Raw genomic sequence first — 55,027 nt, forward strand, 5'->3', positions numbered from 1 at the left:
TCGCATCCTGCGCGATGCCGGCGTTGCCGGGAGTGACGAAGATCTCGTGCTCCGTCTGCTCGGCCCGCAGGGCGAGGATGATCGCGTGCTCACGGGCACCGGAACCGAGGACGAGAATCTTCACCCGTCCAGACTACCGAGGCTCGCGCGTCGAGTTTCGGTGTCGCGGGCAGAACCCGGCTCCTCAGATGGCTCAGACCTCGACGGTCCGTTCGACGGAGGCGTCCCAGGGCACCGTCCAGCCGGTGGCATCGAAGAGGGCGTCGAGCACCATCGCGGTGAAACCCCACACGATCGTCCCGTCGACGTCGAACGCCGGTCCGCGGAAGGTGTGACCCATCCGCGTGAGCGTCGAGGTGAACCGGGACGCAGGGTCGAGCAGCTGAGCGACGGGCACCCGGAACACCTCGACCGTCTCGGCATGGTCGACGGCCACGACCCTCGACGGCGACTGCCACCAGGCGAGCACCGGCGTGACGAGGTGATTGCTCGCAGCGAGGGGGATCACGGGCAGCGTGGCGAGGATCTCGACTCCGTCCGGATCGAGACCGGTCTCCTCTTCGGCTTCACGCAGCGCGGTGGCGACCAGATCGGCGTCATCGGGCTCCACGCGGCCGCCGGGGAACGAGACCTGTCCGGGGTGGGAGGAAAGGGTGGGCGCTCGCCGCTGCAGCAGCACGTCGAGGTCGCGCGCGACGGCAGCGTCGGCCGTCGGCGCGGGCACACGGTCCAACACCCCGAACAGGATGAGCACTGCGGCGTCGTGCGCGTTGTGCGGGTCGGCGAGCGGCGGGATCCGCACGCCCCACGAGTGGTCGGCGACGGCGGCGAGCAGCTCGGCGCGGGCGCCCTGCGGAAGCATGCTCATGCGTCCGAGCTTAGGACGCGTAGGGCGTTCGTGGCCCGCGTTTCCCGGCCCGCCGAGCGCGGCAAGCGACGCCGCCGAAAGGTGCGGGTCACGCCATCGACAACGGCAGCGACGACGACGAAGCGGGGGCGGGGTCGCTGCGCAGCCGCGCGTGCAGTTCTACGTCGAACCGCTCGGCGCCGTATCGGAGCTTCTCGCGTTCGACCCCCTCCGCCCGAAAGCCGGATGCCGTCGCCACGCGGCACGAGGCGGGGTTGTTCACGCGGTGGCCGAGTTCGAGTCGATGAAGCCCGTGCCGAAACGCCCAATCGGACACCGCGAGCACGGCGTCCGTCGCAAGTCCGCGGCCGCGGGCGGCGGGTGCGAGCCAGTACGAGATCCAGGCCGTTTCGTGGCGGAGCTCGATCGCGGTGGCTGCCACGTTGCCGACGGCGACACCGTCGTCCACGATCGCCCAGTTCCTCGCCCGCTCGTCGAACAGCAGCGATTCGTCGATGTAGGCGCGCGCCGCCGCGGGCGAGGTGAGCTCGGCGGATCCGAACTGGGTGGCGAGGTCGGGCGCCGTCTGCCACGCCCGTTGCAGAGCTTCCGCGTCGGCGGGCGTCCAGGGGCGAAGGGCGATGCTCATGCCTCCATGATCCCCGTTTCGTGGGGTCCGCGTCGCCGACGCGGACGCGCGCCGAAGGTAGGCTCGCGGGATGAGGCGATGGCGGGGATTCGCGCTGGGCGCGGTGCTGATGGCGGTGCTCACCGGGTGTTCCGCGACGCCCGAGGTCGACACCGACGCCGTGCAGGATTGGATGGCGACGCAGGACTCCCGCGAGGTCGCCGGGTCTCTCGCGACGCTCGCCGGGTTGGCGTCCCCGCTCTCGGATGTCGTCGGCGAAGGCGGGGTCACCGCCGCGTTCGATGAGCCGACGGCGATCGTCTCGGTGCTGTTCGCGTGCTTCGGTCCCGAGACGATGAGCGCCGACATCGCGCTGAGCGGATCGGATGCCGGCGGCTCCGCGATGTCGCAGACGATCCGCACCGACGACCTGGTCTGCGACGGCGAGCCGCAGCGCATCGACATGGGTATGGATGCCGCGACCGAGGTCACGGCGAACGGGCTGGGTCGGGACGCGGTCGGGGCCTGGTCGGTCGTTGTCGTGGGGGAGAGCTGAGCGATGGCCAGGAAGATCGACATCATCGACGGACGTTCGGCACTGGATGCCGTTCGCGACGCGGATGCCGCCGGCGCGAAGCCGCAGCGGACCGACCTCGCCACCGCCGTGCGCTACCTCCTGCAGCTGCTCGACGAGAAGGCCCCGGGCAACAGCGTCGAGGTCCGAGTGCCTCCGTTCGGCGCGGTGCAGGTGATCCAGGGCCCCCGCCACACGCGCGGCACACCGCCGAACGTCGTCGAGATGGATGCCGCGACCTGGATCGCGGTGGCCACGGGCACGGAGGTGTGGACGGATGCCGCGGCCGGCGGTCGCATCCATGCCTCCGGCACGCGCGCGGATCTCAGCGACGTGCTCCCGGTTCGTCCGTAACGCGAGCGCACGCAGAGGTGACGGCGGTCCGCCCCGGAGGGGTGCGGGTCATGCCCGGTCGTGGAGGGTGATCCGGTAGCCGTCGGGGTCGGAGAAGGTGAAGGTGCGACCGAAGGGGCCGTCGATCGGGTCGGCCACGATGGTGTGGCCGCCGGCGACGAGTCGATCGTGGATCGCCTGGACGTCGGTGGCGTGCAGCCAGATCGCGGCGCCGATTCCCGGCTGCGCGACATCGGTCAGGTCGGTGCCGGGCGCGATGTCCCGGAGCGCGAACGCGATCGGCGTCGTCTGGAACACGACGGCGTGCGGGGGGCCCGCCGGCGAGCGGATGAGTCCGAGGTAGTTCTCATAGAACGCCTGCGAGGCGGCGAGGTCGCGCGCCTGGAGGGAGAGGAAGTCGGGGCCGGTGACGGGCATGACGAGAGTCCTTCGTTTCGTGTCAGTTTTCTGACATGAGCAAGCGTATGTCAGACTACTGACATGAGTCAAGATCGCGCCGGCATCGAGCTCGACACGTCGCTGGGCTACCTGCTGAAGGAGGCGTCCAGCGCTCTCCGCGCCTCGATGGAGGAGGTACTGCGCCCGCTCGGCATGACCATCACGCACTATTCCTGCCTCGAGCTGCTCTCCCAGCGCCCCGGCCTCTCGAACTCCGAGCTCGCGCGCGGCGCGTTCGTCACCCGCCAGTCGATGAACGTGCTGCTCCAGGCCCTCGAGCGGGACGGCTTCGTGACCAGGCCCGCCGAGCCGCCGGTCGGGAAGGCCCTCCCCGCCCGCCTCACCGACCGTGGCCGGCAGAGTCTCGCGAAGGCGACCGCCGCCGTCCGTTCGGTCGAGGTCCGGATGCTGTCGGGCATGACCGAGGCCGAGCAGGCGGGCGCGCGGAAGATCCTCCGGGGCATGATCCGCTCCCTGCGCGACGAGGAGTAGTCCGGCGCGCGTGGCCGGGACGCGACTCAGCGCCGAGCGACCACCAAAGGCACCCCCGTGGTCGGATGCGGGAACACGTCGACCGCCTGGCCGTAGACCTGCTCGATCCGCGCGGCCGTCAGCACCTCGGCGGCCGTGCCCGTTGCCGCGACCCGGCCGTCGGAGAGCAGCGTGACGCGGTCGGCGTGGGCGAGTGCGGCATTGAGGTCGTGCAGCACGATCGCCACGGCGATGCCGGCATCCGCCCGTCCACGGATCAGCCGCATGACGTCTTCGTGGTGCTTGAGGTCGAGCGCGGCGGTCGGCTCGTCGAGCAGCAGGATGCCGGTGCTCTGGGCGATCACGCGGGCGAGCGCGACGCGGGCGCGCTCGCCGCCGGAGAGCGAGGGCACCGCGCGGGCCTTGAGCGCCGTCACCTCGGTCTGCGCCATGGCCGCCGCCACCAGCTCGTCGTCATCGTCCGCCGCCGGCGTGCGCGCCCACGGCGTCCGACCCATGCGCACCACCTGCTCGGCGCTGAAGGGGAAGGTGACCGCGTTCTCCTGCAGCAGCACGGCGCGCTCCCGGGCGAGGAGGCGCGGCTTGACCTGTGCGATCGGCTGATCGTCGATCTCGACCGTTCCCGCCTGCGCGGTCACATCGCCGGCGAGCACCCCGAAGAGGGTGGACTTGCCCGCGCCGTTAGGGCCGACGAGCGCATGGGTCTCGCCGCTGTGGATCTCGATGGAGGCATCGTCGAGGATCGTCCGCCCCTCGCCGACACGCACCGTGAGCCCCGAGCCGCGGAGCCGCGCGGTCATGCCCAGCCTCCCGAACGGCGGCGCGTGCGCACGAGCAGCCACAGGAAGAACGGGCCGCCCACGAGCGAGGTGATCATGCCGATCGGCAGGTCGGCGAGCGGCACGGCGGTGCGAGCGACGAGGTCGGCGACGGCGATGAGCAGTGCGCCGCCGAGCGCCGAGGCGATCACGAGCGGCAGGTGGGCGGGGCCGATCAGCATGCGCATCAGGTGCGGTACGACGAGCCCGGCGAAGCCGATGATCCCGGCGAAGGCGACGGCCGCGCACACCAGCAGGGCGACCGTCACGATGACCACGATCCGCAGCAGTTCGACGTTGACACCGAGGTGACGCGCGGTGCGCTCGCCGAGGGCGAAGAGATCGAGGCTGGGTGCCACGATCAGTGCGACGACCACGCCGATAAGCACGAGTGGGGCCACCAGCTGGATGTTCGACCACAGGGCGCCGTTCAGCGAACCCAGCTGCCAGAACACGATCTGTTCGCGGGTCGACGTGGTGCCGAGGAAGGTGAAGAAGGCCATGCCGGCGCCCGCGATGGCGTTGATCGCGATGCCGGTGAGCAGCAGCGTCACGACCTCGGTGCGGCCTCCGGAGCGACTGATGAAGTACACCGAGAACACCGCGATCAGTCCGCCGAGGAACGCGAAGGCGGGCGTGGTCCACATCCCGAAGGTCGCGAGTCCGAACGTGATGCTCGCCGCCGCTCCGAGCGCCGCACCCGACGAGACGCCGACGACGCCGGCATCCGCGAGCGGGTTGCCGAAGATCGCCTGCATGAGCACGCCCGAGACGGCCAGTGCGGCGCCGACGAGGAGCCCGAGCACGATGCGCGGCATCCGCAGGTTGAAGATCACGCCGTAGTCGGAGGATGCCGCGGGCGCCCAGGCGGTGTCGATCCCGACGCCGCGCAGCAGCACGCCGACCAGCGCGGTGGGGGACAGGTCGTACTGCCCGCTCGTGATCGAGACGACGCCGGTGATCGCGAGTGCGACGACCAGGCCGACCGTCACCAGGGCGAACCGGAGTCTCCGGTGCCTGGTCGGCGTCGGGGTGACGACCTCGCCGGTCACTTCGCGGGCTCGGGGGCGTACAGGGCGCGGGCCAGGGCGCCGATCACATCGGCGGTGCGCGGGCCGAAGCTGAGGATCTCGCTGTCGGCCATGTCGATCACCCGACGGTGCGCTCCGGCCGGTGTCTCGGCGACGGCCGGGATCCGCTCGATCAAGCCGTCGATGCCCCCGACCGACTCGAGTCCATCGGTCATCATCACGAGCACGTCGGGCTGCGCGGCGACCAGGGCCTCCGCGGTCATCGGCTTCATGCCCTCCCAGCCGATCTCGGCCGCGACATCGACCCCGCCGACCGCGTCGATGAGGGAGTCGGCGCCGGAATCCTCGCCGAAGATGTAGTACACGTTCGCGCTGCCGCGCACGTAGAGAAAGAGCATGCGGGCGCGATCGGCCTCGTCGGCGGGCACGACCTCGGCGATCTCGGCGAGCGTCTCGTCGACCGAGGCGTCGAGCCGCGCGATGAGCGCCTCTCCCCGGCTGGGCACCCCGAGAGCCGTGGCGATCTCGGTGACCAGCTCGTCGGTGGTGTCGAGTCGCCGATCGCTGGAGATCACCACGACCGCGATGCCCGCGTCGCGTAGCTGCTGACGGACCTCCTTGGGACCGATCGTGGTGTCGGTGAGGACGACGGTCGGCGCGAGCTCGAGGATCGCCTCGGCGTTCAGTGTGTGTCCGGTCTTCGTGACGACCGGGAGGTCTTCCGTGCCGGCGAAGACGGTGGATGCGTCGCGGCCGACGACCTGATCGCCGAGTCCGAGGGCGAAGACGGTCGACGCGATCGTGCCCGAGATGTCGATCGGGAGGATGCGGTCGACGTCGGTGATCTCGATCTCGCGGCCTTCGCTGTCGGTCACCGTGACCGGGAGCTTCGGCGCGGTGTCGTCGTCGACGGCCTCGATCGCGCGGCTGGAGAGGCACGCGGTGGAAGGGCCCTCATGTCCGCGCACGTCGTCGATCACGTCGAGCGAGGAGAGCGGGACGGATGCCTGCGGGCAGGTGTCTTCGGCGGTGGCGGGTGGTGCGGCGGTCGCTCCGGGCTCGGCGCACGCGGTGAGACCCATGGCGAGAGCGGCGACGAGGAAGACGGCAAAGACGCGACGCATTAGGCAAGGCTATCCTAAAACTTGACGCGCGCTGATTCACACCTCTACGCTCAGGAACGCCGGCTTGCTTAGCCAAGCCTAACCAACATTCGACCCTTCGTCCCGACTGCATTGCGGCACCGCCGGCGCGCGCTCTTCTGCGTGCCCGGAGCCGTGGAGAACCGTGAACGCCACAGCCACAGCATCCTCAGCGAGCACCCGCATACGCGTGCTGCTCGCTGCTTTCGTGTCCTTCCTCCTCGTCGCCGCCGGTGCGGTGATCGTTCCGCCCGCGCATGCCGCCGGTGCCGCGGTCACGGCGACGGTCGCCTCCGCGGCCCCCTCCGGCGTGAGCGTGCACGTGCAGGCGAGCGGCCTGCCCGAGGTCGAAGGCGCCTACGCGGCCCTCATCGTCAAGGGCACGGAATCCGGCCTCAGCGGCGGTGGCGGATACGCGGCGTTCGTGATGCCGACCGTCGCCGGAGGGACGAGCACGTTCACGCTCGATGCGCAGGCCGGCTCGCTCGATCGGACGAAGTCCTACGAGGTGCTCGTGTGGCAGAAGCACTCGAACCCGAACGAGACGACGATCTACGGCCGCGGCGACGTCGCGATCTCCGCGGGGCAGTGGGACGCCGTGTTCGGTCCCGTGCCCACCGATCCCGGTACCGATCCGGGGACGGACCCCGGAACCGACCCGGGAACCGATCCCGGTACTGACCCGGGCACCGATCCCGGTACCGATCCGGGCACCGATCCCGGGACTGACCCGGGCACCGATCCCGGTACCGATCCGGGTACCGATCCGGGTGAGACACCGTTCTCCCCGGCGATCGAGGTGTTCCTCGCCGACGGCGCGACCCCGGCGACCGGCACGGTCCTCAAGGCCGGCGACAAGGTCGTCGTGAAGGGCTCGGGTTACGACCCGGCGGCGAACGTCGGCGGGCGCGGGGTTCCGATCCCGAAGGACCTGCCGCAGGGCACGTACGTCGTGTTCGGCAACTTCGCCTCGGCGTGGCAGCCGTCCACCGGCGCGGCGTCGTCGACCCGCTCGGTCGGAGCACAGGTCTGGGCGCTCTCCGAGGGCGTGCTGAACCAGGTGCCGCAGCAGTATCAGGGTGCGATCCGCTCACAGTGGGTCGACATCGCGGATGACGGCACGTTCCAGACGACCCTCACTCTGAAGGACGCGGCAGCGACCCCGGGCTCCTATGGCGTCTACACCTACGGCGCCGGCGGAGTGTCCAACGCCGACCAGGAGCAGAGCATCGCCCTGACCTACTCCGAGACCGCTCTCGCCTCCGCGGCGGTGAAGACCGCGACCGCGAAGGACGGGCTGACCGTCACCGCATCCGCTTCGAAGCTGGGCGCGATCACCGGTGCGTACGCCGCGGTGATCGAGACGGGCACCGAGGCGGACGTGACCGGCAGCGGCGGGTTCCTCGCGATGCAGTACGTGCGCTCGATCACCGGTGGCGCGTTCACCGTAGACCTGACGGCGGCCGCCGACACGCTGGACCGCACGAAGTCCTACGAGGTCATCGTCTGGAAGCAGCACTCGAACCCCGACGCGAGCACGATCTACGCTCGTTCGGCGATCACCATCACCGACGACCAGTGGGAGAGCCTGCAGCCCGCGCCGCTGACTCCGTCCATCGAGGTGTTCCTGGCCGATGGCACCACGCCGGCCGGCACCGCTGCTCTCAAGGCGGGCGACAAGGTCGTGGTGAAGGGCTCCGGCTACGACCCGGCGGCCAATGTCGGCGGTCGCGGGGTCCCGATTCCGAAGGACCTGCCGCAGGGTACCTACGTGGTGTTCGGCAACTTCGCTTCCGCGTGGCAGCCGTCCACCGGTGCAGCGTCGTCGACGCGCTCGGTCGGAGCGCAGGTCTGGGCGCTCTCCGAGGGTGTGCTGAACCAGGTTCCTTCGCAGTATCAGGGGGCGATCCGCGCACAGTGGGTCGACATCGCGGATGACGGCACGTTCGAGGCGACCCTGACTCTGAAGGACGCGGCAGCGACCCCGGGTGCGTACGGCATCTACACGTACGCAGCGGGTGGCGTGGTCAACGCCGACCAGGAGCAGAGCGTCGCGCTCAACTACGGCGACACTGCGGGCCTCACCGCCACGGTGAAGGCGGCGACGGCGAAGGACGGCCTGACCGTCACGGCGGCGGCCTCGAAGCTCGGTGACATCACGGGTGCATATGTCGCGCTGATCGAGAAGGGCACCGAGGCGGATGTGACGGCCGGCGGCGGATTCCTCGCGATGCAGTACGTGCGCTCGATCACCGGCGGCGCGTTCAGCGTCGACCTGACGGCTGCGGCCGACACGCTCGACCGCACGAAGTCCTACGAGGTCATCGTCTGGAAGCAGCACACGATGCCGGGCGCCGACACCATCTACGCCCGTGCCACCGCGCCGGTCAGTGATGAGCAGTGGAACGCGATCTTCCCGGAGGGCCCCGCCCTCGGCGCGACCGTGAAGACGGCGACGGCGAAGGACGGTCTGACCGTCAGGGCCGCGGCCTCGAAGCTGGGCGACATCTCCGGCGCGTACGCCGCGCTGATCGAGAAGGGCACCGAGGCGGATGTGACGGCGGGCGGCGGATTCCTCGCGATGCAGTACGTGACGAAGATCACGTTCGGCGCGTTCGCGGCCGATCTCACGACGGCGGCGAAGAACCTCGACCGCACGAAGTCGTACGAGGTGATCGTGTGGAAGCAGCACACGATGCCGACCGCCGACACGATCTACGTGCGTGGCGATGTGACGATCACGGACGCCCAGTGGCGCACGCTGTTCGGCGAGAAGCCCACCGACCCGAAGCCTCCGACGACGCCGACGACTCCGCCGGCCAGCGTGCCCGGTGGTTCGCTCCGGTGGGCGATCTCCTCGGACTTCGCCAAGTACGTCACGGGCGGCATCGCACAGGGGACGATCTCGGTCTCCGACGGCGCGACGCGCTCGGGCAGCCAGTTCCAGTTCGGGCAGACCGTCGGGGGAGACTTCGACGTGAAGACCGGGCTCGGCAGCGTCGTCTACCGGGGATCGGTGCGCTTCACGGGACACCACGGGGTGCTCGACGTGACCGTGTCGAACCCGCAGATCCGCATCACCTCGGCGGGAGCGGCGACGCTCTTCGTGACGAGTGGCGGTGCCCAGGTGCCGTTCGCGACGCTCGACCTCTCGCGGGCCGCGCGCGTCTCGGCGAACGGTGCCGTCACCTACACCGCGGCCCCGGCGTCGCTGACCGCGGCCGGTCGTGATCGGGTGCTGTCGGGCTACTCGACCGAGCTGAACCCGGTCACGTTCACGATCGGCTCCGTCGCGGCGGCGCCTGCCGGGAACACGGGCACCGTGGCTGCGGCCGCCGTGAAGGCGAAGACGACCCTGCCCGTGGCACCGCCGGCATCGGACGGCATCGACGTCGACGCGGAGAACCTCGCTGCGCTCGAGTCCGGGCAGTCGGCCACCATCACCGCATCCGGTTTCCAGCCGAACGAAGAGGGCATCAAGGTGGTCGTGTATTCGACCCCCGTGCTTCTCGACACGGTGACCGCGGATGCCGCGGGCCTCGCGACCTGGTCGGGCACGCTGCCCGCCAGCCTCGAAGACGGTGCGCACACGCTCACCCTGCAGGGCTCGGTCGACCGCGGGCTGGCGTTCACGCTCACCCGTGCGAAGACCGTGATCGGCGCGTGCACTGTCGACGGGGCCTCGCTGCAGTGGGGCTACAAGGAGTCGTTCCGCACGTACATCGAGGGCATCGCGAAGGGCGGCTGGACGCTGACCGACGTCGAGTACCGGTACCCGGATTACGTGTGGGAGAACGGCGCCGGATCCTTCGATGACGAGACCCTCACCGGAGTCGTCACCTATGGCGGCAGCATCACGTTCACGGGCCACGACGGTGCGCTGAACACGACGCTCGCGAACGCGCGGCTCGAACTCGCCGGAGACAAGGGCTACCTCGTCTTCGACGTGAGCGGCACCACGCAGGGTGGCGAGAGTGTCGACCAGAAGGCCGTCCGCCTCGCGGAGTTCGCCCTCGGTGATGCCGCGGTCGTCGACGGGAAGCTCTCGTTCGACGCCATCCCGACGACACTCACCGAGGCGGGGGCTGCCGCGTTCGGCACCTACGCCGCCGGCGAGGCGCTCGACCCGGTGACGGCGGTCATCCCGGTCGACGCCGAGTGCGGCGTCGCGGTGGAGGAAGAGGCCGAGGTCGACTCCGAAGCCACCACCGCCGTCACCGCCGTGACCGAGCCCGCAGGCGAAGACGGCGCCCCGGTGTGGCCGTGGATCGTCGGCGGCCTGGTGGTCGTGGCGCTCGCGGCGACCGGCGGTGTGCTGATCGCCCGGCGCAACCGCAAGGACGAGACGGCCGAGACGACGACCGAGGTCTGAGTCGAGAGCCCCGGTACGGATGTCGGGAGGAAGTACGGATGCAGGGAGCAATCGGCCTGATCGCTCCGGCATCCGTACTTCCTCCCGACAAATGCTCGCCTCGCAGGGCCGGGACCGGCGCGACGCCCGCTGAACCCCGGTTCCCGCCATCCGCCGACGGTGGGACAATGGAGGTATGGCCCCCACCGACTCCCACCAGACCGTCGAAGCGACCGTGCGCCGTGTGCCGCGGTACGGCGTGCTCATGGGCATCGGCGTCGTGCTCGGCATCATCGCCGCCGGCATCCTCACCTGGACGGGCAGCTTCGATGAGTCGCAGGCCCTCGACATCGTCTACCCGCCGGGTCAGGTCTTCGGCTTCCTGCTGCTGTGGACCGTGCCGATCGGCATCGCTCTGGGTGGCGTCACGGGCCTCGTGATGGAGCGCATCGCCCGTCGGCACGACCGCGTCGTGCAGGTCGACCGCGAGACCGTCGTCGAGGACTGAGAGCTACGCCAGCTCGGCGATCACGGGGCGGATGGCGGTGTCGAAGGCCACCACGTCGCGGCGCAGACCGTCGGTCACCGCGACCGTGAGGTCTCCGATCCACCAGATGCCGCGCTGCGACAGCGGCAGCACCTGCACGTTCAGCTCGAACGAGTGCGCGCGACGGCCGACCTCGCGCTCGAACTCCGCGATCGCGCTCGCATAGGCGCGGTAGGCGTCGCCCCCGGTGTGGCTCTTCATCGAGCTCACGTACCGGTCGTGCGCGGCGTGCGCGTAGAGGAGAGCGGATGTCGCCTGCGGGGCGATGGCCGTGGCGAGCTCCTCCGCGCCGGTGGCGGGCAGAGCCACGAGGGTGTCGAACCCGTCGATGAGTTCGAGCGGCACGTCCGAGGGATGTGCGCGCGGTTCGACCGTCATGTCCCAGTAGCTCCGCCACTGCTCCTCCACCGCGGGCGAGGCATCGGCCGCGTCCGGCGCGCGCACGGCGAGATCGCGGAGGGCGGGAAGGTCCTCCGGCGCCCGGATCCCGAGCTGTTGGCGCAGCGCGAGCGCGACGAGCACCGGAACGCTCGCGTCTTCGCGGATGAGCCACTGCGGCTTGTCGGCCATGGCCCCATCGTAGGCGGGGAGAGCGTCCGGATCCGAGGTCGTCTCTCGCGGAGAGTCGGACCGCCTGTGGGCGGTAGGCTGGGGGCGTGGCTGCCTCCCCCACCAATCCCTATTCCGAAGCCGGCGTCGACACCGCTGCAGGTGATCTCGCCGTCGAGCTGATGAAGTCTTCCGTGCGCGCGACGCACGGCCCCGAAGTGCTCGGCGGTGTCGGCGGGTTCGCCGGCCTGTTCGACGCCAGCGCGCTGCGCGACTTCCGTCGCCCGCTGCTCGCGACCAGCACCGACGGCGTCGGCACGAAGGTCGCGATCGCGCAGGCGATCGACAAGCACGACACGATCGGCCAAGACCTGGTCGGCATGGTGGTCGACGACATCGTCGTGGTGGGCGCGAAGCCGCTCTTCATGACCGACTACATCGCCTGCGGCAAGGTCGTTCCCGAGCGCATCGCCGACATCGTGCGCGGCATCGCCGAAGCGTGCTCGGCCACCGGCACCGCGCTGGTCGGCGGCGAGACCGCGGAGCACCCCGGACTGCTCGGCCCGCGCGACTACGACGTCGCGGGTGCGGCCACCGGCGTGGTCGAGGCTGATGCCATCCTCGGCGCGGATCGCGTGCAGGACGGTGACGCCGTGATCGCGGTCGCCTCCAGCGGACTGCACTCCAACGGCTACTCGCTCGTCCGCCACATCGTCACGCGTGCCGGCATCGGCTACGGCGACAACGCCGCCGACTTCGGCACCACCTGGGGGGAGGCCCTCCTCGAGCCGACCCGCCTCTACACTCTTCCCCTGCTGCGTCTCATCGAGCAGCTCGGTGGCGGTGTGCACTCGCTCAGTCACGTCACCGGCGGCGGCATCGCGGCGAACCTCGCGCGCGTGCTCCCGCAGGGCAGCTGGGCCGAGGTCGACCGCAGCAGCTGGTCGCCGAGCCCCGTCTTCCGGGTGCTCAGCGACATCGCCGGCTCCACGCTCGAGTCCGCGGAGGGCACCTGGAACCTCGGCATCGGCTTCCTCGCCGTGGTGGCCGCAGACAAGAAGGATGCCGCGATCGCGGCGCTGAACGCCGAGGGCATGCCCTCGTGGCAGGTCGGGACCGTCGGCTTCGGCCCGCGTCCGGCCGGCGAATTCGAGCAGGGCGCCAAGGGCGTCGACGGTGGAGCAGTGCGCCTGGTCGGCGCCTACGCGGACGGAGCGAAGTAAGAGCCCATGTGCGGCATCGTCGGAATGGTGGGCTCTGCCCCGGTCAATCAGGACATCTACGACGCACTCCTGCTGCTGCAGCACCGCGGCCAGGATGCGACGGGCATCGCCACCGCCGAGGCGAACGGCGTGATGCACAACGCCAAGGCGCAGGGCATGGTCCGCGAGGCGTTCCGCACCCGTGACATGCGGGCGCTGCTCGGCAACGTCGGCCTCGGCCACGTGCGCTACGCGACCAAGGGCACGGCATCGAACGAAGAGGAGATGCAGCCGTTCTACGTGAACGCGCCGTACGGCATCATCCTCATCCACAACGGCAACCTCACGAACACGCGTGAGCTCACGGCCGACATGGCCAAGCGCGACCGCCGTCACCTCAACTCGTCGAGCGACACCGAGCTGTTGCTCAACGTGCTCGCCGGCGAGCTGCAGAACACGACGTCGACGGTCGACCTCGACGCCGAGCGGGTGTTCGAGGCCGTCGCCCGCACGCACGAGCGCATCGAAGGCGCCTACGCCGTGATCGCCGTGATCGCCGGATACGGGCTGCTCGCCTTCCGTGACCCGTTCGGCATCCGTCCGCTGATCCTGGGGCGTCGTCCCTCGACGGTCCCCGGTGCGGAGGGCAAGGACGAGTGGGTCGTCGCCAGCGAGTCGCTCGTGCTCGAGAACGGCGACTACGAGGTCGTCCGCGAGGTCGAGCCCGGCGAGGCCGTCTTCATCACCAACGACGGCGAGCTGTTCTCCCAGCAGTGCGCCACGGCCGCGACGCTCGCGCCCTGCGCCTTCGAGTACGTCTACCTCGCGCGTCCCGACTCGGTCATGAACGGCATCTCGGTGTACGAGTCGCGTCTGCGCATGGGCGACCGCCTCGCCGACACGATCGCCAAGCACGTGCCGATGGACAAGATCGACGTCGTCATGCCGATCCCCGACTCCTCGCGGCCCGCCGCGATGGAGGTCGCACGCAAGCTCGGCATCGAGTACCGCGAGGGCTTCTACAAGAACCGCTACGTCGGTCGCACCTTCATCATGCCGGGGCAGGCGGTGCGCAAGAAGAGCGTGCGCCAGAAGCTCAACGCCATGTCGACCGAGTTCCAGGGCAAGAACGTGCTGCTGATCGACGACTCGATCGTGCGCGGGACGACCTCCAAGGAGATCATCCAGATGGCGCGGGATGCCGGTGCCGCCTCGGTCACCTTCGCATCCGCGGCTCCGCCGGTGCGGCATCCGCATGTCTACGGCATCAACATGCCCTCGCGTCACGAGCTCATCGCCCACGGGCGCACGATCCCCGAGATCGCCACCGAGCTCGGCTGCGATCACCTCGTCTACCAGGAGGTCGAAGACCTCAAGGCCGCGATCATCGAGGGCTCCGTCCTCACCGACCTCGACATGAGTTGCTTCGACGGCCGCTATGTGACGGGCACGGTCTCGGACGAATACCTCGCGTGGGTGGAGGGGTCACAGACCTCATGACGATGCCGAGTGCGCGACCGTTGTGGCACGGTCGGGCTCTCGCTCTGGTGGGGATCGTCCTCGTGGCGTTCTCGCTGCGGTCGGCGGTCGCCTCCCTGTCGCCGGTGATCGATCATGTCGCCGCGGACTTCCCGGTGCCGACGGCGGTCGTCGGCCTGATCGGCGCCGCCCCACCCGTGTGCTTCGCGCTCTTCGGGCTGCTGACCCCGCTGCTCGAGCGGCGATTCGGTCTGGAGCGGATGGCGGTCGCCGCGATCATGCTGATGGCGCTGGGCATGCTGCTGCGAGGATTCGCGGTGGATTCGACGAGCCTGCTCGCAGCGACGGTGGTCGTGTTCGCGGGCGTGGGTTCGGGCAATGTGCTGCTGCCGCCGCTGGTGAAGAAGTACTTCCCGGACCGGCTCGGGATCGTGATGACGATCTACTCGACCACGTTGGCGGTGTCGACGTTCCTGCCCCCGCTGGCGGCTGTTCCGGTTGCCGACACCCTCGGCTGGCGGGTGTCGCTGGGTATGTGGGGCATCGTCGCAGGGATCGCGCTCGTGCCGTGGGTCGCTCTGCTGCTCAAGAACGGGTCGCGCCGGGACGAGCCGGTGAAGACCGAGCTTCTCGTCCCCGACCCCACCGACGGAGTCGACGACTTCCAGGATGCGGTGGCGACCGCGACCGGACCGATCTCCTCCCAGCCGGCGAACCGGCGTCACTTCGCTCGCCTGTGGCGACTGCCGCTCGCCTGGGCGCTCGCGGTCGTCTTCGGCGCCTCGTCGACCATGGCCTATGTCTCGTTCGCCTGGATGCCGACCATGTTGGTCGACATCGGCGGGGTAACCCCGGCGACCGCCGGGTTCCTGCTGTCCCTGTTCGCGCTGATCGGCCTGCCCTGCTCGCTGCTGGTGCCGATCCTCGTGGTCCGCTTCCAGGCCACACGCCCGCTCTTCTTCGTCGCTGTCATCGGCGGTCTGGTGGGGCTCACCGGGCTCCTGCTGGTCCCGACGGTCGCGCTGCCGCTGTGGGTGAGCGTCTTCGGCCTCACGGCCATCATGTTCCCGCTGAGCCTTGTGCTGCTGAGCATCCGGGCCCGCACGTCGGAGAGCGCCGTCGCGCTGAGCGGGTTCGTGCAGAGCATCGGCTACGCGATCGCCGCGACCTTCCCGTTGCTGGTCGGGCTGCTCCACGAGACGACCGCCGGTTGGCAGATCCCGCTGCTCGTCATCGCCGGTGTGCTCATCGTCTCGGTTCCCGCGGGCATCGTCGCCGGGCGGCGCCGCACGGTCGAGGACGAGTGGGAGCGTCGGCACGGACGCTGGTGAGTGCGGGTGCGAAGCTCACGGGGCCGACCTTGCGTCGCTTTCGACTACGCTGCCAGTCTTTCCCAGTGAGGAGAAGCGCCCGCTATTTGACTCCGACGCCGTGGCCGATGATGTCTCTCGTGACGGAGATACCGGCGCAACAGACAACGGCCGACCGCTGAGCGTCACCCGGGTGGCGCCTTCCCCGCCGGAGTCGACAACGCCGCAGGATCCGCATTCGGTGACGACGAACTTCGTGAGCGAGGAACTGTCGAGAAACGCGCTCATTTCCTCGGCCCCTACGCCGAGGGCTTTTAGCAGCTTGCGCGTCGTCTGAAGCCGAGGGTTTGCCCAACGCGCGCCGCACACCGCTCGTTCGATTCGTCCGTAGGCAGTTACGTCGATTCCGGCCTCGTGTGCCACGTGTTCTTGGGAGAGGCCCCTTGCTGTACGGAGCGAGCGCAACCACCGACCGAGGCTCACAGCGAGGGCAGCATCCTCGGGGGCGGTGACTTCATAGTTCTCTCCTTCCAGTTCTTCCAATTGATGTTTCAAATGTAGGAGTGTATCAGGTAGCATGCTACTCGCGGTCTGGCAAGGGCGCTTTCGCTCTGGGAGCGGTCTTGAATCGCCGGTTTCGTTGCCTTAGGTGCACTGAAGCGCCGGAAGGAGAAAGCCATGAAGATCGTTCGAAACCATGTTCGGCCCGACCAGAGAAGACGAATAGGAGCGCGAGCAGCAGCACTGGTGGGCGCAGCCGCGGTCGCTTTCGCGACGTTGGCAGGGGGTGCGCCGGCCTCGGCTGCCCCGTCTAGCGACCCCTGTGAGTTCGCCGTGTTCATCGGTGTTAGGGGTACTGGAGCGCAAGGAGGATCGGGGCCAACGCACGGCGGGCGGGTCTGGACCTCCGGTGGCATGGGTGATCAGATCGCCCCATTGGCAAGCAAGGTCAGTACTGAGGCATACCCGACGTACTTCGAGGCGCTGAACTATCCGGCGACGGCCCCCGACTACTTGCAGAGCGTTGCGAGTGGGTCGACTGCTCTCATCAATGAACTCAACTACCTGTCGACGCTCTGTGGAGGGTGCGGACCAGCCGTGATCATCGCCGGGCACTCGCAGGGGGCTAACGTCATTTCAGATGCTCTCGGCAATGGACAGTGGCCGCAAGGCCCCACTCTCACCGCGCAAGCACAAAAGATGATCTCCGCCGTGGTCTTCTATGGCGATCCGCAGTACTGGCCTACGGACGCCTGGAACGCACCCTATTCGCCGGGGGGGCTATGGGGCCCTGCAGAGGAACACGCTGGTCGCGGCTGATCTGGGAACATACCGAGTGTGGGGATGGACGCAGGGAAGCACCAACCCGAACCCAACCTGGGTGCCAAAGATCCGCTCGTACTGCGCCACGGGGGACTTCTTCTGTCAGAACAACCCTGGCGACGGCAATTTCGCGATCCACAACTCCTATGGAAAGACGACCACGACGATCGCCGCGAACTGGATTCGCTACATGATTTCGGACTTCAACTAAGATGTCCGCCGTGGCCGAGATTAGCTATCGGAACCCAAACGCCCGTGCGCGCGGCGTCGCCGTTCTTCTGTTGCAGGCCGTTGTCTCCGCTGGCGTCGGGTACTGGGTGTTCATGCAGACGTTCCGTATCGCGGGTTGTGGCTCTGCTTGCAATTTCGCACTCGCGGAAGCGGCGTGGCACACGCAGATCTGGGTGAGTGTCGCCGCGTTCATCGCATCGCTCGTGGCGATCCTGTGGAGCTGGCACAAGGGGCGTGAGAGTTGGTGGATGGTAGCCATCGGAATCGCGCTGATCCTCGCGACGGGAGTCGTATCGACAATCGCGATCGTCGCGGCCACCGAACTCTGAGTCCTCGGGCTTCAAGAAGACCCCTTGGCGCTTCGTACGCCAAGGGGTCTTCAAAGACAATGATCGCTAGGTGACGTCTGCGCCCGTATCGCGCCCGGACACGACGAAACACCCGCACGTGGTGCGGGTGTTTCGGAGTAGATCGGGCGGTCAGGCCTTCTCTAGCTCGTCCTCGTCTTCGTCTTCATACTCATCGGCCCACTTGTCGACGTAGGCGTCTTCGTCGGTCGGGTGAGCCAGCTCGCGCTCGAGCGCGGAGTAGTTCACCGACGGACTGTACGCCTTGAGTTCGCGGGCGATCTTGGTGTGTTTCGCCTTCTGACGGCCACGGCCCATGCGCGAGACCCCCTCACGAGTTAAGCTGCGGGCGGTGAGGCCCGAGGCATTCACGACACCGGCGAGAAGCCGGTAAGAGTAGCATTCAGAATAGCACGCGGGAAAGACGCTCTGGCCGAGGCCAGACTGGTGAAGGGAACGATCTTCATGACCGACAACACCTCCACTCCGTCCGATGAGGCCGCACAGAACGCGGCGCTGCAGAAAGCCGTCATCGTCGGCATGCAGCTGGACCAGGACCCGCATGTGATCCGCGAAGCGGTTCGGTATGCGCGACTGTTCGGTGTGCCGCTGGTCGTGGCGCACGTGGACGTCACTCGATTCGTCACCTATGAGGACCCGGACGGCTACGTGCACTCGGCACCGATCGACATCAACTTCGACGCGGGCGCCGCGGAGTTCGAAGCGGTCGAGGCCGCTGCCGCGAAGCTGCTGGCGGGGACGGATGTCACGTGGACGGCGCGTCAGCTCGTCGGTGACCCGGCGTTGGCGATCAAGCAGCTCGCCAACAAGCTCGATGCGCAGCTCATCGTCGTCGGCACCCGCAAGCGCGGTATCGGCGAGTCGATCCGCGAGTTCTTCACGGGCTCGGTCGCGGCGCGGCTCGCGCACCGGCAGCACCGCTCCATCCTGGTCGTCCCGCTCGGCGAGTCGGTGCCGGACGAGCAGAAGGAGATCTGGCCGGAGTCCTAGAGGACGCGGCACAGCAGAGGGCCCCGTCGGCTGTTCGCCGACGGGGCCCTCTGCATGTTCAGGATCCGGAGCTGCTCAGCGAGACCGTGACTCCGCGGGCCGCGTTGTCGAGGGCATCCTCCAGCTCGGTGACGACCGACGGAGACAGCGTGCCACCCTTCGCGAGGTGCGTGCGCAGGTCGGTGCGGACCCGTGCGCGGAAGGCATTGATGACGGCATCCGCCCGGTGCATCTCTTCGCGGCTGACGAGCCGGGAGTCGTCGCTCGCCGTGCGGGGGCGGCTCTTGGCCGCTGTGCGCTCGCCCTTCTCAGCGGCGGCGAGATCGGCACGGAGGCTCTTCATCGCGTCCTGGACGCTCTGTCGCACCTCGCTCGCGATCAGCCGCACCGAATCGGTGAGTCCTGCCTCGATGCCGGCCAGGTCGCCCTCGCGCGACGCGAGCTCGGCTCGACCGGCCTCGGTGATCGCGTAGATCGTGGTGCGGCCGTCGACGGTCTTCGTGACCAGTCCCTCTTCCTCGAGCTTCGCGAGGCGGGGATAGATGGTGCCGGCGCTCGGCGTGTAGGTGCCGCCGGTGCGGTCGGTCAGCGACTGGATGATGCCATAGCCGTGCTGTGGTGCCTCGGCGAGGAGCGACAGCAGGTACAGGCGCAGGTCGCCGTGGGAGAAGACGGCGGGGCTCATGCTTCCCACTCCTCGTCTTCCGTGATCGAGGCCGGCGTGCGGCGGAGGACGGTGACGCCGCCCGAGACGGAGTTCGCCCGCAGGTCGACGAAGCGTCCCGAGAGCTCGCCCTTCGTGCCGTTGTAGTTGCTGGGACCGGTCGAGCTGCGCTCGACGCCGTCGATCAGCAGTCGACCGCTCAGTGTGCGGACGACGTAGTTCGCAGCCAGCGACTCGTCGAGGCGCACGGTGGTGCCGCCCGAGACGGAGTTGATGTTGATGGTGTTCACATCTCCCGCGGCATCCACGAGCGTCGACCCGGAGACGATGTCGACGGTCGCCTTGCGGATGGCGCCCGTGACAGCCACGTCGCCCGAGACGCTGTTCGCGTTGATCGAGCCGGTGAGGCCGCGCACCTGCACGTCGCCCGAGACCGAGTTGACGGTGAGGTCGCCGATCAGGGTGTCGACGATGATGTCGCCGGAGACGGTGTTGAGGCGGGCGTCGTTGCGGAGGCCCGAGACGAGGGCGCCGGCGCTGACGACGCCGAGGTTCAGGGCGATCGCGCGGGGGACCGCGACACTCACCTCGGCACGGGGGCCGCCGGAGCCGAAGTTGCGGAACACCTCGAGGAAGTTGTCCCAGCCCAGCTGCGGGTGGTCGATCTCGACCTCGCCGTCGTGGGACTCGATGCGGAGGTCCTTGGTGGTGACGCCGTGCACCTCGATGCGGATGCCCGGTTCGTCGTGGGCGATGATGTCCACCTGTCCGCCGACGAGGCCCACCTTGAGGCGGGTGACGGACTCGATGTCGATGACGCGTTCCTCGCCCGGGGCGATGAGCCACTTCTCGGTCATGTGCTTCTCCTGTGTGTAGGGTCACGATATATCGTGTGCGGCCAGCGTAACACGATATATCTCGATTGTGTCAACCTCTCCGTGCGAAGTTCGGATGCAACCTCATGCGGGAGGGGGTCGGTCGCCGCGGCGGCCGCGCGTCCGTGCAGGCGCCGTGGAGTCGACCGGTAGTCTTCGACGGAAGGACTTCGAGGGGAGAAGATGTGGCCGGGCGATCGACGAAGCAGCCCATCGCCGACCGAATGTACGAGGTGCTGCTGCATCAGTTCATGTCGGGAGAGCGGGCGGCGGGGCAGAGCCTGAACATCGGCGCCCTGTCGCGCGAACTGGACGTCAGCCAGACCCCCCTGCGTGAGGCGCTCGCGCGCCTGGAGCACACCGGGCTCGTCCAGCGCGAGGCGTTGCGCGGCTACCAGGTGGCCCCGGTCATGACGCGCGAAGAGGTCGAGCAGTTGGGGGAGGCCCGCGTTCTGCTGGAGCCCCGTCTCGCGTACGAGGCCGCTCTGCGCACGACGCCTGAGTTCCTGGAGGGGCTGCGTGAGGCGGTCGAGGACTTCCGCCGCTCGGCCGAGGTCGCGGACACCGAGACCGAGGGCTTCGACCTCTACTGGCGCAGCGACGCCCGCTTCCACATGATGATCGCGGCACAGTCCGGCAACGCCTTCCTCGAGCTGTCGTACGCCGCACTCGGTGGACAGATCCAGCGGTTCCGACTGTTCTCGAAGTTCGGACGTACGGGGGCCGTCAGTGCGGCGCCGGAACACGATGCGGTCTACGAGGCGATCAAGGCCGGCGACGCGGACGGCGCGGCCGAGGCGATGCGCCACCACATCGTGGGAGCGACCGAGAGGCTTCTCGAGGGCTGATCGGCCTGTCAGTTCCCCCTTTCCTGCGCTATACTATTTTTTGTGATGGCGCAGAACGAGGGACCCATGTCGACGCCGACGACCGGATCAGCGGGATCGTCGGGCTACGTCGCGCGTCCACTCGTGGAGGGCTTCCCCGGGAAATCGAGCTCGCACGGGGCCTTCGGCTGGAGCAGTCTGTGGCTCCTCGACGACGGCGTGCGCCGGGTGCTCATCGACGCCGGCCAGCCCGCGTACATCCCCCTCATCCACGCGGGCCTCGAGCGCCTCGGATTGACGACGGACGATGTGACCGACGTGCTGCTGACCCACATGCACTGGGATCACGTCTCGAACTTCCCCATGTTCGCCCACGCGACCACCTGGGTCGGTGAGAAGGAGCTGCGCTGGGCGGCGGAACAGCCCGCCGGTACGCCGTTCATCCCCGACCTGCACGTGCAGGAGCTCCTCCGTCGCGCCGACCGTGTCGAGCGCATGGCCGCAGGGCAGGAGGTGCTTCCGGGCATCCACGCGATCGACAGCGCCGGGCACACCCCGCACCACCTCGCGTTCTACCTCGACCGTGCGGAGGAGAAGCGCGTGTTCGCGGGCGACGCGGTGAAGAACGTGTACGAGCTCGCCTCGGGGCGGGTCGATTCCACGCTGGACGCCGAGGCCAGTGCCGCGACGATCGACGCGATGCGCTCGCTGCTGACCGACACTGGGGCCGCGCTCGTTCCCGGACACGATGTGGAGCTGCACTGGGACGGACGCACCGCCCGTCGTCGGCGCCCGCAGCGGGCGGAGATCGGGTTCTTCTCCGACGCCTCGACGGGCGAAGAGGACCGCAGCATCGGCTGAGCGCCGGTGTCGAAGGAGAGGATGACGATGACGACAGTGCTGTACACCGGCGGGACCGGACGGATGGGCCGGGTGATCCGCGAAGGACTCGCCTCCCGCTACGACCGCGTCGTGCTGTTCGCGCGCTCCGACGCCGACGAGCCGCTGTTCCCCGGGGAGCAGGTCGTGATCGGCGACCTCGGCGACCTCGATGCCCTCACCGCGGCTGCGGAAGGCGTCGACGTCATCGTGCACCTCGGCGGCATCGCCGATGAGGCCCCGTATGACAGCATCCGCACGGTCAACATCGACGGGACCTACCACGTCTACGAAGCCGCGCGGCGAGCAGGTGTGCGTCGCGTCGTCTACGCCAGCTCGAACCACGTCGTCGGCTTCCACCCCGCGAGCGAGGTCCTGGACGAGAGCGCGCCGCTGCGCCCGGACACCTTCTACGGGGTGTCGAAGGCGTTCGGCGAAGCCCTCGCCAGCCTGTACCACGACAAGTGGGGCGTCGAGTCGGTGCTCGTGCGCATCGGCACCTTCCGCCCGGCGCCCGAGGACAGGCGCCAGCTCGGCCTCTGGCTCAGCTGGCGCGACGGCATCGAACTCTTCCGCTGCGCGATCGAGAGCGCTCCCGTGGGCTGCCAGGTCGTCTACGGCTGCTCGGCCAACACCGAACGCTGGTGGAACGGCGACGCGGGCTGGGCGGCCATCGGCTACGTGCCCCGCGACGACGCGGCCGACCACACCGACGCGGTGGACTTCAGCGCCCCCGCACCCACCTTGCATGGCGGCGCATTCGCCGCCCCCGACTACGAAGGAGGGATCTGGTGACGAAGACCGATTCCCACGACGTGCTGATCACCACCGCATTCCTCGAGCCCGGCGACGAGGTCGATCGGATGCTGCGCGAGGCCGGCCTCACGACGCGGCACGAACCCGAACTGGCCCTGCTGGATGCCGACGACCGGGCCGGCGCGCTTGCCGGAGCCCGCGCCATAATCGCCGGCACGCGGCCGCTGGGTGAGGAGGAGTTCGCGCTCGCCCCCGCACTGCAGATCGTCGTACGCACCGGCGTCGGGTACGACAGCGTCGACGTGAACGCCGCGACCGCACGTCAGGTGCCCGTCTGCGTCACGCCCGGCGCCAACCGGCAGGCCGTGGCCGAGCACGTCTTCGCGCTGGCGCTGGCCTGCGCTCGCCGCATCCCCGAGAACGTGAGCAACCTGGCCGCGGGCACGTGGCAGCAGCTCACCGGGCGGGAGCTGCAGGGGTCGACCCTCGGGATCCTCGGGCTGGGCTCGATCGGCAAGGCTGTCGCGACGATCGCCGCGGGGTTCGGAATGCACATCGTCGCGTACGACCCCTACTTCGACGAGGACTTCGCCGCGGCCCACGGCATCCGTCGTCTCGATCTGGACGACCTGCTGCGCGAGGCCGACTTCGTGACGCTGCACCTCTTCCTCGACGAATCCACGCGGAACCTCATCGACGCCTCCCGGTTGGCGCTGATGAAGAGCGATGCGGTGCTCATCAACACCGCCCGCGGGGGGATCGTCGACGAGGACGCGCTGGTGGAGGCTGTGCGAGAGGGGCGCATCGGTGCCGCCGCGCTCGACGTCTTCGCGGACGAGCCCCTGAGCGCATCGAGTCCGCTCCTGCACACCCCCGGTATCCTCGCCACGACGCACGTCGCCGGCGCGACCCGCGAGGCACGCGGCGAATCCGGCCGGATGGCGGCCCGCAACGTGATCGCCGCGCTCCGCGGCGCTGCTCCGGAATTCGTGGTCAACCCCGACTACGACGCGGTGTCCGCATGATCGTCGAGACCACGTCGGGGCCGGTGCGCCTCGCGGCCAACCTGAAGTGGATGTTCACCGAGGTGCCGTTCGTCGAGCGGTTCGACGCGGCGGCCGATGCCGGGTTCACGGCGGTGGAGTTCGCGTCGCCGTACGACCTCGCGCCGGCCGAGGTGCGCCGCCTGCTGGACGATGCGGGCCTGACGCAGATCCTCATCAACACCCCCGCCGGCGCATCGGGATCGCCCACCGCCTCGGGCGCGGCGTACGTGCCCGGAGCGGAGCAGGAGTTCCGCGACGGCGTGCTGCGCGCGCTGGAGTACGCGGACGTCCTGGGCGCCGGCGTCGTGCACGCGATGGCAGGGATCAAGCCGGCGGATGCCGACGCGGACGCGGCGTTCGCGACGTACGTATCGAACATCTCCTGGGCCGCCGAGCAGGCGCGCGGGACGGGTGTGCGCCTGGCGCTGGAGGCGATCAACAAGCGCGATCAGCCCGGCTATGGCCTGGCCTCGATGGAGACCGCGGCGGCGGTCGCGCAGGAGATCGGCCCGGAGGTCGTCGGCGTCCTGTTCGACGTCTATCACGCGCAGGTCGACCGCGGGAACCTCATCGAACGGTTCGAGCAGCTGCGTCCCGTGGTCGCGCACGTGCAGATCGCCGACAACCCCGGCCGCGGCGAACCCGGCACGGGCGAGATCGCCTACGAGCGCGTGCTCGCCCGGATCGCCCAGAGCGGCTATCCCGGGTGGATCGGCTGCGAGTACGCCCCCGTCGCGGGCACCCGTGACGGACTCTCCTGGATCGAGAGGATCATCCGATGACCGACCCGAAGATCGCGCTCATCAGCGCCACCCCGTTGGCGATCGCCCCGGCCGCGACGGCCATCGCCGCTGCCCTTCCCACGGCGACCGTGTGGAACCTGCTCGACGATCGTCTGCTCGCCGACGCGCACGTCGAGGGGGGCATCACCGCACCGCTGGCCGCGCGCATGGACAGCCTCATCGAGCTCGCTCTGGCGGGCGGAGCGGATGGCGTGCTGCTCACCTGCTCGCAGTTCGGGATCCGCGCCGACCGGCGTGATCGCGAGGCCGACGGCGTCACCGTGCTGTCTGCAGACGGCCCGCTCTTCGCCGAGGCCGTCGCGGCTGCCCCCGCGCGGGTGCTGCTGGTCGCGTCGCTCGAGTCGTCCGCGAGCGACAGCACGGCACGGCTGACGGAAGCCTTCGTCGCGAGCGGATCGTCGGCGCAGGTGCACCCGCTCGTGGTCCCCGCGGCGGCTGTGCCGCTGGCTGCGCCGGACCTGATCGACGCCCTCGCCACCGCGATCGCCGGTGTTGACGAGCCCTACGACCTGATCGTGCTCGCCCAGTACTCGCTCGCCGCCGCCGCTGCGCCTCTTGCGGACCGCTTCGGCGTGACCGTGCTGGACGGCCCCGCCGCTGCTGCGCGCCGGCTGACCGCGGCGCTGCAGGAGGGGCCCCGATGATCGGCGTCATCGCCGACGACGTGACCGGGGCCACGGATGTCGCCGCGGCGCTGCGGCGTGCGGGTCTGCGCACCCTCCTCGCGCTCGGCATCGACATCGACGACACCGCGGTCTCGGCCGACGCCATCGTCATCGGCCTGAAGACGCGCTCCCTTCCCGCCGCAGAGGCCGTCGCGCAGAGCCTCGCCGCGCTCGCGGTGCTGCGACAGCGCGGAGCCGACCGCATCTACGTCAAGTACTGCTCGACCTTCGACTCCACCGCCGAGGGGAACATCGGACCGGTCACCGAGGCGGTCGCCCGCGAGCTCGGTGTCGACCTGGTCGTGACGACTCCTGCCGCGCCGCTGCACGGGCGCACCGTGTACCGCGGGCACCTCTTCGTCGGCGACACCCTGCTCGCGGAGACCCACATGCGCGACCACCCGGTGACGCCCATGCGCGACTCGTCGGTGCTGCGGCTGCTCGCGGCGCAGAGCGCGGAGCCGGTCGCGACGCTGCCCCTCGAGGTGGTGCAGCAGGGCGCCGAGGCGGTGCGCGAGGCACTGCGCCGGGCCCGCGCGGAGGGCGACCTCCAGGTGGTGGCGGATGCCGTCACCGATGCCGACCTCGCCGCCCTCGCGGAGGCCGTCGGTGGCGACGCGCTCGTCGCCGGATCCGCCGGACTCGTCGGAGCGATCGCGCTGCGGGAGACGGCGAGCGGCACCGCAGCGCCCGTGCCGCCTCCGGGGCGCACCGCGATCATCGCGGGCAGCTGCTCCCGGCGCACCCTCGAGCAGATCGACCGCTTCGTCTCCTCCGGAAGCCCCGCCTTCCGAATCGCGGCCGAACCCGGCGACACCGCCGAGCAGCTCGCCGCACGCGCCGTGGAGTGGTGGGACCGCCAGCCCGACGATGCCGCCGCTCTCCTCTACTCCTCCAGTCCCGCCTCGGAGCGTCGCGACGACGTGCCGGATGCCGGCGAGTTGTACGAGCGGACGGCGGGTCTCATCGCCGCCCAGCTGTCGGATCGCGGGGTGAAACGGCTGCTCATCGCCGGTGGCGAGACATCGGGTGAGGTCATCCGCGCGCTCGGCACCACCGTCGCCGTCGTGGGGGAGGAGGTCGCGCCGGGGGCGCCGTGGATCCACGACGAGCGGCGCGACGTGCACCTGATCCTCAAGTCCGGGAACTTCGGTGACGAGGAGCTGTTCGTGGATGTCGCTCGGCAGGGGGTCGCCGCATGAGCACCGCCGCCCGCCGCGCGATCGAACGCGTCGCGCACTCCATCCATCGCCGCGGTCTCACCCACGGCCGCACCGGCAACCTCGCGGTGCGGGACGGCGATCACGTCCTGCTCACCCCGACGGGTGTCAGCCTCGCCGACATCGAGGCGGACCAGCTGTCGGTGGTCGCTCTCGACGGCACGCACATCGAGGGTCCGAAGCCGACGAAGGAGGCGTTCCTGCACGTCGCGATGCTGCGGGTGCGTCCCGACCTGAACGCGGTCGTGCACACCCATTCGGTCTACGCGGCCGCCGTGTCGTGCCTGGCCGACGTCGACCCGGATGCTCCGATCCCGCCCCTCACCGCGTACTACGGCATGCGCGTGGGAGCGCTGCGGATGCTTCCCTACTTCGCCCCGGGCGACCCTGCCGCGACCAGCGCCGTGGAAGAGGCGGCGCGTGTCACTCACGCTCTGCTGCTGCGCAACCACGGACCCGTCGTCGCCGGCGTCGATCTGGATTCGGCGGTCGACGCCCTGGAAGAGCTCGAGCACACCGCGCAGCTGTTCTTCGTCACCCGCGGCCTGGCCACAGCCCCGCTCACCCCTGCGCAGCTGCACGCGTTCGCGGCGCCCTCCGAAAGGTCTCCCTCATGATCACCCTGTACAGCGGCCTCGTCGTCAAGAAGCCCCTCGTCGAGCAGATCATCCCGGCGTTCGAGAGCGCCACGGGTGTCCGCGTCGACGCGACGTTCGAGCCCACGACCGTGCTCCTCGAGCGCATCGCCGCGGGGGAGCGCCCCGACCTGGTGCTCGGGGTCTCGTCGTCGGTGACCGACCTCGCGGAACAGGGGCTGGTGGACCCGGCCCAGGTCGCCGAGATCGCGGTCTCGTCCGTGGGCTTCGCGCGGCTCGAGGGCGCGCCCGTGCCGGCCGACGATTCGGCGGCGGCCTTCCTCGACTATCTGCTCGCCGCCCGTGCGGTCGCGTACACGCTGAGCGGGGCGAGTGGAGTGCACTTCATGAAGGTGCTCCGCGAGCGGGACCTTCTCGAGCGCATCGACGAGCGTGCCGTTCGCTGCGAGTCGGGTCTCACCGTGGAAGCGCTGCTCGACGGCCGGGCGGATGTCGCGGTCCAGCAGGTCAGCGAGCTGCGTTCGGTCGTCGGCCCGCAGATCGTCGAACCGATCCCGCACGAACTGCAGTCCTATGGACGGTTCGCGATCGGCGCGCGCCCCGGAGCCGGGGATGTCGCTGCGCGCTTCGTCACCCTCCTGACCGAGAAGTCGACGCAGGACGCGTTCGCCGCGTTCGGGCTGTCGCGTCCCTGACCCCCTACCTGGAGAGCATTCATGAGAAAAGTCATCGTCGACACCGACACCGGCGTGGATGACGCGCTGGCGCTGATGCTGCTGGCCGCCGATCCCGAGGTCGAGATCCTGGCGGTGGTCAGCGTCTTCGGCAACACCACCGGCGAGCGCGCGGCCGACAACGCCCGCTACGTGCTGGACACCTGCGGACGCACGGATGTGCCCGTATACCGCGGCGCGGACGTGCCGCTCATCCAGGAGCTGCGGATGAACCCCGGCATCCACGGCGAGGACGGCTTCGGCAACACCGGGCTTCGTCCGGAGCAGTCCGTGGATCCCGAGCCGGTCGGCGTCGACGTCGTGCTCGACCTGGTCGATCGGCATGAGGGCGAGATCGACTACGTCGCACTCGGCCCGCAGACCAACCTCGCCGCCGCTCTCGAGAAGCGGCCCGACCTACTGCAGCGACTCCGCTCGACCACCATCGTGGGGACGCTCGGGCCGGCGCTCTACCACGACACCGCGCCGTGGGAGGATCGCCGGTTCCGGGTCTCGCGCGACCCCAACGTCTCGTTCGACATCGACGCGGCGCGCATCGTGGCAGCCCACGAGGGCGACGTCACCTGGTGCGGGCCGTACGTCACCCGTCAGGCCCTCGTGCCCGAGGACTTCTTCCTCGACATCGCCTCGTCGACCGGCTTCGCCCCCGCACAGCTGATCACCGCGATCAGTCGGGACTATGCCGGCTTCTACTCGCGCTCGTACCCGCAGCCGGAAGGACGCCGGGTCATGGGCATCAACGACAGCATGGCGGTCGCGAGCCTGCTGTTCCCCGACTTGGTGACCGGTGCGGTCATGCGTCCGCTCGAGACCTTCCTCGACCAGGAGACCGGCGACCGCTACCTCGCCGGGGTGCACCCGGTGAAGGACGAGACGCGGCCGATCCATCGTGTCGTCTTCGACATGGACTTCGACGGCGTGCTCGAGCGGATCGGCGAGGTGCTGCGGCGCCCGCTTCCGTGGCGCTGAGCCCCGCGGCGATTCAGTCGTAGGAGCGCGCGCGCACCCACGGCATCGGCAGCAGATCGGCGGCGGTCACCCACACCGGGTGGCCGCCGTCGTCGGCGAGTGTGCGGATGCCCGGGGCGATGGCGGGCACGAGCTCACGGCACACGCCGCAGGGGTTGAGGATGACCGTGGTTCCGTCTTCCCGCAGCCCCACCGAGACCATGGCCTCGATGTCCTGCTCGCCGCCGATCCTGGCGTTCGCGAGGGCCGTGCTCTCGGCGCAGACGCTCACTCGCGGGGAGCGCAGGCTGAGGCCGAGATAGATCTGTCCGGACGCTCCGCGGGCGGCAGCCGCGACGCGGTGCAGGTCGGCGTCGTGGGTACGGACGAGGAGTTCGGAGGCGGCGTCGACGAGGCGGCGGTCGGTGTCGTTCAGCGGTGAAGTCACGATGCACTCTTTCTGTCGCGAAGGGCGATCCTGCTATACTATAGTCGTCAACGGGTCGATCACCTCCCCCTCGAGGGCAGAGCAAAGGAGCTCCATGAGCACTGAAGAAGTAGTGGCAGCCACGGCGCCGCAGCAGCTGACGAGCAAGGCCAGCAAGACAGAGCGCCGCAACCTCCGGGCGCTGAGCTGGGGCCACGCGCTCGAGTGGTACGACTGGGCGATCTTCGGGCTCCTGTCGGTCTACCTCGGTGCGGCGTTCTTCCCCTCCGACAGCCCGCTCGCCTCGACCCTGAACGCGCTCGCGGTCTTCGCGGTCGGCTTCGTCGCCCGCCCCCTCGGCGGTGTCGTCTTCGGTTTCGTCGCCGATCGGTACGGGCGCCGGAAGATCATGATCTTCGCCGTCGGAGCCGTCGCCCTGGGCAGCTTCATCATCGGCATCCTCCCCGACTTCCAGACCATCGGCGTTCTCGCGCCGATCATCGTCGTCGCCGCACGCCTCCTCCAGGGCCTCTCCGCCGGTGTCGAGGCGCCGCTCGGAACGGCATACGCGCTCGAGCTGGTGCCCAATCGTCCCGGTTACGTCGCCGGGTTCTTCGCCTTCTTCAACAACCTGGGCAACCTGCTCGCACCGCTGTCGATCTTCTTCATCAGCCTGCTGCTGGGACCGGAAGCCCTGGCGGCCTACGGATGGCGCATCCCATTCCTCGTGGGTGGAGCGTTCGGTCTCATCGTGCTGTGGCTGCGCCGCACGCTGCCGGAGACGCTCGACACCGCGGCCATCCGCACGGTCGGCGCGATCCCCACGAAGAACAACTCCGTGTGGCGCGATGTGCGCAAGTACTGGCTGAGCGTGCTCGCCACGGTGTTCATCGTGGGCGCCATCCAGGCGTACAACTACACCTGGATCGCCGGTCTGCCGAACCTCGCGAACGGCACGTTCGGAGAGGACCCCACCGCAGTGTTCGCCATCACGACCGGCATGGGCATCTTCCTGACGCTCGGCGCCTACGGTCTGAGCCGCATCCTCGACCGGTTCCCGATGTCCCGGTGGTTCGTCGTCGCCCGTCTGCTGGCGATCCCGACCATCTTCCTGGCGCTGCTGTACTCGCAGCCCGGGGTCGGAACGCTCGCCGGAGTGATGTTCGGTGGCGCCATCGTGCTGCTGCTCAACATGACCATCTTCGTCGTCGTGTCCAACTCGCTCCTGCCGCAGCACATCCGCGGCACCGGTCTCGGACTCGGGTACGGTCTCGGCGTGGCCATCTTCGGCGGCACGGCCTCGTACCTGCTGCTGTGGCTGCAGAGCCAGGGGATGATGTGGGTCTTCCCGATCTACATCGCCACCCTGTGTGCGATCAGCGTCGTGCTCTACCTCCTCGCCAAGAGCCGCAACGGCCTCTTCGTGGGCAAGTGACCGCCTGATGGATACCTGGCGTGAGATCGTCGGCTGGGCCGGCAGTGCTCTCCTGATCATCTCGATCCTCCAGCCGACGATCTCGCGCCTCCGGTGGCTGAACCTCGGAGCATCGGCGATGCTCATGGCCTACAACTTGATGCTCGGCAGCGCGCCCATGGTCGCGCTCAACATCACCCTGATCGCGATCAACTGCTGGTACCTGTTCGTCTACATGCGTTCCGCCCGTGCCGCACGGGCGGAGCCGGTGGTCGCGGAGGGGCTCAGTGAAGCGTCCGAACGGCCTGTGAGCCGCTAGGACATGACAGAAAGCATGGATATGGAACGACTGATCATTGACACCGACCCCGGGATCGACGACGCCGGAGCGCTGTTCTGGGCGCTCGCCTCGGACGCCTTCCACATCGAGGCGCTGACCACGGTGTTCGGCAACGTCGATGTCGACACCGCCACGGCGAACGCCCGCAAGATCGCGGCGCTCGCCGGTCGTCCCGACCTGCCCATCTGGAAGGGCGCGAGTCGGCCGCTGGTCGGTGAACCGAACTTCGCGGAGCACATCCACCGCCCCGGTGGCGTGGGCTACTGGGAGTACCCGGACCCGGATCCCGATGCCGACGTCGCGTCCGATGCCGTGCGTCGGATGATCGAGACGGTCATGGCGGCGCCGGGCGAGGTGACCATCATGGCGCTCGCTCCGCTGACGAACGTCGCGCTGGCGATCAAGCTGGAGCCGGAGTTCGCGCGCTCGGTGCGCCGCATCATCTACATGGGTGGGGCGGCCCTCACCTGGGGGAACGTGACGCCGGTCGCGAGTGCGAACATCTACAACGATCCCGAGGCGGCCGAGATCGTCATCCAGTCCGGTGCTCCGCTCACGCAGGTCGGTCTGGATGTGTCCCGCAGCTTCTCGCTCTCGCCCGATCACATCCGCACCCTCTGGGAGTCGCGCTCGCCGATGGGTGTGGCGCTCTGCGAGATGATCGGCTACCCCGATCGCCAGGACGACCGCGATGAGATGCCGGAGTGGAAGACCGAGGGCATGCACCTCAACGACGTTCCCTGTGTCGCCTATGCGCTCAACCCCGAGTGGTTCACCGTGCGGCGGCTGCGCGTGGACGTGGAGCTGAACGGCACGCACACCCGCGGTCAGACGGTCGTGCAGATGATCGACCGGTGGCAGGGAGTGCCCAACGTCGACGTGCTCTTCGACATCGACGCGCAGGCGGTCGCCGACGCGCTGACGGCCTCGGTGACCGCGTTCGGCACCGCCGTCGACTGACCCTTGTTTCCCACGCGACCAGCGGCCCCGCCCTCCCGACCCGGGGGTGGGGCCGTTTTCGCGTTGAGTCAGCGCTCCATGCGCCGCCGTCGCTGCTCCGAGTGCACGGGAAGCTGTCGAATGCACGGCCTGGCCGCGTCGACAACCCGTGCATTCGTCGGTAAACCGTGCACTCGAGAAGGAGTGGCTGATTTCTTGACCTTGACGCAACGTCAACTTCTAGAGTCGAGATATCGAACGGGAAGGAGGCGACATGGAACGGGACGACTGGTCCATCCAGGAGATCGCGCGGCTGGCGGGCACCACGAGTCGCACGCTGCGGCACTACGACGACATCGGACTGCTGCCGCCATCGCGCATCGCGCCTAACGGCTACCGCCACTACGACGGGCAGGCGCTCGTGCGGCTGCAGCGCATCCTCCTGCTGCGAGAGCTCGGACTCGGGCTGCCGCAGATCGCGGAGGTGCTCGAACGCGAGCGCGGCGAGGCATCCGCCCTCGAGACCCATCTCGCGCTGCTGCGCGAGGAGCAGGCCCGGCTGGCGCGGCAGATCGCGTCGGTCGAATCGACCATCACCGCATTGAGAGGAGGTGAGAACCTCATGGCAGAGAACATGTTCGACGGCTTCGACCACACCCAGTACAAGGAGGAGGTCGAGGATCGTTGGGGCAAGAAGGCCTACGCCGACAGCGACCGCTGGTGGCGGGGGATGACGGATGCCGAGCGCGCCGACTGGCAGCAGCGCGTGTCCGACCTCGGACGCGACTGGATCGACGCGGCGGAGAGCGGCATCGACCCGGCATCCGCCGAGGCTCAGGATGTCGCGCGACGCCACGTGGAGTGGCTCACGGGCATCCCGGGTACGCCCGCCGCCGTCCCCGGCGGCGACGTCAAGGCGTACGTGATCGGGCTCGGCGAGATGTATGTCGCGGATCCGCGCTTCGGCGCGAACTACGCGACGTCGTCCGGCGGCATCCACGGCGCGGAGTTCGTCCGCGACGCGCTCCGCGTGTATGCGGAGGCGAACCTGTAGCGAGTGGGGGCGTTTCGTCTCGTCGCTGCGCTCCTCGCTCAACGACCGGGTGGGGACGTTCGCGCTCCTCGCTCAACGACCGCGACGACTGCGGTCGTTGAGCGAGCGGAGCGAGACGAAACGCCCCTCCCGGCGTATCCGGCCGTAGCGAACGGCGAGTCGAGGGGCAAGGGGGAGCCCCTGGCGCGGGGGCGGGCGTAGGGTCGTGCCATGAGTCGGCGGCACAGGGACAGGGATGCATCGCCGCTGTTCCTCGTCGCTACCACGGCCTACGCGGCCAACTGCGCACTCGGCGCCTCGGTTGCCGCCCGGCTGATAGACACCAGCCGGTTCCGCTGGCTGCATCACGCGCTCTACATCGTCACCTGCGCGACCGTCGCCGCGGCCACGGTGGTCGGCTGGTCACAAGGTCCCCGCACCTCCGGTCGCCGCGCCGCCCTCGCACTGCTCCCCGCGGCGGGCCCCCTCGCCGCGATCCCGTACCTCGGCAGCCACGGCCGCCGGCATCCACTCGTCGCGCTCGCCGCGGCCCCCTTCATCGTCGCGGGACTCGTCGTCTCGCTCCGCCCCGCCGACCGGAAGTGACCGCATGGAACTGCTCGACGCCATCCGCCGCCGCAAGACCACGAACGGGCTGTTCCTGCCCGACCCGGTCTCGGAGGAGCATCAGCGCATCCTCCTCGAAGCCGCGGGCCGCGCGCCCTCGCAGCTGAACAGTCAGCCGTGGCGGTTCGTCGTGATCGAGAGCCGCGACACGATCGAGCAGATCGCCCGCATCTCCGGAGAGAGCATGACCGAGGCGATGTCGAACGGCACGTTCTTCGAGCGCTACAAGCCGTACTTCCGCTTCAGCCAGGCCGAGATGGAAGAGAAGCGCAGCGGGATGCTGTTCGACAAGCTGCCCGCCGCCCTCCGCCCGTTCACGAGCCAGGTGTTCACCAAGCGCGGCCAGACGCTCATGAACACGTTCGGGGTGCCCAAGACCCTCGGCTCCGAGAACCGCAAGCTCGTCGCGGGGTCGCCGCTGCTGATCGGCGTCATGCTCGATCGCAGCGAGTACCGCCCGGGGCAGCTGTCGTCGTTCTACTCGGTGTTCAGCATGGGCGCGGCGATGGAGAACATCTGGCTCACGACGGTCGAGCTCGGCATGGGCATCCAGTTCATCTCCTTCCCGATGGAGGTTCCGGGGCGCTGGGACGAGATCGTCGAGCTGCTGCGCGTGCCCGACGACCTCGAGCTCATGGCCGTCTACCGGCTGGGCTACCTGCCGCCCGAGCAGCGCCGACCCGCGATCGACTGGTCGAGCAGCCAGCGCAAGCTCGTGTCGCAGTACGTGTTCCGCGAGAACGGAGACACGCCTCAGGAGGGGTGGGACGACGGCCCGACGACCGGCCCGGTCACTCCCGGCCCGAGCGCGGCAGGCGACTGAGGTCCTTCACCGCCGGACCCTCGATGCGGGTGCCGTCGGCCGCGAACCGTGAGGCGTGCAGCGGGCAGTCCCACGTGCACTCGGCATCGTTCCACTCGAGCACGCCGCCCATGTGCGTGCACACCGCGCCGACCGCGCGCGTCACGCCGTGGACCGTCGAGACGCCGACCGGACGACCGCCCCGGTTCGCCACCACGCCCTCGCCCTCGACGGGCTTCGCGACGGGAACCGAGCGGCTCTCGGCATCCGCCCATCCGCCGGCGAGCGCGGCCGCGACCTTCCCACCCTCGACGGCGCCGCGCCCGAGGTCGGCGGGCATGGTCATACGCGTGCCGATGGTCGTCATCCAGGTCGGCCGGTCGCGCCACGGCGTGCCGAGGATCTCGGCGGTGAGACGCTGCGCGGCAGCCGGTGCGTTCGACAGCCCCCACTTGGCGTAGCCCGTCGCGAACCGGATGCGGCCGAGACCGCGGGGCATCGCACCGACGAACGGGATCAGGTTGTGCGACTCGTAGTCCTGCGCCGACCACCGATGCGTCTCCTCGGCGCCGGGGAAGTGCAGCTGCGTCCAGGCGACGAGGTCGTCGACCGCGGCCTTCTCGCTGTCGGACCTGCCCACCGGGTGGCCGTTGCCTCCGACGACGAGCTGACCCTCGCCTCCGGGGCCGTCGGCCGCGCTCACCGGACGGACCGAGCGAGTCGGGCCGTCGACCGAGAGGAACATCCCCGTGGGCACATCGCCCGGCACCCGGAACGACACGCAGTACGACCGCAGCCCGTGCGTCTTGGCGAAGTACAGCCCGCGGTCGGTGATCGGGGTGCCGGTCGCGAGCACGATGTGGTCGGCGAAGATCGCCCCCGCCGTCGTGTCGACCCGACCGGGCAGCGCGCGGGTGCCGGTGGCGCGGACGCCGATGTGCAGAGTGCCGCCCGCACTCAGCAGCTCGTGGGCGAGCGCGACGGTCACGGCGACCGGGTCGATCGCGATCTGATCGTCGAGGGCCACGGCGGCGGCCACCGGGAACGGCGTCGACGGCACCGTCGTGGCGGCCAGCATCCGTGTCGGCAGCCCGGCCTCGCGGGCAGCGTCGTGCTGGTCTCGCACGTCTCCTGCGCCGTCGGGACCCTGCGCGTAGGAGTGGTCGGTGTGGCGGGTGAACGGCACGTCCGCGCTCTCGGCGAAGGCGGTCAGCCACTCCATCCCCGACCTGTTGGCGTCGACGTACGCCCGCACCAGCGACGCCGGGTGGTGGCGGCGGATCGTCGCGAGTCGTGAGCCCTGCAGGAGCGACAGCTTGCCGGTGTTCGCGCCGGTCGCGAGCTCGGCGATGCCACCCGCGTCGATCACGGCCACATCGAGCCCGGCCCGGGTGAGCATGACGGCCGTCGTGAGGCCGGTGATGCCGGCGCCGACGACCACGACGTCGTGTCGCGCACCCTCCTCGAAGGGCGATCCGGTCGGCAGCGACTTCTCGAGCTTCCACAGAGGGGTCATGAGCACAGTCAACGGCGTGCGGTGCCCGGCATCCACGCCCTTGACATCGCCGCGGCGCACTGTCACGCGCGACTACAGTGGCGACGTGACCCTCCGCCGCATCCTCCTCGTCGCCCTCGGCGGCACAGTGGGCACGGCGGCACGGCTCGGCCTGGGGCTCGCTCTCCCGGACGCCGGCGGTCTGCCCGTCGCCGTGCTCGTCGCGAACGTGCTCGGCGCCCTGCTGATCGGCGTGTTGGCCGCGCGGATCCCCGCCTCTACGGATCTGCGACTGCTGCTCGGCACCGGGGTGCTCGGCGGCTTCACGACGTACAGCGCCTTCATGACGGGGAGCGTGGAGCTGTGGGCGGATGCTCCGGTGCTCGCGTTCGCCTATGCCGCGGGTAGCCTCGTGCTCGGGCTCGCTGCCGCAGCTCTCGGGCTGCGCATCGCCCGCCCCCGCCCCGGAGCGGCATCGTGAGCCCGCTGCTGTTCGTCGGCGCCGCGCTCGCCGGGGGCGTCGGTGCGGTGCTGCGATACGTCATCGACCTCGGCGTCGCCCGGCTGGCCGGTCGCCGGTTCCCGTGGGGGATCCTGCTGGTGAACCTCTCCGGATCCTTCGCGCTCGGCATCGTCACGACCGCACTGCCGGATGCCGCGTTCCTGCTCGGCGCCGGGCTGCTCGGCGGGTACACGACCTTCAGCACCGCGATGCTCGACACGGTCGCCCTGTGGCGCGACCGCGAGCGCCCGGCATCCGTCTTCAACGCCGTCGGGATGCTGCTGCTCGGCCTGCTCGCCGCGGGTCTCGGGCTGGCTGTCGGCTCGTTGTTCTGACCGCTCCCAGCGTCCTCACAATCCGGAAATGTACAAACGTACATGTACGGATGTCCAGGGGGTTCGGATGGGTGATGGGTCGCGTCGTCGACGTGACCCTGAAGCGCGCCGTCGCGAGATCGTGACCGCCGCCGCCGAGCTCATCGTCGAAGTGGGCGCCGAAGCCGTCACCCACCGCAAGGTCGCCGCCCGCGCCGGCGTTCCCCTCGGGGCGACCACCCAGTACTTCGACACCCTCGACGACCTCCGCTCCGCCGCCTTCCGCGCGCTCGCCGACGAGGTGGATGCGCGCCTCGACGGCGTCCGGCAGACCATCGCCGACCGCGGGGACAGCCCCGCCGTGATCGCCGCGCTCGTGTTCGAGAGCCTCGACGACCACCATGCCGTGCAGGCCGACCGCGCCGTGGTCACCGCGGCCGTGCATGACCCCCGGTTGCGCGAGCTCGCACGTCATCTCTCCGACCGGCTCGTGGAACTTCTCGAGCCGACCTATGGCGAAGACCGCGCCCGAGCGGCGATGATCTTCATCGACGGCGTCATGTGGAGCATGCAGATCCGCGACGCCCATCTCGAACAGTCCTTCATCGAGACCGCACTGGCGCGGATCCTCGGAGATTCCGTCTCCACTCCCTCCGCAGCGACAGCCACACCCTGACACCGAGGAAACCGCCTTGTCGAAACTCGCCATCCTGAGCCTCAAGAACCGCGCGCTCATCGCCCTGATCACCATCGTCGCGGCGGTGTTCGGCGGGCTCGCGCTCACCAACCTCAAGCAGGAGCTGATCCCTTCGCTCGAGCTGCCGGCGCTCGTCGTAATGACGACGTACCCCGGTGCCTCACCCGAGGTGGTCGAGAACGACGTGTCGACGCCGATCGAGTCGGCGATCCAGGGCGTGCCGGGGTTGGAATCGACCACGGCCACCAGCACCACGAACGCCTCGATCGTGCAGGCGATGTTCGCCTACGGCACCAACCTCGCCACCGCCGAGCAGAAGATCCAGCAGGCGATCAACCGCGTCTCCTCGCAGCTGCCGGAAGACGTGGCCCCGCAGGTGCTGTCGGTCTCCATCGACGACTTCCCGGTGATCCAGGTGGCCGTCACCGGATTCGAGGATGCCGACAACGCGCAGGCCGAGCTCGAATCCGTCGCGATCCCCGAGCTGGAAGACGTCGATGGCGTGAACGCCGCCGAGATCGTCGGCGGTGTCGGGCAGCGCATCAGCATCACGCCCGACCCCGCCAAGCTCGCCGCCGAAGGCCAGAGCACGCAGGCGATCAGCAATGCGCTGCAGCAGAACGGCACGCTCTTCCCCGGCGGGGACATCACCGAGAACGGTCAGACGCTCACGGTGCAGACCGGAGCGAAGATCACCTCGGTCGAAGAGATCGCGGCACTCCCGCTCGTCGGTACCACCTCGACCATCGGCGATGTCGCCACGGTCGCGCAGGAGTCCGACCCGGTCACCTCGATCTCGCGCGTCGACGGCAAGGACGCGCTCTCGATCTCGATCACCAAGCTCCCCGCCGCGAACACCGTGGAGGTGTCGAACGGCGTCATCGCCGCGCTCGACACGATCAGCGACGCCTTCCCCGACGCCGAGTTCACGATCATCTTCGACCAGGCGCCGTTCATCGTGCAGTCGATCGAGACGCTGGCGACCGAGGGCCTGCTCGGCCTGGTGTTCGCGGTGATCGTGATCCTCGTGTTCCTGATGTCGATCCGCTCCACGCTCGTCACTGCCATCTCGATCCCGACCAGCGTGCTCATCACCTTCATCGGGCTGCAGGCGTTCGGCTACTCGCTGAACGTGCTGACCCTCGGTGCGCTCACGATCGCGATCGGCCGCGTGGTCGACGACTCCATCGTCGTGATCGAGAACATCAAACGTCACTACGTCGGCGATGCCGACAAGGGTGATGCGATCCGCCTCGCCGTGCGCGAGGTCGCCATGGCGATCACGGCATCCACGATCACGACGGTCGCGGTGTTCCTGCCGATCGTCTTCGTCGGCGACATGGTCGGCGAGCTGTTCCGACCGTTCGCCATGACCGTGACCATCGCGATGGTCGCCTCGCTCCTGGTGGCCCTCACCATCGTCCCGGTGCTCGCGTACTGGTTCCTGAAGCCGGGCAAGGAGCTCGTCGACGAGCACGGAAACGTCATCGACCCCGAGCACCCGGATGCTCCGCCGACGCAGCTGCAGCGCGTCTACCGGCCGATCCTCGGCTGGACCCTCAAGCACTCCGGTGTCACGGTGATCCTCGCCGTCGTCGTGCTCGGCGCCACGCTCGCCGCCGCACCGCTCATGAAGATCAACTTCTTGAGCGACTCCGGCCAGAACACCATGACCGTCACGCAGGACCTCGGCCCGACCGCGAGCCTGCAGGCGAAGTCGGATGCCGCGGTCGAGGTCGAGGACGCACTCCTCGGCATCGACGGCATCGAGCACGTGCAGGCCTCGATCGGCACCAGCGGCTCGGCCCTCAGCGACGCCTTCTCGGGCGGAGCGGGTGTTACCTACTCGGTGCTCACCGACGGCGACGCCGACCAGGAGAAGCTGCGCGCCGACGTGCAGGACGCGATCGACGGACTCGGCGACGACGTGGGCGAGGTGTCGGTCGCGGCATCCGCCGGCTTCGGCTCGAGCGACATCGAGATCACGGTCACGGCATCCAACGCCGACGACCTGCAGACCGCGACCACCTCGGTCGTCGAGGAGCTCGACGGACGCGACGGCGTCGGCCAGGTGACCGACAACCTCGCCGCCTCGCTGCCGTACATCGCCGTGGTCGTCGACCGGGAGGCAGCCGCCCAGCGCGGTCTCTCCGAGGTCGCGGTCGGCTCGATCGTCTCGAACACCATGCGTCCGCAGCAGGCCGGATCGGTCGAGATCGACGACACCGCGCTGACCATCTACATCGTCACGCCGGAGCCACCGACCACTGTCCAGGCGCTCAAGGAGCTCGCGATCCCGACCCCGCTCGGCGTCGTGCAGCTGCAGGACATCGCGACGGTCGAGCAGCGCAACGGCCCCACCTCGATCACGACCGAGCAGGGGCGCCGGACATCGACGGTCACCGTGCCGCCGGCATCCGACAACCTCGCCACCGCCACGCAGTCGGTGACCGAGGCGCTCGCCGCAGCCGACCTGCCCGACGGTGCCTCGGCCGAGGTCGGCGGTGTCGCCTCGCAGCAGGCCGACTCGTTCTCGCAGCTCGGACTCGCGATGCTCGCGGCGATCCTGATCGTCTACGTGGTGATGGTCGCGGTGTTCAAGTCGCTGCGCCAGCCGCTGCTGCTGCTCGTCTCGGTGCCGTTCGCGGCGACCGGCGCGATCCTGCTGCAGATCGTCACGGGCGTGCCGCTGGGCGTCGCCTCGCTGATCGGTGTGCTGATGCTCATCGGCATCGTGGTGACGAACGCGATCGTGCTCGTCGACCTCGTGAACCAGTACAGGGAGAAGGGTCTGTCGACCATCGAGGCGGTGAAGGCCGGTGGCGAGAAGCGTCTGCGTCCGATCCTCATGACGGCACTCGCCACAATCCTCGCGCTGACGCCGATGGCTCTCGGCATCACCGGTCACGGCGGGTTCATCTCGCAGCCGCTCGCGATCGTCGTGATCGGCGGCCTGCTCTCCTCGACCGTGCTGACGCTGATCGTGCTGCCCACCCTCTACAACCTCGTCGAGGGTGCCAAGGAGCGGCGGGCCGCGCGCAAGGCCGGTGGGTCGGATGCCGGGGGAGCGCCGAAGCCGGATGCTCCCGTCGACCCCGACACGTCGGGTGCCGCTGTGGCTCCGGCCGGATCGGTGCTGATCGACGCGTCCGGCCTGCCGTACGCGCCGCAGCTCACGCGGCGCGAGCTGCGCGACCGCGGGGAGTAGCTCCCGCTTGGCGGGCGTGCGATCTCGCCCGCCGGCTGTTCACAACTCCTCAGAAAGGCCCCGGATCCGCATCCACATGCGCGATCCGGGGCCTTTCTGCTCGGTTCTTGAGGAGTTGTGAATGGCCCGACCCTGCGACGAGTCGGAACAGATCAGCCGAGGGCGATGCCCCAGTGCAGCGTCCAGGTCTCGTCGGGGGCGAGACGACGGATGCCGAGGCCGCTGTTCAACGCATCGGCGGGCGCGGTCATCGGCTCGATCGCGACCGCGAGACTCTGCCCCGGGTAGGCGGGCGTCGTGTACACCTGCACGTAGTCGAAGCCCTCGCCCTGCCACAGTGTCACGCGGCGGCCGTCGGGTGCCGTGAGCGAGTGCCGCACGCGGCCGTCGGTGTCGCGGGCGAGGTCGGTGAACCCGGTGTCGAGGGTCACGTCGCCCAGCCGCACCCCGTCGCGCAGGGCGGCCTCGGCGGGACGGGTGCCGGTGGGGAGCATCCGCTCGTCGGTCGTGAACGCCGTCTCCGCGGGCACACGCAGCACCAGGTCATGCGGGTCGACGTCGCCGATCGTCACGAAGGGGTGCGTGCCGAGGGCGACCGGTGCGGGCGTCGCCGAGCGGTTGGTGAGCGTGTGCGTGACCTCGATGCCGTCGGGCGTGAGCGTGTAGGTCACGGCGGTCTCGATCAGGTACGGGTAGCCGGTCTGGGGCACGATCGTCGCCCGCAGCACGGCTTCGGCGTCGGTGTGCGACACCTCGTACGCCGTGAAGCGCAGCAGTCCGTGACTGGCATTGTTCAGCTTCGGCTCGGTGATCGCGAGCAGGCGCGAGGTTCCGTCGTCATCCCACCGACCGTCGCGCACGCGGTTCGGCCACGGGGCGAGGACCACGCCGGAACAGGCGGGAGTCGGCTGATCGAGCGGGTATGGAGGGACGAGGTCGACGCCGCCGATGCGCAGCGACCGCAGGGACGCGCCGACCTGTGCGATCTGGGCGGTCGCATCGCCGAGTCGGAGGGTGATCTGGGCGCCGGTGGGGGATGCGGAAGTCACTTCGACATCGTACGGCCACCCCCGCGTCGGCACTCTCTCAGGCGCGTCGGCTACACTTGTGCGGTCGGCTTCGGACACCCGCGCGTTGGCGCGGACGTTTTATGTGTGTGAAGTGTGAGTCCAGGGGCCGATGGTGAGCGTCGCTCGACGCTAATCAACCATCACATGAATGGCCCCGGCCGCTGACAGTCCGGAACCCCGCTGGTCGCATCCGACCACGCGCAGGGTGCTCGCGCGTGTGCGCGGCGCTGTTCTCGTGCGAGAACACAGGAAGACAACGCAATGCCCAAGAACAAGAAGCCCCGCGGCGGACGTCCCGCCGCCAACTTCGAGCCGCGCTACGGCGCCAAGAAGACCTCCTTCCACGACCGCCACAACGGCGGCCCCGCCCGTGACGGTGCGCGCGACGAGCGTGGTGCCCGCGCGGATGCCGGCGACCGCCGCTCCGCCCCCGCCGCCGGCGGCTACGACCGTCGTCCCGGCAGCCGCAGCGCCGGTCACCGTGGCTACCGCCCGGCCGAGGCCGAGTCGGGTGCGCCCAAGCAGCGCTGGAACGCCTCCGAGCGTGCCGGCCGCGACGAGGCCCGGGGCATCCGCAACCGCGCCGAGTCCGGACGCCGCGAGGCACCGCACCACCGCAACGACGAGCGCTCCGAGCGTCCTCGCTACAACGACCGGCCCAGCGTCGGCGGCCGCTTCGACGACCGTCCGCGTCGGGACGACCGTGGCGGACAGCGTCCGACCGGTCAGCGCCCGACCGGTCCCGGAACCTATCGCGACGAGCGCGGCGGCGACCGCCCCCGCTTCGACCGCGACGACCGCTCGCGTCGTGACGACCGTGGCGCCGGCACCCAGCGTCAGGGCTTCCGCGACAACGACCACCGCGATGGCGGGCGTCCGGTCCGCGACGACCGCCGTGGCGGCGGCGAGCGTCCCCGGTTCAACAGCGACCGTGGCGCCGAGCGTCCCCGGTTCAACAGCGACCGTGGCACCGAGCGCCCCCGGTTCGACCGCGACGAGCGTCCGCGTCGTGACGACCGCGGCGGCGACCGTGCCCGGAGCAACGACCGTGGCGCCGACCGCGGCGGCGAGCGTTCGTACGACGCCGACCGCGCCCGTCGGGCCTTCGACCGCGACCGCACGCAGCGCTCGTACGAGGGCGGCCGTGACGAGCGTTCGCGTCCGTCGACCGGTGGCGCGTACCGCACCGAGCGTCCGCGCCCGCTGACCTCCGACACCCGTGGGCGTCCGGCGCGCAACGAGCGCCCGAGCCGCAACGACTGGAACGCCACCGGCCGGCCCGAGTCGACCGGAGCGAAGTTCACCCCGGGCGACGACGTCGTGCACGAGCGCCTCGAGGCGAAGTCCGTCGCAGCCGTCGAGGTCGACGGTGTGACCTTCGGTGACCTCGGTCTCGGCTCGAACATCGTCGACACCCTCGTCGGCATGGGCGCGGCGACGCCGTTCCCGATCCAGGCCGCCAGCATCCCGGCCGTCCTCGCCGGGCGCGACGTGCTCGCCCGCGGTCGCACCGGCTCCGGCAAGACCATCGCTTTCGGCGCCCCGCTCGTCGAGCGCGTGCTGCAGTCGCAGGCCGGCAAGCGCCGTGAGTTCGGACGGTCGCCGCGCGCGATCATCCTCGCTCCGACGCGCGAGCTCGCGCTGCAGATCGACCGCACGATCCAGCCGATCGCCCGCAGCGTCGGCCTCTTCACCACGCAGATCTACGGTGGTGTCCCGCAGGGTCGCCAGGTCGGTGCGCTGAAGAAGGGCGTCGACATCGTGATCGGCACCCCCGGTCGCGTCGAGGACCTCATCAACCAGGGCAAGCTCGACCTCTCGGACTGCCGCATCGCGGTGCTGGACGAGGCCGACCACATGTGCGAGCTCGGATTCGTCGAGCCCGTGCAGCGCATCCTGCGTCACACCGCAGACGGCAGCCAGAAGCTGCTGTTCTCGGCCACGCTCGACCGCGAGGTCGCGGCTCTCGTCGACGAGTTCCTCGTCGACCCGGCTGTGTACGAGGTCGCCGGTGAAGACCAGGACTCCAGCACGATCGAGCACCGCGTGCTCGTGATCGAGCACCGCGACAAGGCCGACATCCTCACGTCGCTCGTCGACCGTGCCGGCAAGACACTGGTCTTCGCTCGCACCCGTGCCTACGCCGACATGCTCGCCGAGCAGTTCGACGATGCCGGCATCCCGGCCGTCTCGCTGCACGGCGACCTGAACCAGGCCAAGCGCACGCGCAACCTCGAGCGTCTGACCTCGGGCCGCGTGAACGTGCTCGTCGCCACGGATGTCGCCGCCCGCGGCATCCACGTCGACGACATCGACCTGGTCGTCCAGGCCGACGCTCCCGACGAGTACAAGACGTACCTCCACCGCTCGGGTCGTACCGGTCGCGCGGGTCGTTCGGGTCGTGTCGTCACGCTGATCACGCGTCAGCGTCAGCGTCGCATGACCGAGCTGCTCGACCGCGCCGAGATCGACGCGCCGTTCGAGAACGCGCGCCTCGACGACGACGTGATCGAGGAGATCGCCGGTCGCGTGCCGACCGCGGCCGACCTCACCGCCTGAGTCTCGCTCACCAGAGGCCCCGTCCCGCTTCCGCGGTCCGGGGCCTCTGTCGTGTCCGCGCCGCGCGCGCCGCGCTCCCCGCCCCTGCCTGCCCCCTGCTGCCGAGTGCACGGGATGCTGCCGAGTGCACGGCGTACCTGCGTGAAGACGCCGTGCGTTCGACGCGAAGCCGTGCGCTCGGCGGTGGGGGGAGCGGGCTGAGTCGCGCCTGTCAGGCCAGCTCGTGCACGTGCACGGTCGAGGTCAGGCTCGTGCCGTTGAGGTCGAGGTAGATCACTCCCTCGGCCCGCGTGAGGGTCATCGTGTTGCGGCGTTCGATCAGGGCCGCGGCCGACTCGATGAACCCGGGGTCGAAGCTGTACACGCGGATGTCCTCGCGGCGGTGGATGCGCTTGTCCGCCCACTGCGCCATGACCTTCGCGGGATCGCGGTGCGTGTAGACGACAGTGCGTTCGGCCAGTCGGCTGCCGTGGTGCAGTCGCTCGGCATCGGGCGCCCCGATCTCGACCCAGACGGTGATGAGCCCGGTCATGTCGCGCACGAGCACGGCCGGTTCCTCGGTCGAGGAGATGCTGCCGCCGAACGTGATGCCCTCGGCGAACTCGAGCCCATAGGCGAGCACGCGGGTGAGCATGTACGCGTCGGTCTCGGACGGATGCCGCGCCACGCGCAGCGAGTAGTCCTCGTAGATTCCGCGGTCGGTGTCAGCGAGCTGCACCTCGAATGTGTGGACTGTCGAACCGATCGCCATGATCCCCGAGCCTACGCGGCCACGGGCGGGGCGACCGACCGGGTGAGAGGGGCGATCCGGATCAGAACAGCATCGGCTGCGCAGCCGCGGCCTGAGCAGTGGGCGTGAAGCGCACCGCTGCCGCGGTCGCCGCTCCCGACTGTACGTGTCCCTGCCCTGGTCGGAACCCGCGGCGGGAGTAGTCGTCTTCATGGCGGCCGTCGAGTCCGTGCATCCGGATGAGGGGGCGAGCGCGTTTCGCGAGCCACTGCCGGTATCCCTTGGGGGCCTCGGCCGAGGCGCCGGGATAGAGCCCGCGATACGACGACACCAGGTCGGGCCGGTTGGCGCCGAGCCACTCGAAGAACCACGGCTTGACGCCCGGTCGCAGATGCAGTGCTCCGTAGATGACGGTGCGCGCTCCCGCCTCTTTGATGCGCACGAGGGCGCTGTCGATCGCCTCGAGAGAGTCGGTCATGTGCGGCATGATCGGCATGAGGAACACGGTCACGGGAAACCCGGCGTCGGCCAGGGCGCGAACGGTGTCGAGGCGGGCCTGGGTGGTCGGGGCTCCCGGTTCGATGGCCTTCTGCAGCTCGTCGTCGTACATGGCGATCGACATCTGCACGTCGACGGGCACGCGCTGCGCGGCCTTCACGAGCAGGGGGATGTCGCGGCGGATCAGCGTCCCCTTGGTGAGGATCGACATCGGGGTGCCGGATGCGGCGAGGGTCTCGATGATGCCGGGCATGAGCTTGTAGCGCCCCTCGGCCCGCTGATACGGGTCGGTGTTCGTGCCCAGGGCGACTGTCTCGTGCTGCCAGCTGCCGCGCCGCAGCTCCTTCTCGAGCACCTCGACCACGTTCACCTTGACCACGATCTGCGAATCGAAGTCCGACCCGCCGTCGAGGTCGAGGTACTCGTGCGTGCCGCGGGCGAAACAGTAAACGCAGGCATGCGAACATCCGCGGTACGGGTTGATCGTCCAGGCGAACGGCATGCGTGAAGCGCCGGGCACGTGGTTCAGGGCCGACTTGGACAGCACCTCGTGGAACGTCATCCCGGCGAACTCGGGGGTGGTCACCGACCGCAGCACGCTCGACCGGTCTTCGAGTCCGGGCAGCGCCGCTGCATCCGTCTCGCCGAGCTTCTGTCCCTGCCACCGCATCTGAACATTCGAACAAAACATCGACTCGATGTCAACCCGGAATGGTAACTATCTTCGACGGATCAACCCTCAGGGGAACGTCGCGTCGAGCGCAGCGCTCAGGTCTGCCAACAGGTCGTCCGTGTCTTCGAGGCCGACCGAGAGCCGCAGGTGGCCGAACTTCCGGAAGGGTTCGGGATAGGTGGCGACGCGGCCGCCCTCGGTCCCGGTGTGCACGATCAGCGAGTCGTCGTGGCCGAGCGAGAAGCCCGAGGTGATCAGCCGCAGGTTCGCCACGAACGTGTTCTGCACGTCGGGGGAGCCCTTCACGGCGAACGCCATCATGCCGCCGAAGCCGCGTCCATCGAACTGGCGGACGGCGAGCGCGTGGTCGGGGTGGGAGTCGAGACCGGGGTAGGCGATGTACTCCACCCGGTCGTCGGCGGCGAGCATCTCGGCGATGCGGGCGGCCGAGTCGAAGTGCTGCCGCAGGCGCAGGGGGAGCGTGACGGTTCCGCGCTGGATCTGCCAGGCGTTGAAGGGCGAGATGATGCCGCCGACATCGACCATCGCGTCGGCCTTGATGGGCTGGATGAGCTCGTGGCTGCCCGCGACCGATCCCCCCATCGCGTCGCCGTGCCCGTTGAGGTACTTCGTGAGGGAGTGCACGACCAGGTCGGCGCCGTCCGGGATGGGGCGGTAGAACGGCGGCGGCGAGAAGGTCGAGTCGACCATCAGGATCGCGCCGGCGGAGTGTGCGATCTCCGCGATCGCCGCCACGTCGGCGACCTTGGTGGTGGGGTTCGCGATCGCCTCGATGCACACCAGGCGCGTCTCCGGGCGCATGGCCGCACGCACGGCATCGAGATCGCCGATGTCGACGAAGGTGGCCTCGAGTCCATAGCGCTGCGGCAGCAGTTCGGTCCACAGGCGCCAGGTCGCCTCGTACACCACGTCGCTCACGATCACGTGGTCGCCGACGCGCAGGTGGGTGAAGAAGACGGCGTGCAGTGCCGCGACGCCCGAGGCGAGGGCGACGGCCTCCTCGGCGCCATCGAGCGCGGCGAGCTTCTGCTCCAGCGCGGACTGGTTCACGCCGGTGTTGCGCGTGTACAGCCCGGGCGCGGTGGCCGACCAGCTGATCTCGCTCGGATCGTCGGGAAGCTGATAGGAGTTGGCCATCACGAGCGGGGTCCGCAGCGCCATCGTCGAGTCGAGCTGGTTGCCGGCGTGCACGGCCAGGCTGAGGTCCGACAGGGTGAGGGGATCTTTGCGGTCGGGGCGAGTGTCCATGGTGACTCCTTCGTTCCTGCACCGCTCCGGGTGCCGATTCCACTCTAGAGTGCATAATAGACACACGCAATTGTTAATGATGCACATGATGGCGCACACTCAGGAGGTCTCGATGGAGCGGCTTCACCTCGATCAGATCGATCGCAGCATCCTCGCCGCGCTCACCGAAGACGCCCGCGTGCCCCTGGTCGCACTCGCATCCCAGGTACATCTCTCGCGCAACGCCGTGAAGCAGCGGATGGAACGCATGGAGCGGCAGGGCGTGATCGGCGGGTACACCGTCACGCCGGGGCACGCCGGCGGCTCCCCCGTCTCGGCGATCGTGCTCGTCTACCGCACCGACCGGATGCGCGGCGGCGCGGTCATCGCCGAGATCTCGCAGATCCCCGAGGTGCGGCGGTGCGACGTGCTGTCCGGCGACTTCGACCTGCTCGTCATGCTGGAGGCCGACTCGATGGACCGCATCGGCGAGATCTGGGAGATGCTCGCCGCCGTGCCCGGAGTCGCGAACACGGTGACGGCCGTGTCGTTGACCCGCGTCGTCGACCGCGCCTGAACCTCGGGGAGGGGCCGGGTATCCCCCTGGACCCCCGCCCTCCCCGAGGAGTTCTCAGGTGGTGATGCAGGTCACCTTGGGCTGGGTCATCTCCTCGTACGCGAAGCGCACGCCCTCGCGCCCCATGCTCCCGTACTTGGATCCGCCGAACGGCATGCTGTCGATGCGGTAGTCGGAGGAGTCGTTGATCATCACGCCTCCGGCATCCAGGGCCTCGGCGAGCCGCAGTGCGCGGCCGATGTCCGTCGTGAAGACCGCGGCGTGCAGCGCGTAGTCGACACTGTTGGCCTCGGCGACGGCCTCCTCCTCGGAGTCGAACGGTGCCAGCGCCACGACCGGGGCGAACGCCTCCTCGTTCCAGAGCTCGCACGAGAGCGCCACGTTCTCGACCGCGGTCGGCCAGTACACCGAGCCGTCCCTGCGGTGTCCGGCGAGCACCCGCGCGCCCGCGCTCACCGCATCGTCGACCATCCGTTCGGCGCGCACGGCCGCCGCCTCCGAGATCATCGGCCCGACGTCGGTGGCCGGATCCGAGGGGTCGCCGGCGCGCAGCGTCGAGGTGCGCGCCGCGAACCGGTCGCGGAACTCGGCGTACACGGAGCGCTCGATGAGGATGCGCTGGGATCCCACGCAGTTCTGCCCCGCGGCCCAGAAAGCGCCGGACACGCAGGCCTCGACGGCCTCCGCGATGTCGGCATCCGCGAAGACCACGACGGGCGCGTTCCCGCCGAGTTCCATGGCGAGCTTCTTGAGCCCCGCGGTGCGAGCGATCGCCTCGCCCGTCGCGAATCCGCCCGTGAACGAGACCATGCGGATGTCGCGCACAGCGACGAGAGCCTGCGCGACCTGGCGGTCTCCGTGCACGACGGTGATGATCTCGTCGGGGAGACCGGCTTCGAGCAGCACGTCGACGAGGAAGCGTGCGGTCAACGGGGTGAGTTGGGAGGGCTTGAGGACGACGGCGTTCCCTCCCGCGATCGCAGGGCCGAGCTTGTGGGCGACGAGGTTGAGTGCGTCGTTGTACGGCGTGATCGCGAGGATCACCCCGAGCGGTTCCCGTGTGTACCAGCCGCGGCGGTTGCCCCCGCCCTCGTAAGCGTCGAAGGGGATGACCTCGCCGTCGAACGCCCGAGCGGTCTCCGCCGAGAGGGAGATCGTGGTGACCGCTCGACGCACCTCCTTGCGGGCCTGGGTGATGGTCTTGCCCGCTTCGCGCACGATGAGGGCGGCGGCCTCGTCGGCACGTTCCTCGAGGATGCGCGCCGCGCGGTCGAGGATCGTGTGTCGAGCGAACCGGGTCAGCTCCCGCGAGAGCGAAGCGCCGAGCCTTGCGCGCTCCATGATCGGCTCGACGTCTTCCACCGTGTGCTGCGCCAGCTCGGCGATGGTCTCGCCGCTGTACGGGTCGAGCACTCGGAGTACGGCGGTGCCGGTCGTCGGAGCATCCATGATCGCCACGCTCACCGGACCGCTCCGGCGTACGACTTCTGGTGGGCGTCGATCGCGATGATGTCGGAGAGGAGCGCGTACGCCGTCTCGATGCGCCCCGCGCCGGGACCGGACACCGTGACCGTGCCGAGCAGGTCGGTCGTGAAGGCGACGGCGTTCGTGGCCCCCGAGACGGCGGCGAGCGGGTGATCGGCGCCGAGCGCGAGGGGCTGGACGGATGCCGAGATGACCCCCGACTCGTCGCGGGAGACCGTGCCGATGAGCTTCCAGTGCTCGCCCGCCGCCGCTGCGGCGATCACGTCGCTCGCGGTGATGTCGCTGATCCCGGTGCGCGGCACGTCGGCGGTCGTGAGCTGCGCGCCCAGCACCTCGTTCGCGAGGATCACGACCTTCAGCTGCACGTCGGATCCCTCGATGTCGGCGGTCGGGTCGGCCTCGGCGTATCCGAGAGCCTGAGCCTCGGCGACGGCGTCTGCGAGCGACTTCCCCTCTTCCATGCGTCCCAGTACGAAGTTGCTCGTGCCGTTGAGGATGCCCTGGATGCGGGTGATGCGCAGTCCCTTGAGGGTCTCGCCGGCGAGTCGGAGCACCGGAGTCCCGCTCATCACCGAGCCCTCGTACTCGAAGCGGGCTCCGTTCTCGGCGGCGAGGCGGTTGAGCGCGGCGCCCGCGAGCGCGACCGGGCCCTTGTTCGTGGTGGTCACGCTCTTGCCGCTCTCGAGGGCGGCGCGCACGTGCGAGATCGCCGGCTCTCCGTCGACCGGGTTCGTGAACGTCGCTTCGGCGATGACATCGGCCGTGGTGTTGCGGATCACGTAGTCGTTGCGGGGCTCGGCGTGGCCGCCGGGCATTCCCGCGAACGTGTCGGCGCCGGTCATCGCGAGCGCCGCGTCGAGGTCGATGCCGTCGCTCTGCATGAGCGAGCCGAGGCGGAGGTCGGTGATCGCGACGACGCGCAGGCCGAAGCCGAGGTCGTCGACGAGCGCCGCACCGCGGTCGCGGATGATCTCGGCCAGGGCGCGGTTGACGCCTCCGAAGCCGATGAGGGCGAGGTCGTGGTGAGTCACCGTTGTCTCCTTCTTTCCATGAGCTGTCGCCGGCGACGCCGTGCGACACGGATCCATCGTCGGTGAGGTGGGTGTCCGTGCGCGCCTGTCGGATCGGCTGCGGGTACTGCCGGAATGGCAGCTCCTCCGCCGGATGGTCGGCAGTGACGGTGGGCGCGAAGAATTCTGCTCCGGGGTCTTGTGGGCTGGATCGCGGAGCGGATAGTGTCCCCGCATCCGACCAACAAAATGCGTCATTGGCACATAGATGTGAATATGATGCACATATCAAACCCGATTGAGAGTTCCGATGACGCCTCTTCCCGGGGAGAAGTCCCTCCCCAACGTCCTGCCGAACACGACGGCGACGCAGGTGCCGCTCCGCCGCCTCCAACGGACCATGGACGCCCGGCATCTGATCATGATCGCGCTGGGCGGCGTGATCGGATCGGGCCTGTTCCTCAGCTCCGGCTACACGATCTCCCAGGCGGGACCTCTCGGCGCGATCATCGCGTACCTGATCGGCGCGTTCGTGGTCTACCTGGTCATGGCCTGCCTCGGTGAACTCGCCATCGCGTATCCCGTCTCCGGCGCCTTTCACATCTACGCCTCACGATCGATCGGGCCGGCGACCGGATTCACGACGGCGTGGCTGTACTGGCTCTGCTGGGTGGTGGCACTGGGGTCGGAGTTCACGGCGTCCGGCATCCTCATGCAGCGCTGGTTCCCCGGGGTGCCGGTGTGGCTGTGGTGCCTGATCTTCGCAGCCGTGCTGTTCCTGCTCAACGCGATCTCGGCCCGGGTGTTCGGCGAGGCGGAGTTCTGGTTCTCGCTGGTCAAGGTCGTCGCGATCGTCGCGCTGATCGTCCTCGGCGGCGCGGCGATCTTCGGGTTCACGCCGCTGTCGGCCGAGCACCCGCCGGCGATCCTGTTCAGCAACTTCGAGACCCCCGGAGGGCTCTTCCCGAACGGGTTCAGCGGTGTGATCGTCACCGCGCTCGCCGTGTTCTACGCCTTCAGCGGCTCCGAACTCATCGGCGTCGCCGCCGGCGAGACCAAGGACCCGGCGAAGAACATCCCGAAGGCACTGCGTTCCACGGTGCTGCGACTGGTGGTGCTGTTCGTCGGCGCGATCGCCGTGATCGCCGCGATCCTGCCCTACGAAGACGCCAGCGTCACCAGCAGCCCGTTCGTCGACGTCTTCCAGTACGTGGGAGTGCCGTATGCGCCCGACATCATGAACTTCGTCATCATCACGGCGCTCCTCTCCGCGGGCAACAGCGGGCTCTTCTCCTGCGCTCGCATGCTCTTCTCGCTCGCGGAGGAGGGCCACGCGCCGAAGGCGTTCACGCGACTCACGAAGCGCGGCGTCCCCCTCATCGCGCTCAGCGTCAGCATCCTGATCGGCCTCGTGTCGCTGCTCACGAGCGTGATCGCCGCCGGCACCGTCTACCTGGTGCTCGTGTCGATCGCCGGATTCGCGGTCGTCGCGGTGTGGATGTCGATCGTCGCCTCGCAATTCTTCCACCGCCGCAAGTTCGTGCGCGAGGGCGGAGACGTGTCGGCTCTCGCCTACCGGACGCCGCTGTACCCGGCGTTGCCGATCGTGGCGTTCTCGCTGCTGCTCCTGTCGATCATCGCGATCGCGTTCGACCCGAACCAGGTGGCGGCGTTGTACTTCGGCATCCCGTTCGTCGCCGCGTGCTACCTGTTCTTCTGGTGGCGGCACGGGCGCAAGGGGCGGCGCGACATCGTGCAGGATCACGAGGCGGAGCCCGTCGACGCGTGACAGCCTCCACACCGGCGGGCGGATGGGTCGAGATCGACCGCGACGCGATCAGCCACAACGTCCGCACGATCCGCGCAGAACTCGGACCCGAGGTCGGGTTCTGCGCGGTCGTGAAGGCCGACGCCTACGGTCACGGCATCGACATCGTCGCGCCGGTGCTCGGCGAGCAGAAGCTCGGCCTGATCGGACTGGCATCTAATGAGGAGGCGGCGGCCGTGCGCGCGAGCGGCTTCACCGGTCGTCTCCTGCGCGTGCGGCCCGCGGGGCGGGACGAGGTCGACGACGGCATCCGCTTCGGCATCGAGGAGTGGATCGGCGGGGCGGAGCATGCCGGGATCGTGGCCGGGGTCGCCGCCGCTCGGGGTGTGCGCATCCGCGCGCACGTCTCGCTCAACTCCACCGAGCTCGGGCGGGACGGGCTGGAGGTCGGTGAGCCCCGGGGAGTGCACGCGGCGCGGGGCGTTCTGGCGGACCCGCGTCTGGATGTCGTCGGCGTCTGCTCTCACTTCCCGTGCGAAGACGAGGACGATGTGATCGCGGGCGCCGCACGCTTCGACGAGCAGTCCCGGGCGGTCGCCGACGTCTCCGACGGCGCGGTCGCCCGGCACTGTGCGACCACCTTCGCGGCGCTGCGCCTGCCGCAGTCCCGGTTCGACCTCGTCCGTATCGGCGCCGGGCTCTACGGAGACACCGACGCGCTGGGAGGATCGCTCCGACCGGCGATGCGGGTGGTGTCGCGGATCGCGGCGATCAACTCGTATCCGCGGGGGAGCACGGTCGGCTACGACCGCTGGCACCGGCTCGAGGCGGATGCGCGTCTCGCGCTGATCCCGCTGGGGTACGCCGACGGCGTGCATCGCAGTCTAAGCGGCACCGGCGAGGTGCTCATCCGCGGTCGCCGTGCGCGCATCGTCGACCGGATCGCGATGAACAGCTTCCTGGTCGACGTCTCGCACCTCGACCCGGCGACGCCCGGAGACGAGGTCGTGCTGTTCGGCGCGCAGGGCGACGAGGCGATCACCGCGGCCGACGTCGAGCGGGCCCACGGCAACATCGCCGCCGACCTCTACGTCGCCTGGGGGAGGCTCCTCCCGCGTCGTGCGGTGGGGGCCTCCGGATAGGATGGCCGAGGTCTGGGCCGACAGGAGAGGAGGGGTCGTCGTGGCTTCCTCCTCACTCGTGCAGGGCCTGAGTCTGCTCGATGCGGCCGTCGAGCAGGAGCGCCGTGCGCGACCGGGTCTCAACGCCTCGCGGCTCGCCGACACCACCGACATCGAGCGGAGCCGTGTCTCGCGACTCACGCGCGAGCTGCAGTCACGACAGTTCCTCCGCCGGGACGATGATTCGCTGTTCTGGGCGGGGACCGAGTATTTCCGCACGGCCGCCGTGCTGAACGTGGCCTGGCTCCGCGAATCCAGGGTCGCCCTGCGCACGCTCGCTGCGCAGCTCGGAGTCAACGCGCTGATCACCGTGGCCGACGGTGCGCGCGGCGTGCTGCTCCGATACGAGCGATCTGCTGACGGTGGCGACCGCTCCATCCGTGCCGGGCTGGTCACGCCGATCTGGTGCACCGGAGCGGGCCGCGCGCTGCTGTGGGATCACACGCCCGAGCAGCTGGTAGTGGTGCTCGACGGGGTGCAGTTCATCGGCGTGGGCGGTCCGACCGCGCCGCGTTCCGTGGACGAGGTGGGCGTCGTGCAGGAACGCGACCGCGCCGAAGGGCTCATCTCGGCCACGGAGGAGTACGACGAGGGGATCGACGAGTTCGCCCTCCCGATCCGCCGGGGTGGCGAGGTCATCGCCTCGCTCGCGGTTCGCGGGCGCCATCGTGCGCAGGGCGCTACGCGCGAGACCCGTGCCCTGCTCACCCGGTTCGCGGGCGAGCTCACCGCAGCGGCCGACGCCTCGGTCTGACGCCCCGCGGGTCAGCGCTCGACGGATGCGGATGCGGGTGCGCCGAGCCGGCGGGATAGATCGGCGGCCGCACGCGCGCATGCCGCACCGCACTCCGCGACCCGCTCGTGCATCGCGTCGCGGGTGCCCACGACCTGCACCGCGGCGATGACCTCTCCGCGGAAGTCCCAGACGGGTGCCGCGACCGAGTAGAGGCCCGGTTCCGCCTCCTGGTCGACGATGGTGAAGCCGCGCTCGCGATCCGCGTCGAGCCGCGCGAGCACGTCGTCGACCGACACCGGGGTGTTCGGCCCCTGGGCGGTGAAATCGGTCGAGCCGAAGACCGCGCGCACCTCGTCGTCCGAGGCATCCCACAGCGTGGCGCGCCCGGCATCGCTGCAGTACGCCGGGTAGGAGCGTCCGATCCAGGAGCCGATCATGCGGGAGTCTGCGGGCAGGCTCTCGAGCGTCGTGAGGGTCGCATCGCCCTGCAGCTCACTGAGGAAGGTGGCCTCGCCGAGCTGCGCCGCGAGGGAGTCCAGCACCGCCAGCCCGTGCGTGTACATCCGGTGCGCGGTGAGTTCCTGCGCGGCGGCGTACCAGGACCAGGTGAGCGCGTACGAACGGTCGGGCCGACGCTCGACCAGACCGGAACGGGCGAGGGTGGCGAGGGTGCGAGACACTTGGGAGCGCTCGCGGTCGAGGGCGTGGGCGATCTCGCCGACGGTGGTGCCGCTGCCCTTCTCGATGAGCGCACTCAGAGCCGTGAGCACGTCGAGTCCTCGGCCCATGCTGCTCGATGGTGCGGGGGCGAGCGGGGCGGACGGCATGGGTCGAGGGTACCGTTGTGGCCGTCGCGGTGGTGCCATCCACGCAGCGCGGGAGAGAATGGACCAATGCCCTTCTCGCCGCACGCTCAGCATGCGGCTCCGCGGTCCCCGATCCGCGGACCCGCACTGCCGATCGGCGTCGCCGTGACCGCGCTCGGGATGCTGCTCTCGATCGCCTCC

General features: G+C 69.5%; 59 protein-coding genes (2 of these 59 only partly in view). 38 read left to right on the forward strand and 21 right to left on the reverse strand.

The genetic code is table 11. The annotated features are described in order from the left end of the window. The 3 genes from purD to ACCO44_RS02445 form a co-directional block, all read right to left on the reverse strand. Window positions 1-124, reverse strand: partial view of a phosphoribosylamine--glycine ligase gene (gene purD, locus ACCO44_RS02435; RefSeq protein ID WP_372468158.1) — the 5' portion only. The gene continues 1,154 nt to the left of window position 1, outside the view; the window shows 124 of its 1,278 coding nt (coding positions 1-124); the start codon lies at window positions 122-124; its stop codon lies beyond the left edge, outside the window. A gap of 69 nt (window positions 125-193) precedes the next feature. After that, entirely contained in the window at window positions 194-868 is a 675-nt protein-coding gene (locus ACCO44_RS02440; protein ID WP_372468160.1) for a CoA pyrophosphatase, read from the reverse strand. Window positions 869-956: 88 nt separating this feature from the next. Further along, complete coding sequence (locus ACCO44_RS02445) at window positions 957-1,496, reverse strand: GNAT family N-acetyltransferase (protein ID WP_372468162.1); 540 nt, start codon at window positions 1,494-1,496, stop codon at window positions 957-959. A gap of 70 nt (window positions 1,497-1,566) precedes the next feature. On the opposite strand from ACCO44_RS02445, the gene ACCO44_RS02450 reads away from it, so the two are divergent. Together ACCO44_RS02450 and ACCO44_RS02455 are read left to right on the forward strand one after the other, a co-directional pair. Then, the gene (locus ACCO44_RS02450) at window positions 1,567-2,031 is read left to right on the forward strand and encodes a hypothetical protein (RefSeq protein ID WP_262002818.1); all 465 of its coding nucleotides are present in this window, start codon (window positions 1,567-1,569) and stop codon (window positions 2,029-2,031) included. 3 nt (window positions 2,032-2,034) lie between these two features. Further along, the gene (locus ACCO44_RS02455) at window positions 2,035-2,403 is read left to right on the forward strand and encodes a sterol carrier family protein (RefSeq protein ID WP_372468163.1); all 369 of its coding nucleotides are present in this window, start codon (window positions 2,035-2,037) and stop codon (window positions 2,401-2,403) included. Window positions 2,404-2,451: 48 nt separating this feature from the next. Here the strand turns inward: ACCO44_RS02455 and ACCO44_RS02460 are convergent, their stop codons facing one another. Continuing rightward, window positions 2,452-2,820, reverse strand: coding sequence for a VOC family protein (locus ACCO44_RS02460; RefSeq protein ID WP_262002814.1), 369 nt, complete (start codon window positions 2,818-2,820; stop codon window positions 2,452-2,454). Window positions 2,821-2,883: 63 nt separating this feature from the next. Between ACCO44_RS02460 and ACCO44_RS02465 the strand changes: the two genes are divergently transcribed. Continuing rightward, on the forward strand, window positions 2,884-3,333 hold the full coding sequence (locus ACCO44_RS02465; protein WP_262002812.1) for a MarR family winged helix-turn-helix transcriptional regulator: 450 nt from the start codon (window positions 2,884-2,886) through the stop codon (window positions 3,331-3,333). Window positions 3,334-3,359: 26 nt separating this feature from the next. On the opposite strand, the gene ACCO44_RS02470 is transcribed toward ACCO44_RS02465, so the two are convergent. Genes ACCO44_RS02470 through ACCO44_RS02480 form a run of 3 tightly spaced genes read right to left on the reverse strand, consistent with a single transcriptional unit; the run spans window position 3,360 to window position 6,306 of the window. Beyond that, the gene (locus ACCO44_RS02470; RefSeq protein ID WP_372468165.1) at window positions 3,360-4,133 is read right to left on the reverse strand and encodes a heme ABC transporter ATP-binding protein; all 774 of its coding nucleotides are present in this window, start codon (window positions 4,131-4,133) and stop codon (window positions 3,360-3,362) included. After that, window positions 4,130-5,203, reverse strand: a complete 1,074-nt coding sequence (locus tag ACCO44_RS02475; RefSeq protein ID WP_372468166.1) for a FecCD family ABC transporter permease — start codon at window positions 5,201-5,203, stop codon at window positions 4,130-4,132. The genes ACCO44_RS02470 and ACCO44_RS02475 overlap by 4 nt, the downstream gene beginning before the upstream one ends. Next, window positions 5,200-6,306, reverse strand: coding sequence for a hemin ABC transporter substrate-binding protein (locus tag ACCO44_RS02480; protein WP_372468168.1), 1,107 nt, complete (start codon window positions 6,304-6,306; stop codon window positions 5,200-5,202). Before ACCO44_RS02480 ends, ACCO44_RS02475 begins: the two co-directional genes overlap by 4 nt. Before the next feature lie 163 nt (window positions 6,307-6,469). On the opposite strand from ACCO44_RS02480, the gene ACCO44_RS02485 reads away from it, so the two are divergent. Next, window positions 6,470-10,696, forward strand: coding sequence for an HtaA domain-containing protein (locus tag ACCO44_RS02485; RefSeq protein ID WP_372468170.1), 4,227 nt, complete (start codon window positions 6,470-6,472; stop codon window positions 10,694-10,696). Window positions 10,697-10,871: 175 nt separating this feature from the next. Then, complete coding sequence (locus tag ACCO44_RS02490) at window positions 10,872-11,183, forward strand: hypothetical protein (RefSeq protein ID WP_029263722.1); 312 nt, start codon at window positions 10,872-10,874, stop codon at window positions 11,181-11,183. Window positions 11,184-11,186: 3 nt separating this feature from the next. Here the strand turns inward: ACCO44_RS02490 and ACCO44_RS02495 are convergent, their stop codons facing one another. Next, window positions 11,187-11,792 carry a zinc-binding alcohol dehydrogenase gene (locus ACCO44_RS02495; RefSeq protein WP_372468173.1) on the reverse strand — a complete coding sequence of 202 codons (606 nt, stop codon included), beginning with the start codon at window positions 11,790-11,792 and terminating at the stop codon, window positions 11,187-11,189. Window positions 11,793-11,878: 86 nt separating this feature from the next. On the opposite strand from ACCO44_RS02495, the gene purM reads away from it, so the two are divergent. The 3 genes from purM to ACCO44_RS02510 are packed head-to-tail and all read left to right on the forward strand — an operon-like array spanning window position 11,879 to window position 15,783. Then, window positions 11,879-12,994: a phosphoribosylformylglycinamidine cyclo-ligase gene (gene purM, locus ACCO44_RS02500; RefSeq protein WP_029263720.1), complete on the forward strand. Its 1,116-nt coding sequence runs from the start codon at window positions 11,879-11,881 to the stop codon at window positions 12,992-12,994. 6 nt (window positions 12,995-13,000) lie between these two features. Continuing rightward, complete coding sequence (gene purF, locus ACCO44_RS02505) at window positions 13,001-14,473, forward strand: amidophosphoribosyltransferase (RefSeq protein WP_029263719.1); 1,473 nt, start codon at window positions 13,001-13,003, stop codon at window positions 14,471-14,473. Then, window positions 14,470-15,783 (forward strand): CynX/NimT family MFS transporter, encoded by a 1,314-nt coding sequence (locus tag ACCO44_RS02510; RefSeq protein ID WP_372468176.1) that lies wholly within the window; start codon window positions 14,470-14,472, stop codon window positions 15,781-15,783. Before purF ends, ACCO44_RS02510 begins: the two co-directional genes overlap by 4 nt. 15 nt (window positions 15,784-15,798) lie before the next feature. On the opposite strand, the gene ACCO44_RS02515 is transcribed toward ACCO44_RS02510, so the two are convergent. Next, window positions 15,799-16,341, reverse strand: coding sequence for a helix-turn-helix transcriptional regulator (locus ACCO44_RS02515; RefSeq protein WP_372468179.1), 543 nt, complete (start codon window positions 16,339-16,341; stop codon window positions 15,799-15,801). A gap of 336 nt (window positions 16,342-16,677) precedes the next feature. Between ACCO44_RS02515 and ACCO44_RS02520 the strand changes: the two genes are divergently transcribed. The 3 genes from ACCO44_RS02520 to ACCO44_RS02530 all read left to right on the forward strand — a co-directional run bounded on the left by ACCO44_RS02520 (window position 16,678) and on the right by ACCO44_RS02530 (window position 17,645). Next, window positions 16,678-17,082, forward strand: a complete 405-nt coding sequence (locus ACCO44_RS02520; RefSeq protein ID WP_372468181.1) for a cutinase family protein — start codon at window positions 16,678-16,680, stop codon at window positions 17,080-17,082. A gap of 61 nt (window positions 17,083-17,143) precedes the next feature. Then, complete coding sequence (locus ACCO44_RS02525; RefSeq protein ID WP_372468183.1) at window positions 17,144-17,296, forward strand: hypothetical protein; 153 nt, start codon at window positions 17,144-17,146, stop codon at window positions 17,294-17,296. Between the two features lie 10 nt (window positions 17,297-17,306). Next, the gene (locus ACCO44_RS02530) at window positions 17,307-17,645 is read left to right on the forward strand and encodes a hypothetical protein (RefSeq protein ID WP_372468186.1); all 339 of its coding nucleotides are present in this window, start codon (window positions 17,307-17,309) and stop codon (window positions 17,643-17,645) included. Window positions 17,646-17,795: 150 nt separating this feature from the next. On the opposite strand, the gene ACCO44_RS02535 is transcribed toward ACCO44_RS02530, so the two are convergent. Beyond that, entirely contained in the window at window positions 17,796-17,981 is a 186-nt protein-coding gene (locus ACCO44_RS02535) for a DUF3073 domain-containing protein (protein WP_029263716.1), read from the reverse strand. A 147-nt stretch (window positions 17,982-18,128) separates the two neighbouring features. Between ACCO44_RS02535 and ACCO44_RS02540 the strand changes: the two genes are divergently transcribed. Beyond that, the gene (locus ACCO44_RS02540; protein ID WP_029263715.1) at window positions 18,129-18,674 is read left to right on the forward strand and encodes a universal stress protein; all 546 of its coding nucleotides are present in this window, start codon (window positions 18,129-18,131) and stop codon (window positions 18,672-18,674) included. Between the two features lie 58 nt (window positions 18,675-18,732). On the opposite strand, the gene ACCO44_RS02545 is transcribed toward ACCO44_RS02540, so the two are convergent. Together ACCO44_RS02545 and ACCO44_RS02550 are read right to left on the reverse strand one after the other, a co-directional pair. Then, window positions 18,733-19,359 (reverse strand): PadR family transcriptional regulator, encoded by a 627-nt coding sequence (locus ACCO44_RS02545; RefSeq protein ID WP_372468189.1) that lies wholly within the window; start codon window positions 19,357-19,359, stop codon window positions 18,733-18,735. Then, window positions 19,356-20,195, reverse strand: a complete 840-nt coding sequence (locus ACCO44_RS02550; protein ID WP_372468191.1) for a DUF4097 domain-containing protein — start codon at window positions 20,193-20,195, stop codon at window positions 19,356-19,358. Before ACCO44_RS02550 ends, ACCO44_RS02545 begins: the two co-directional genes overlap by 4 nt. A gap of 203 nt (window positions 20,196-20,398) precedes the next feature. Here ACCO44_RS02550 and ACCO44_RS02555 point away from each other — a divergent pair, with 203 nt between their 5' ends. Genes ACCO44_RS02555 through ACCO44_RS02600 form a run of 10 tightly spaced genes read left to right on the forward strand, consistent with a single transcriptional unit; the run spans window position 20,399 to window position 28,708 of the window. Next, window positions 20,399-21,061, forward strand: coding sequence for a GntR family transcriptional regulator (locus tag ACCO44_RS02555; protein WP_029273917.1), 663 nt, complete (start codon window positions 20,399-20,401; stop codon window positions 21,059-21,061). A gap of 45 nt (window positions 21,062-21,106) precedes the next feature. Next, complete coding sequence (locus ACCO44_RS02560) at window positions 21,107-21,901, forward strand: MBL fold metallo-hydrolase (protein ID WP_372468194.1); 795 nt, start codon at window positions 21,107-21,109, stop codon at window positions 21,899-21,901. Window positions 21,902-21,928: 27 nt separating this feature from the next. Next, window positions 21,929-22,714, forward strand: a complete 786-nt coding sequence (locus ACCO44_RS02565) for an NAD(P)-dependent oxidoreductase (protein ID WP_029263710.1) — start codon at window positions 21,929-21,931, stop codon at window positions 22,712-22,714. Beyond that, on the forward strand, window positions 22,711-23,700 hold the full coding sequence (locus tag ACCO44_RS02570; protein ID WP_372468196.1) for a phosphoglycerate dehydrogenase: 990 nt from the start codon (window positions 22,711-22,713) through the stop codon (window positions 23,698-23,700). Before ACCO44_RS02565 ends, ACCO44_RS02570 begins: the two co-directional genes overlap by 4 nt. Next, window positions 23,697-24,503 carry a hydroxypyruvate isomerase family protein gene (locus ACCO44_RS02575; RefSeq protein ID WP_372468198.1) on the forward strand — a complete coding sequence of 269 codons (807 nt, stop codon included), beginning with the start codon at window positions 23,697-23,699 and terminating at the stop codon, window positions 24,501-24,503. Before ACCO44_RS02570 ends, ACCO44_RS02575 begins: the two co-directional genes overlap by 4 nt. Further along, window positions 24,500-25,168, forward strand: a complete 669-nt coding sequence (locus ACCO44_RS02580; RefSeq protein WP_372468200.1) for a hypothetical protein — start codon at window positions 24,500-24,502, stop codon at window positions 25,166-25,168. Before ACCO44_RS02575 ends, ACCO44_RS02580 begins: the two co-directional genes overlap by 4 nt. Continuing rightward, entirely contained in the window at window positions 25,165-26,391 is a 1,227-nt protein-coding gene (gene otnK / locus ACCO44_RS02585; protein ID WP_372468202.1) for a 3-oxo-tetronate kinase, read from the forward strand. The genes ACCO44_RS02580 and otnK overlap by 4 nt, the downstream gene beginning before the upstream one ends. Then, window positions 26,388-27,026 carry a class II aldolase/adducin family protein gene (locus ACCO44_RS02590; RefSeq protein WP_372468203.1) on the forward strand — a complete coding sequence of 213 codons (639 nt, stop codon included), beginning with the start codon at window positions 26,388-26,390 and terminating at the stop codon, window positions 27,024-27,026. The genes otnK and ACCO44_RS02590 overlap by 4 nt, the downstream gene beginning before the upstream one ends. Next, the gene (locus ACCO44_RS02595) at window positions 27,023-27,700 is read left to right on the forward strand and encodes a substrate-binding domain-containing protein (protein ID WP_372468205.1); all 678 of its coding nucleotides are present in this window, start codon (window positions 27,023-27,025) and stop codon (window positions 27,698-27,700) included. The genes ACCO44_RS02590 and ACCO44_RS02595 overlap by 4 nt, the downstream gene beginning before the upstream one ends. 21 nt (window positions 27,701-27,721) lie before the next feature. Next, window positions 27,722-28,708: a nucleoside hydrolase gene (locus ACCO44_RS02600; protein ID WP_372468206.1), complete on the forward strand. Its 987-nt coding sequence runs from the start codon at window positions 27,722-27,724 to the stop codon at window positions 28,706-28,708. Between the two features lie 13 nt (window positions 28,709-28,721). Here ACCO44_RS02600 and ACCO44_RS02605 read toward each other — a convergent pair whose 3' ends face one another. Then, window positions 28,722-29,135: a cytidine deaminase gene (locus ACCO44_RS02605; protein WP_051662532.1), complete on the reverse strand. Its 414-nt coding sequence runs from the start codon at window positions 29,133-29,135 to the stop codon at window positions 28,722-28,724. 94 nt (window positions 29,136-29,229) lie between these two features. Between ACCO44_RS02605 and ACCO44_RS02610 the strand changes: the two genes are divergently transcribed. From ACCO44_RS02610 to ACCO44_RS02635, 6 genes are all read left to right on the forward strand, one after another. Next, window positions 29,230-30,549, forward strand: a complete 1,320-nt coding sequence (locus tag ACCO44_RS02610; RefSeq protein WP_105710766.1) for an MFS transporter — start codon at window positions 29,230-29,232, stop codon at window positions 30,547-30,549. 7 nt (window positions 30,550-30,556) lie between these two features. After that, window positions 30,557-30,847: a hypothetical protein gene (locus ACCO44_RS02615; protein WP_372468209.1), complete on the forward strand. Its 291-nt coding sequence runs from the start codon at window positions 30,557-30,559 to the stop codon at window positions 30,845-30,847. 21 nt (window positions 30,848-30,868) lie between these two features. Continuing rightward, window positions 30,869-31,828 carry a nucleoside hydrolase gene (locus ACCO44_RS02620; protein ID WP_051662533.1) on the forward strand — a complete coding sequence of 320 codons (960 nt, stop codon included), beginning with the start codon at window positions 30,869-30,871 and terminating at the stop codon, window positions 31,826-31,828. Window positions 31,829-32,081: 253 nt separating this feature from the next. Then, on the forward strand, window positions 32,082-32,861 hold the full coding sequence (locus tag ACCO44_RS02625; protein WP_372468210.1) for a MerR family transcriptional regulator: 780 nt from the start codon (window positions 32,082-32,084) through the stop codon (window positions 32,859-32,861). Window positions 32,862-33,071: 210 nt separating this feature from the next. Next, a complete protein-coding gene (locus ACCO44_RS02630) occupies window positions 33,072-33,446 on the forward strand; it encodes a hypothetical protein (RefSeq protein ID WP_372468212.1) in 375 nt (124 codons plus the stop codon). Between the two features lie 4 nt (window positions 33,447-33,450). Further along, window positions 33,451-34,290, forward strand: a complete 840-nt coding sequence (locus ACCO44_RS02635; RefSeq protein WP_372468214.1) for a nitroreductase family protein — start codon at window positions 33,451-33,453, stop codon at window positions 34,288-34,290. Here the strand turns inward: ACCO44_RS02635 and ACCO44_RS02640 are convergent. Then, the gene (locus ACCO44_RS02640) at window positions 34,259-35,785 is read right to left on the reverse strand and encodes an FAD-dependent oxidoreductase (RefSeq protein WP_372468216.1); all 1,527 of its coding nucleotides are present in this window, start codon (window positions 35,783-35,785) and stop codon (window positions 34,259-34,261) included. The genes ACCO44_RS02635 and ACCO44_RS02640 overlap by 32 nt on opposite strands. 85 nt (window positions 35,786-35,870) lie before the next feature. Between ACCO44_RS02640 and ACCO44_RS02645 the strand changes: the two genes are divergently transcribed. The 4 genes from ACCO44_RS02645 (at window position 35,871) to ACCO44_RS02660 (ending at window position 40,485) form a co-directional block, all read left to right on the forward strand. Beyond that, window positions 35,871-36,245 (forward strand): CrcB family protein, encoded by a 375-nt coding sequence (locus ACCO44_RS02645; RefSeq protein WP_372468217.1) that lies wholly within the window; start codon window positions 35,871-35,873, stop codon window positions 36,243-36,245. After that, entirely contained in the window at window positions 36,242-36,601 is a 360-nt protein-coding gene (locus ACCO44_RS02650; RefSeq protein ID WP_372468218.1) for a CrcB family protein, read from the forward strand. Before ACCO44_RS02645 ends, ACCO44_RS02650 begins: the two co-directional genes overlap by 4 nt. 67 nt (window positions 36,602-36,668) lie before the next feature. Continuing rightward, window positions 36,669-37,256: a TetR/AcrR family transcriptional regulator gene (locus ACCO44_RS02655; protein ID WP_105710779.1), complete on the forward strand. Its 588-nt coding sequence runs from the start codon at window positions 36,669-36,671 to the stop codon at window positions 37,254-37,256. A gap of 16 nt (window positions 37,257-37,272) precedes the next feature. Next, window positions 37,273-40,485, forward strand: a complete 3,213-nt coding sequence (locus tag ACCO44_RS02660) for an efflux RND transporter permease subunit (protein ID WP_372468220.1) — start codon at window positions 37,273-37,275, stop codon at window positions 40,483-40,485. Window positions 40,486-40,637: 152 nt separating this feature from the next. Here the strand turns inward: ACCO44_RS02660 and ACCO44_RS02665 are convergent, their stop codons facing one another. Continuing rightward, complete coding sequence (locus tag ACCO44_RS02665) at window positions 40,638-41,534, reverse strand: aldose 1-epimerase family protein (protein ID WP_372468222.1); 897 nt, start codon at window positions 41,532-41,534, stop codon at window positions 40,638-40,640. 282 nt (window positions 41,535-41,816) lie between these two features. Here ACCO44_RS02665 and ACCO44_RS02670 point away from each other — a divergent pair, with 282 nt between their 5' ends. After that, a complete protein-coding gene (locus ACCO44_RS02670; protein WP_372468224.1) occupies window positions 41,817-44,114 on the forward strand; it encodes a DEAD/DEAH box helicase in 2,298 nt (765 codons plus the stop codon). Window positions 44,115-44,325: 211 nt separating this feature from the next. On the opposite strand, the gene ACCO44_RS02675 is transcribed toward ACCO44_RS02670, so the two are convergent. The 3 genes from ACCO44_RS02675 to ACCO44_RS02685 all read right to left on the reverse strand — a co-directional run bounded on the left by ACCO44_RS02675 (window position 44,326) and on the right by ACCO44_RS02685 (window position 47,284). Next, window positions 44,326-44,865, reverse strand: a complete 540-nt coding sequence (locus ACCO44_RS02675) for a YaeQ family protein (RefSeq protein WP_262002731.1) — start codon at window positions 44,863-44,865, stop codon at window positions 44,326-44,328. Window positions 44,866-44,926: 61 nt separating this feature from the next. Then, a complete protein-coding gene (locus tag ACCO44_RS02680; protein WP_029261276.1) occupies window positions 44,927-46,012 on the reverse strand; it encodes an Rv2578c family radical SAM protein in 1,086 nt (361 codons plus the stop codon). Window positions 46,013-46,081: 69 nt separating this feature from the next. After that, window positions 46,082-47,284 (reverse strand): PLP-dependent aspartate aminotransferase family protein, encoded by a 1,203-nt coding sequence (locus ACCO44_RS02685; RefSeq protein ID WP_372468225.1) that lies wholly within the window; start codon window positions 47,282-47,284, stop codon window positions 46,082-46,084. Between the two features lie 85 nt (window positions 47,285-47,369). Between ACCO44_RS02685 and ACCO44_RS02690 the strand changes: the two genes are divergently transcribed. Further along, the gene (locus ACCO44_RS02690) at window positions 47,370-47,840 is read left to right on the forward strand and encodes an Lrp/AsnC family transcriptional regulator (RefSeq protein WP_372468227.1); all 471 of its coding nucleotides are present in this window, start codon (window positions 47,370-47,372) and stop codon (window positions 47,838-47,840) included. A 54-nt stretch (window positions 47,841-47,894) separates the two neighbouring features. Here the strand turns inward: ACCO44_RS02690 and ACCO44_RS02695 are convergent, their stop codons facing one another. Both ACCO44_RS02695 and ACCO44_RS02700 read right to left on the reverse strand, forming a co-directional pair. Further along, complete coding sequence (locus ACCO44_RS02695; RefSeq protein WP_372468229.1) at window positions 47,895-49,289, reverse strand: aldehyde dehydrogenase family protein; 1,395 nt, start codon at window positions 49,287-49,289, stop codon at window positions 47,895-47,897. Window positions 49,290-49,300: 11 nt separating this feature from the next. Then, entirely contained in the window at window positions 49,301-50,356 is a 1,056-nt protein-coding gene (locus ACCO44_RS02700; RefSeq protein ID WP_372468230.1) for a homoserine dehydrogenase, read from the reverse strand. Between the two features lie 289 nt (window positions 50,357-50,645). Between ACCO44_RS02700 and ACCO44_RS02705 the strand changes: the two genes are divergently transcribed. The 3 genes from ACCO44_RS02705 to ACCO44_RS02715 are packed head-to-tail and all read left to right on the forward strand — an operon-like array spanning window position 50,646 to window position 54,038. Next, window positions 50,646-52,124, forward strand: coding sequence for an amino acid permease (locus ACCO44_RS02705; RefSeq protein ID WP_372468232.1), 1,479 nt, complete (start codon window positions 50,646-50,648; stop codon window positions 52,122-52,124). Beyond that, window positions 52,121-53,245, forward strand: a complete 1,125-nt coding sequence (gene alr / locus ACCO44_RS02710) for an alanine racemase (protein ID WP_372468233.1) — start codon at window positions 52,121-52,123, stop codon at window positions 53,243-53,245. The genes ACCO44_RS02705 and alr overlap by 4 nt, the downstream gene beginning before the upstream one ends. A gap of 40 nt (window positions 53,246-53,285) precedes the next feature. Then, a complete protein-coding gene (locus tag ACCO44_RS02715) occupies window positions 53,286-54,038 on the forward strand; it encodes a helix-turn-helix domain-containing protein (protein WP_372468234.1) in 753 nt (250 codons plus the stop codon). An 11-nt stretch (window positions 54,039-54,049) separates the two neighbouring features. On the opposite strand, the gene ACCO44_RS02720 is transcribed toward ACCO44_RS02715, so the two are convergent. Beyond that, on the reverse strand, window positions 54,050-54,847 hold the full coding sequence (locus ACCO44_RS02720) for an IclR family transcriptional regulator (protein WP_372468235.1): 798 nt from the start codon (window positions 54,845-54,847) through the stop codon (window positions 54,050-54,052). Window positions 54,848-54,913: 66 nt separating this feature from the next. On the opposite strand from ACCO44_RS02720, the gene ACCO44_RS02725 reads away from it, so the two are divergent. Continuing rightward, window positions 54,914-55,027, forward strand: the 5' end (the start) of a protein-coding gene (locus ACCO44_RS02725; protein WP_105710797.1) for a M15 family metallopeptidase. It continues 816 nt past the right edge of the window; 114 of the gene's 930 nt are visible here — the first part of the coding sequence; its start codon is at window positions 54,914-54,916; its stop codon lies beyond the right edge, outside the window.

The organism is Microbacterium maritypicum, assembly GCF_041529975.1.
Classification (GTDB): Bacteria; Actinomycetota; Actinomycetes; order Actinomycetales; family Microbacteriaceae; genus Microbacterium.

Coding starts and splice junctions, on each gene's coding strand:
- ACCO44_RS02595 (WP_372468205.1), top strand. CDS start 27,023: ATGATCACCCTGTACAGCGGCCTCGTCGTCAAGAAGCCCCTCGTCGAG.
- ACCO44_RS02625 (WP_372468210.1), top strand. CDS start 32,082: ATGGAACGGGACGACTGGTCCATCCAGGAGATCGCGCGGCTGGCGGGC.
- ACCO44_RS02705 (WP_372468232.1), top strand. CDS start 50,646: ATGACGCCTCTTCCCGGGGAGAAGTCCCTCCCCAACGTCCTGCCGAAC.
- ACCO44_RS02535 (WP_029263716.1), bottom strand. CDS start 17,981: ATGGGCCGTGGCCGTCAGAAGGCGAAACACACCAAGATCGCCCGCGAA.
- ACCO44_RS02510 (WP_372468176.1), top strand. CDS start 14,470: ATGACGATGCCGAGTGCGCGACCGTTGTGGCACGGTCGGGCTCTCGCT.
- purF (WP_029263719.1), top strand. CDS start 13,001: ATGTGCGGCATCGTCGGAATGGTGGGCTCTGCCCCGGTCAATCAGGAC.
- ACCO44_RS02490 (WP_029263722.1), top strand. CDS start 10,872: ATGGCCCCCACCGACTCCCACCAGACCGTCGAAGCGACCGTGCGCCGT.
- ACCO44_RS02630 (WP_372468212.1), top strand. CDS start 33,072: ATGAGTCGGCGGCACAGGGACAGGGATGCATCGCCGCTGTTCCTCGTC.
- ACCO44_RS02520 (WP_372468181.1), top strand. CDS start 16,678: ATGGGTGATCAGATCGCCCCATTGGCAAGCAAGGTCAGTACTGAGGCA.
- ACCO44_RS02565 (WP_029263710.1), top strand. CDS start 21,929: ATGACGACAGTGCTGTACACCGGCGGGACCGGACGGATGGGCCGGGTG.
- ACCO44_RS02465 (WP_262002812.1), top strand. CDS start 2,884: ATGAGTCAAGATCGCGCCGGCATCGAGCTCGACACGTCGCTGGGCTAC.
- ACCO44_RS02635 (WP_372468214.1), top strand. CDS start 33,451: ATGGAACTGCTCGACGCCATCCGCCGCCGCAAGACCACGAACGGGCTG.
- ACCO44_RS02620 (WP_051662533.1), top strand. CDS start 30,869: ATGGAACGACTGATCATTGACACCGACCCCGGGATCGACGACGCCGGA.
- ACCO44_RS02460 (WP_262002814.1), bottom strand. CDS start 2,820: ATGCCCGTCACCGGCCCCGACTTCCTCTCCCTCCAGGCGCGCGACCTC.
- ACCO44_RS02445 (WP_372468162.1), bottom strand. CDS start 1,496: ATGAGCATCGCCCTTCGCCCCTGGACGCCCGCCGACGCGGAAGCTCTG.
- ACCO44_RS02720 (WP_372468235.1), bottom strand. CDS start 54,847: ATGCCGTCCGCCCCGCTCGCCCCCGCACCATCGAGCAGCATGGGCCGA.
- ACCO44_RS02495 (WP_372468173.1), bottom strand. CDS start 11,792: ATGGCCGACAAGCCGCAGTGGCTCATCCGCGAAGACGCGAGCGTTCCG.
- ACCO44_RS02575 (WP_372468198.1), top strand. CDS start 23,697: ATGATCGTCGAGACCACGTCGGGGCCGGTGCGCCTCGCGGCCAACCTG.
- ACCO44_RS02610 (WP_105710766.1), top strand. CDS start 29,230: ATGAGCACTGAAGAAGTAGTGGCAGCCACGGCGCCGCAGCAGCTGACG.
- ACCO44_RS02590 (WP_372468203.1), top strand. CDS start 26,388: ATGAGCACCGCCGCCCGCCGCGCGATCGAACGCGTCGCGCACTCCATC.
- ACCO44_RS02515 (WP_372468179.1), bottom strand. CDS start 16,341: ATGCTACCTGATACACTCCTACATTTGAAACATCAATTGGAAGAACTG.
- ACCO44_RS02670 (WP_372468224.1), top strand. CDS start 41,817: ATGCCCAAGAACAAGAAGCCCCGCGGCGGACGTCCCGCCGCCAACTTC.
- ACCO44_RS02545 (WP_372468189.1), bottom strand. CDS start 19,359: ATGAGCCCCGCCGTCTTCTCCCACGGCGACCTGCGCCTGTACCTGCTG.
- ACCO44_RS02695 (WP_372468229.1), bottom strand. CDS start 49,289: ATGGATGCTCCGACGACCGGCACCGCCGTACTCCGAGTGCTCGACCCG.
- ACCO44_RS02600 (WP_372468206.1), top strand. CDS start 27,722: ATGAGAAAAGTCATCGTCGACACCGACACCGGCGTGGATGACGCGCTG.
- ACCO44_RS02615 (WP_372468209.1), top strand. CDS start 30,557: ATGGATACCTGGCGTGAGATCGTCGGCTGGGCCGGCAGTGCTCTCCTG.
- ACCO44_RS02690 (WP_372468227.1), top strand. CDS start 47,370: ATGATGGCGCACACTCAGGAGGTCTCGATGGAGCGGCTTCACCTCGAT.
- ACCO44_RS02655 (WP_105710779.1), top strand. CDS start 36,669: ATGGGTGATGGGTCGCGTCGTCGACGTGACCCTGAAGCGCGCCGTCGC.
- ACCO44_RS02550 (WP_372468191.1), bottom strand. CDS start 20,195: ATGACCGAGAAGTGGCTCATCGCCCCGGGCGAGGAACGCGTCATCGAC.
- ACCO44_RS02640 (WP_372468216.1), bottom strand. CDS start 35,785: ATGACCCCTCTGTGGAAGCTCGAGAAGTCGCTGCCGACCGGATCGCCC.
- ACCO44_RS02675 (WP_262002731.1), bottom strand. CDS start 44,865: ATGGCGATCGGTTCGACAGTCCACACATTCGAGGTGCAGCTCGCTGAC.
- ACCO44_RS02560 (WP_372468194.1), top strand. CDS start 21,107: ATGGCGCAGAACGAGGGACCCATGTCGACGCCGACGACCGGATCAGCG.
- ACCO44_RS02440 (WP_372468160.1), bottom strand. CDS start 868: ATGAGCATGCTTCCGCAGGGCGCCCGCGCCGAGCTGCTCGCCGCCGTC.
- ACCO44_RS02680 (WP_029261276.1), bottom strand. CDS start 46,012: ATGCGGTGGCAGGGACAGAAGCTCGGCGAGACGGATGCAGCGGCGCTG.
- otnK (WP_372468202.1), top strand. CDS start 25,165: ATGATCGGCGTCATCGCCGACGACGTGACCGGGGCCACGGATGTCGCC.
- ACCO44_RS02580 (WP_372468200.1), top strand. CDS start 24,500: ATGACCGACCCGAAGATCGCGCTCATCAGCGCCACCCCGTTGGCGATC.
- ACCO44_RS02455 (WP_372468163.1), top strand. CDS start 2,035: ATGGCCAGGAAGATCGACATCATCGACGGACGTTCGGCACTGGATGCC.
- ACCO44_RS02540 (WP_029263715.1), top strand. CDS start 18,129: ATGACCGACAACACCTCCACTCCGTCCGATGAGGCCGCACAGAACGCG.
- ACCO44_RS02685 (WP_372468225.1), bottom strand. CDS start 47,284: ATGGACACTCGCCCCGACCGCAAAGATCCCCTCACCCTGTCGGACCTC.
- ACCO44_RS02450 (WP_262002818.1), top strand. CDS start 1,567: ATGAGGCGATGGCGGGGATTCGCGCTGGGCGCGGTGCTGATGGCGGTG.
- ACCO44_RS02470 (WP_372468165.1), bottom strand. CDS start 4,133: ATGACCGCGCGGCTCCGCGGCTCGGGGCTCACGGTGCGTGTCGGCGAG.
- ACCO44_RS02480 (WP_372468168.1), bottom strand. CDS start 6,306: ATGCGTCGCGTCTTTGCCGTCTTCCTCGTCGCCGCTCTCGCCATGGGT.